We start from the raw sequence: 57671 nt of genomic DNA, 5'->3' as shown, positions 1-57671 counted from the left end.
AATGTATTCGTGGTTGAAGTGGGTTTTTTGACATCTTTACTGGCTTGCGGAGTGGGTGTTGGTTATCAAATAATTTGCGGTAGTTTCAGTTAATATAAAGTATTGTCAATTATCGTCAGCGCATCTTTTCAGAAAAATACAATATAAATAACATCGATGATTGCCAGTGCGGACCATAATAAAATATAGAGCATTAAATGCTCGCGTATATTATTAACCAGATAATCAAAAACCCTGCGCATCATTTCTGCTACCGACGATATAAAAAGAAAGGCTCCGAATCGTCGGAGCCTGAAGACAAGATTATCCGCCAAAACGCGCGAGAGAGAAGGGCGTCAGATCAAACTGTGGCGCGATTCCCTGAGCAAACTGCGCGGCTATCTCACCCAGCACAGAGGCAAATTTGAACCCGTGGCCGCTCAGCCCGGTGATCAGCAGCGTGTTGCTATGGCCTGGCAGCGTGTCGATGATGAAATCTTCATCTGGGGTGTTGTCGTAGGTGCAGGCGGCACCGTAGAGCAGCCCACCTACACCCGGCAGCACATGACGTAAGAAGCTAAAAGCCTCAGAACCATCGCCCGGTAAATCACCAAACGGTTTGCGCTCTTCCGGTGAGGAGATGATTTGCCCGCCGTTATGCTTGCCAATTTTGAGCGCATCTTTCTCGGACGGGAAGCCGTAGAACTGATCGCCGTTCGGCAGTTCGCCCGTAAACGCCGGGAATTTGTTCTGCGTACTGAAACGGCCATCGGCCTGGAACCAAGAGAAGACTTTACGCACTGGCTGAATCGGTAACTCAGGCATCAGCTTCGTGACCCATGTTCCGGCGCTCACCAGCAGGCGAGAAGCCGTGTATGGGCCTTCCGGCGTATCTACGGTCACGCCGTCGTCATGATGATGAATGGCGGTCACCGGGCAGTTAAACAGCTGCGCACAGCCTGATTGTTCTGCGAGGGATACCCAGGTTTTGATCGCGGTTTCGCAGTGCAGCACACCGGAGTTGGCTTCAAACAGCCCGATGTAATCTGCCGGGACAGTGATTTCTGGCCAGCGTTGGGAGATGGCACTCGCATCGAGGCGCTCAACGTCCAGATTGAACTCACGGGCGCTATGTTCGACGTTTGCCAGAAATTCCGAATGCGCAGGGCCGAGATTCACCACACCCGTGCGCTCAAAAATCTTATCCTCGCTCAGGGCTGATAATTCGTCCCATAGCGCTTGTGCTCTAAGCACCAGCGGAACGTAGCGCTCGCCTTCACCATAGGCGTGGCGAATAAGGCGGGTGTCGCCGTGGTGGCTGCCCTCTGCGTGCGGAGGAAGGTGGGCATCGATCATCAGGACGTTCAAGCCAGCTTTGGTGGCGTAATAACCCGCAGCAGAACCGACGGAGCCGCTGCCTAAAATAATCAAGTCGTATTTCATGAGAATCTCTTAAACCAGGACTTAAGTTGCAGAGTAAATAAGATGAAAGGCTTATTCAAGGGAGAAATAAATGAGGCACCGTTAAGGTGCCTGTTGAGTGAATGTAGGGCATAACATTAATGCCGACGATACTCATTTTCCTGGTAGTCGCCAGACTCTATTTTGGCAATGCCTGCCTCTAAAATAGAAATAAACTGGCGTGCAACATCTGTGGTCAGCCACAGTGTCTGACCAACTTCCGCTTCTTCACGGCTAGGCTGATTCGGGGTCTGGTAGTGCAAACGCAGCATCAGTGCATCGTAGCTGTCTACGGTACTGATATCCCATCCAACAAGCGGATGGGTCTGGATGACTTCATTATTCTTTTCCATCATAACCCCCGTAATACGTGTGATAAGACAACGACTGTGAGGTTCAATGCGTGTTTTTCTGAAGCAACTTCAGTATATCAATAAATAAGGGATCTGCAGGGGAAAATAAACAGGCAGCAACACATTTTTGTGCTTTTTAGGATTGTTTGAACAATAAACCGGCATCTTATTCACGTTTTTTTAAGAAGATACGCAATTAATTTGAACTTATTTAAAAAGGATAAAAAAAGCCGGGGCGACCCGGCAAAAAATGACAATGAGGGAGAAATAATTAATCTGTGATGAACCAGTCGTCGGCGCTTTCCCACGTTTCTTGCAGGATTTCGCTAATACGATCTTTATCATCTTTTGCCCCACCGAGTACGGAGAGATTATTGGCGGTGGCGTAACGGACGGTGACGGCTCCTTCGCGATCGGGGAAGGTGTCGTTGATGCGTCGGGATAATTCTCCGGCCAGCGCGTCCAGCGCGCCAGCAGGCAAAACGGTTGTTTTGGCGATAGTCACTTCAATACGCATAATTGCCCCCTGTGTAACGTACTGTTTATTTATACAGGCATTGTATAAGACATACAACAGGGGGCGACAAAAATTAGCGTTTAACTGTCCAGTTCACCGTTTCACCGGCCAGGAATGGGATCAGCGTGTCATCTGTCAGAGCGATGGATTCTTCGACCTGACTCTCTTTACGCTCCAGTTCGATAAAGGTTTCATTCACCGGCAGACCGTAGAAGCGTGGACCATTGAGGGAACAGAAGGCTTCGAAGTGTTCCAGCGCGCCCATCTCTTCAAATACGGTGGCGTAGCTTGCCAGCGCCGTTGGGGCGTTGAAGCAGCCCGCACAACCACAGCTGGCTTCTTTACGATGACGTGCGTGCGGCGCAGAGTCGGTCCCGAGGAAGGCACGGGTAAAACCGCTGGCAACCAGCTCACGCAGCGCCTGCTGGTGGATATTACGCTTGAGGATTGGCAGGCAGTACAGGTGCGGGCGCACGCCGCCGACCAGCATGTGATTGCGGTTGAACATCAGATGCTGTGGGGTAATGGTTGCGGCCAGCAATTCGTTACCGTCGCGCACGTACTCTGCCGCATCTTTGGTCGTGATGTGTTCAAAGACCACTTTCAGCCCTTGCAGACGCTGGTGCAGCGGCTCCATGACGGTCTCAATGAAGCGAGCTTCACGATCAAAAATGTCAATGTCAGGATGCGTGACTTCGCCGTGGATCAGTAGCGGCATACCCAGTTTTTCCATGCGCTCCAGCACCGGCATAATCGCGTCTGTGCTGGTGACGCCGTGACTGGAGTTGGTCGTGGCATTGGCCGGATAGAGCTTGGCGGCGGTAAACACGCCCTCTTTAAAGCCGCGTTCCACCTCGTTCGGATCGAGGGAATCAGTCAGATAGCAGGTCATCAGCGGAGTAAAATTGTGGCCAGCAGGAACAGCGTCGAGGATGCGCTGGCGATAGGCGATCGCGGCATCAACGGTGGTGACTGGCGGAACCAGGTTAGGCATGACAATCGCGCGGCCATAGATTTCGCTGGTGTAGGGGACAACGGTTTTCAGCATGTCACCATCGCGCAGATGGATATGCCAGTCGTCAGGGCGGCGGATTTTCAGAACCTGGGGATGTGCAGTCATTGATATGCTCCGGCTTATCAGGAATCAGTCATAAGGATGGCTGTTTTTGCCGGACACAAATCATATGCGGAAACGTTTTCGTTTGCACACATTTCCGTAAAATGTGCGTGTAAAAAAGGGCGCCTTAGCGCCCTCAGTGTTAATCCGTGAACGGAATGATAATTTCACCCGGTTTCACTTCGATGCCCTTGGCATATTTTTTCGCCAGGGCCTCGCCTTTGCTTCGGTCTTCGCTCAGCACATACGCAGGCTGCTGATTAAAATAGTTGCGCAGCGACTGGTTCAGATACGGCATTAGCGTTTGCAGCACCGGTTTCATTTTTTCCGGCGTCACTTCGGCGTCCACGATCTCCATCTCTTGCAGATAAATCGCGCCTTTTTCTTTGTTGAACACCGGCAACGCTTTCAGCTTCAGTTTGATGTTGGCTTTCTGGCTGCCGAAAAGAGAGTTCATATCCAGTTTGGCATCACCTGACAGGGTGACTTTGTTTGGCTCTTCTCGCCCAATCTGGCTGACGAGATGATTCAGTACGATATGGGCATCGGCAACGCCAGGTACGCCGATATCCTTAGAAAAATTATTGTGTTTTTCCAGCGCCTGATTAATTTCCTGCTCACTCACGCTGTAGTGGGTAAGCTGGTTACAACCGACCAGCAGGCCACTGATAACGAAAGCAGCAGCAATGACAATCTTCTTCATGGGGTTCCTCAACATGATGTCGGCGCGTATGTCCTGACGCCTCAGTATGTCAGGCGGGTATAGCAGATACCAGCAGAAAAACCTGATAATCAGGGGCGAAAGAGGACCTTTCGCCCGAAGTGTTTCTTTATGCACCCGGCTCCAGCATCCCGCTGGTACTGCGTTTTGGGCTGAACTGCCACCACAGGGCGATGAGCGTAATAAAGCCCACGACGCCCAGCATCATCCACGGTAACTCGGGTTGATTTAATTCTTTGCCCGCATCAAACAGCCAACCGCCACCGGCGTATCCCAGCGCGCCGCCAAAGGCCAGACCCAGACGGCTAAAGCCCATGTAACTGCCACGGGCGCGGGGATCGGCAAGGCCCGCGCTGAGTGTTTCACGGGCCGGTTCAGCAATGATCGACCCAATGTAAAAGGTACAAATCAGAATAAACAGCTGTTGCAGAGTGCCGACTAAACCAATCGGCATCATGCTCAGAGTCATCAGTAACAGGCCTGCCATCAGGCGATGCTCAAGACGAAAACGTTTTTCACTCCAGCGCGCGATAGGGTAGAGCAGGGTAAGCGACAGGCAGGCTTCAATGGCGTACATCCATTTGACCGCCGCAGGTGATCCCGCGATGTCGTTGACCATAATCGGCAGCATCAGCATGACTTGTACTGCCAGCATGTAATACCCGGTCAGTGTCAGCACATAAGTGACAAACCGTTTATCCGCCAGCACGCGACCCAGCCCTTCGCGGACCGGCGCTTTCACCGTCGAGAGTTTCCAGGCCGGCAGTAGCCAGGCGTTAAACCCAGCGCACAGGATAAACAGGACCGCGCCGGTGACACACACCAGGCGGAAGTCGTATTGCAGCAGCCAGCTGCCGAGCAGCGCACCGACCACCGCACCGGCGCTGTCCTGCATCATCAGCAGAGAGAAAAAGCGACCGCGATGCTGCGGGCGAATCAGTTTGACAACCAGCGCGGTGCGCGGCGGGTCAAACAGGGTGCCGCCAATCCCGGAAAGGAAGCAGGAGAACCACAGTAGCCACGGATCGTGAGCGATGCCCATAGTGGCAAATCCTGCTGCACGCAGCAGCATGCCGGTAACGATCATCGGTTTTGCGCCAAAGCGGTCGGCAATCGCACCGCCAAACACCCCCAGCCCCTGCTGGACAAACTGACGCAATCCCAGCGCAATGCCGACCATTAATGCCGCCCAGCCCATTTGATCCACAAAGCGAATGGAGATCAGCGGGAACACGACAAAAAAGCCGAGCACGACCAGCATGTTATCGACGAGCAGGAAATATTTACCCAGGCTCCTTGCCTGTGATACGCGGGACATCTTCCCTCCAGAGGGGAAATACATCTCATCTTTCGGGCTTTCCAAAAAGGAGCCTGAAGACTTAGATGTATATAAAGGTGAGCACGCTAATATTCTGCGGGGTTAGCGTCTTTTTTCCCACCCATCCAGCGACAATATTTTTTTATCAAAAGGGTGGTTTGATTCAGCTTTTTAATCGAATTTTGTGAAATCAGTAAAAAAGGATATGTCACTGTTTTCACAGAAAGCACAGGCACAGGTATAGTAAAGCTAACAGCTAGAGCAGAAGTGACGGGAAGGAGTGGTATCGATGTTTGGCTATCGCAGTAATGTGCCAAAAGTGCGCCTGACAACAGACAGACTGGTCGTCCGTCTGGTGCATGAGCGTGATGCCTGGCGTCTGGCGGATTATTACGCCGAGAATCGCCAGTTTTTGAAGCCCTGGGAGCCCGTTCGGGATGAAAGCCACTGTTATCCCTCTGGCTGGCAGGCTCGCCTGAGCATGATTGCCGAATTTCACAAGCAGGGCAGCGCTTTTTATTTCGCCCTGCTGGACCCGGAAGAGAAAGAAATTATCGGCATTGCCAATTTTTCCAACGTGGTGCGCGGATCGTTTCACGCCTGTTACCTCGGCTATTCCATCGGTCAGAAATGGCAGGGACAGGGATTAATGTTTGAAGCCCTGACCAGCGCGATACGCTATATGCAGCGTTCGCAGCACATTCATCGCATCATGGCCAACTATATGCCGCACAATCAGCGCAGCGGCGATCTGCTGGCGCGCCTCGGGTTTGAGAAAGAAGGCTATGCGAAAGAGTATCTGTTGATCGACGGCGAGTGGCGTGACCACGTGCTGACGGCGTTAACCACCAAAGAATGGACCGCAGGTCGTTAAGGAGAAAAGATGAAATACCAGTTAACTGCCACAGAAGCGCGCGTCATTGGCTGCCTGCTGGAAAAACAGGTCACCACGCCAGAGCAATATCCGCTGTCAGTCAATGCGGTAACGATGGCCTGCAACCAAAAAACCAACCGTGAACCGGTGCTCAACCTGAGCGAGCATGAGGTGCAGGAGCAACTGGATGAATTGGTCAAACGCCACTACCTGCGCACCGTGAGTGGGTTTGGTAATCGCGTCACCAAATATGAGCAGCGTTTTTGTAATTCCGAGTTTGGCGATCTAAAACTGAGCAGTGCCGAAGTGGCGGTGATCACCACCTTGTTATTGCGTGGGGCGCAAACGCCGGGTGAATTACGATCCCGCGCAGGAAGAATGCATGAGTTCAGCGATATGCAGGAAGTGGAGCAAACGCTGGAAAATCTCGCGACCCGTGAAGATGGCCCGTTCGTCCTGCGTCTGGCGCGTGAGCCGGGCAAACGCGAAAGCCGCTTTATGCACTTGTTTAGCGGGAATGTACAAACGCTGATTAACGTCGTAGAAGCGATCGCGCCTGCGGATGACGAATCGCTGACTACGCGCGTCGAAACACTGGAAAACGAAGTGGCTGAGCTGAAGCAACGTCTGGATTCTCTACTGGCACATCTGGGAGATTAACAGTGACAAAATTACGCATTGGCGTGGTCGGTCTCGGCGGGATCGCGCAAAAGGCCTGGCTGCCGGTACTCAGTGCCGCAACGGACTGGACGCTGGTGGGCGCATGGTCGCCGACGCGCGCAAAAGCGCTGCAAATCTGTGAAACCTGGCGAATGCCGTATGCAACGTCGCTTCTCGACCTGGCGCGAGAATGCGATGCGGTATTTGTCCATACCTCAACGTCGACCCACTATCAGGTCGTGACGGCGCTCCTGAATGCCGGTGTTCATGTTTGTGTCGACAAACCGCTGGCGGAAAATGTGCAGGATGCCGAGCGTCTGATTGAACTGGCCGCTCGCAAAAACCTGACGCTAATGGTCGGGTTTAATCGCCGCTTTGCTCCGCTCTATCAGGATCTCAAAACTCGACTTGACACGGCGGCGTCGCTGCGAATGGATAAACATCGCGCTGACAGCATTGGTCCAAACGATCTGCGCTTCACGCTGCTGGACGATTATCTTCACGTGGTGGATACCGCGCTGTGGCTGACCAATGGCCATGCACAGCTGAAAAGCGGTACGCTGCAAACCAACGATCAGGGCGAAATGGTCTATGCCGAACATCATTTCTCGGTGGACAATATTCAGCTGACAACCAGTATGCACCGCCGTGCAGGAAGCCAGCGTGAATCGGTACAGGCCGTGACCGATGGCGCGCTTTTCGACGTGACAGATATGCGCGAATGGCGTGAGGAGAAAGGGAGCGGGGTGGTGACCCGTCCTATCCCAGGCTGGCAGAGTACGCTCGAGCAGCGCGGCTTTGCCGGATGTGCGCGTCACTTTATCGAGTGCGTGCAAAATCAGACAGTTCCTGAAACATCGGGCGAGCAGGCTATTCTGGCGCAGCGCATCATCGAAAAGCTCTGGCGCGAGGCGATGAGCGAGTGAAAACAGTTTAATCCCTGTAACATCTGCGGATAGTAATTCGCTTAAATACGGGTAGACTAAGCGCCTCTTTTCACGCCTGCATTGCAGGCGTTTTGCCGTGTGGTTGTGGAAATTCACGTTAATGAACTTATTAAAATCGCTGGCCGCAGTCAGCTCGATGACCATGTTTTCTCGCGTGCTCGGTTTTGCGCGCGACGCAATTGTCGCCAGGGTATTTGGCGCGGGATTGGCCACTGACGCCTTTTTCGTGGCGTTCAAATTGCCTAACTTGCTGCGCCGCATCTTTGCTGAAGGGGCATTCTCGCAGGCCTTTGTGCCAATTCTGGCGGAATACAAAAGCAAGCAAGGCGAAGACGCGACGCGGGTGTTTGTCTCGTACGTTGCGGGCCTGCTTACGCTGGCGCTGGCGGTAGTGACGGTTGTCGGGATGCTGGCCGCGCCGTGGGTGATCATGGTGACCGCGCCGGGCTTTGCCAATACGGCGGAGAAATTCACGCTGACCACGCAGCTGCTGCGCATTACCTTTCCTTATATCCTGTTGATTTCGCTGGCCTCGCTGGTGGGTGCAATCCTCAATACCTGGAACCGCTTCTCCGTTCCGGCATTTGCGCCGACGTTTTTAAACGTCAGCATGATCGGTTTTGCCCTGTTTGCCGCGCCGCATTTTAACCCACCGGTGCTGGCACTGGCGTGGGCGGTCACCGTTGGTGGCGTGTTGCAGCTGGCGTATCAGCTTCCGCATCTGAAGAAGATCGGCATGCTGGTGCTGCCGCGCATTAACTTCCGCGATGCGGGCGCGATGCGCGTGATCAAGCAGATGGGCCCGGCGATTTTGGGTGTTTCCGTCAGCCAAATTTCCCTCATTATTAACACCATTTTTGCCTCCTTCCTGGTCTCCGGTTCGGTGTCGTGGATGTACTACGCCGACCGTCTGATGGAGTTCCCGTCCGGCGTGCTGGGCGTGGCGCTGGGGACTATTCTGCTACCGTCGCTGTCGCGCAGCTTTGCCAGCGGTAATCACGATGAATACTGCCGTCTGATGGACTGGGGTTTGCGTTTGTGCTTCCTGCTGGCGTTGCCTAGTGCGGTGGCGTTGGGGATTCTGGCGAAACCGTTAACCGTGTCTTTATTCCAGTACGGTAAATTCAGCGCCTTTGATGCCCTGATGACCCAGCGTGCGCTGGTGGCGTACTCCGTCGGCTTGATGGGATTGATTGTGGTGAAAGTGCTGGCGCCAGGCTTCTATTCGCGTCAGGACATTAAAACGCCGGTCAAAATTGCGATTGTCACTCTGGTGATGACTCAGCTGATGAACCTCGCGTTTATTGGACCGCTGAAACATGCCGGTCTGTCGCTGTCGATTGGTCTGGGGGCGTGTCTGAATGCCGGACTGCTGTACTGGCAGCTGCGCAAACAGAAAATTTTCACTCCGCAGCCTGGCTGGTTGAGCTTCCTGATTCGTCTGCTGGTGGCGGTTGTGGTGATGGCAGCGGCGCTGGTGGGCATGATGTACGTGATGCCAGAATGGTCCCTCGGCACCATGCCGTATCGTATTCTGCGCCTGATGGCGGTGGTTGTGGTCGGGATTGTGGCCTATTTCGCGACGTTGGCGGTTCTGGGCTTTAAGGTGAAAGAGTTCGCTCGCCGCACGGCATAAACGACTAAAGGGGAGTCACCTGATGGTGCTCCCCGTTCCCTGCTTAATCGCTCTGGCGATTAAATCGAAATCTTCTTCCCGCCGCCGCGCGAACTGGATGTCTGGCCATTTGCGCCATACAAACCCGGCTCCTGATGAGGTTTCAACACCTCAAGCGCCTGCTGATTGCGTTCAATTTGTCCTTCTAACAGCCAGCCGTTGTGCTGGTTGAGATCGCGAAGGTGCTGCGTTTTTTCGGTAATGGTCTGCCAGCGCTCAACGATATCATCATTGGCACTCCGTCGGGGGTCTTGCTCCGCGCGACGCTGCTGCTCCAGATAATCCAGAGTTGCCAGTAGCGAGCTTTTATCTTCAGTAATGCGCTGCAGGGCGCTGCCGCTAATATGACCTGCAGAGAGCTGGTGTTGCTCGGCATCCATCACCGTCTTCAGATCGTTCAGGACTACCGTCATTTGATCCAATATTTCTGACAGTCGACTCATGCGGTTATTTACTCTGAAGGAAGTTCTGTGTTTCCTGAATCAGCGCATCAGCAATTTTGCTGGTGTCCATTTTCAGTTCACCGTTACGAATCGCCGTTTTCAGCGCTTCGACGCGTTCCATATTGATATCGTTGGTGCCCGGCTGCATCAGTTTGGACTGCGCATCACTTAAGGTGACGCTGGTACTGTTGGCCGTGGACGATTTTTCCAGACGCGCTTTAAGGGCTGGCGTGTCGTTCGTTTCGCGAGGTTGTACAGTGCTAACCGGCTTCAGGGGCGATGTACGATCAATGCTCATTGTGTTGTCCTCATAGAGGTTCGCGGCGTTGGCGCCTGACATCTTCATTTGTTGATTATTTATCGGCAGCCGCCGCGAAATCTTTAAAAAGATTATAGGTTAATCAGAATATTCCCATCAGAACCGACGGTTCCGCTTACCACCTGACCTGAAGACATCCTTACGCGTGCGTTTTGGGCGACGGCAGCGTTGTTCAGCGCCTGGCCCTCGCTATTGACGCTAAAGCCATCTCCGTTCGCCACCACCATCACGCGCTGTCCGGCTTTAATGCGCCATGCCTGACGCAGCATCGAGAGCTGTATGGCTTGTCCCGGCGCTAAATCGCGCAGACTCACGGAGTCCTGCGCCTGATTAATATCCAGCATTGTGCGTGGCGGAAGCTGATCCAGACGGCCACGTTTTAATTCGACATTGCCTGGCTGTAACACGCTGCCACGGGCGATTGATTGGGCGGCGACAACGTAATTTCCGGTCGCCTGTACCGTCACCTGTAAAAACCGTTTTTCGTTATTGCAGCGTGCGAGCACGTTCACGTTGCCCCACAGCTTTGTGCTGCCACTGACACTGAACGAAGGTTGCTCGCAGGACGGCAGAAGGTTGGGTTGCGTACGGACGTTAACCGAGACCTCATCGCTAAACCCGGCCAGTCGCTCGGCAAAAAATGCCGTCAGCTGAGCATTAAGATCCGCTGCCTGTGACAGGGGGCTTAACAGCAGTAGGGTTGCGGCAAGGCCACTTTTGAACGTCAGCATCTCAAATTCCCGTGGTTCCTGGATTTAACAGGATTCTACCCTTTAGGGTTTCTCATCAACGCAACAAATAGCGACGCATTTTGCGTTTATTCCGTCGATAAGGCGTACGGGTTGAGATTTAAGCTACATGCTGAAATTTCGCCATCAGCGGAGGAGACATGCTCGATAAACTCGACGCCGCGTTACGTTTTCAACAGGAAGCGCTCAATTTGCGCGCCCAGCGGCAGGAGATCCTGGCCGCCAATATCGCGAATGCCGATACCCCGGGGTTTCAGGCGCGCGATATTGATTTTTCCAGTGAGCTTAAAAAAGTCATGGAACGTGGCCGGGCTGAGGGTACGGGTGTTGCCCTTGCGCTGACGTCTGCACGCCATATTCCCGCTCAGGCGATGACTGCGCCTTCCACCGATTTACTTTACCGCATCCCCGACCAGCCATCTCTGGACGGTAACACCGTCGATATGGACCGGGAGCGCACCCAGTTTGCCGATAACAGCCTGAAGTATCAAATGGGGCTAACCGTGCTCGGTGGACAGATTAATGGCATGAAGACCGTCCTGCAGGGGGGCAACTAATTTATGGCCTTACTGAATATTTTTGATATCGCGGGTTCAGCGCTGACCGCTCAGTCTCAACGTCTTAACGTGGCCGCCAGTAACCTGGCGAACGCCGACAGCGTGACCGGACCGGACGGCCAGCCCTATCGTGCCAAACAGGTTGTCTTCCAGGTCGATGCTGCGCCGGGCGCGGCAACCGGCGGCGTGAAAGTCGCCGATGTGGTTGAAAGCCAGGCACCGGACAAACTGGTGTTTGAGCCAGGCAATCCGCTGGCGGATGCCAACGGCTACGTCAAAATGCCCAACGTCGATGTGGTCGGCGAAATGGTGAACACCATGTCAGCGTCACGCAGCTACCAGGCGAACGTTGAAGTGCTCAATACCGTGAAGAGCATGATGCTCAAAACGCTCACTCTCGGCCAGTAAAGGAGACACGAATGTCCATCGCCGTCAATGTGAATGACCCGACCAACTCCGGCGTCCAAAGCACCAGTACGTCTACGGGCTCCAGCTCGCTGACCGGTAACAGCGCTGCCGATTTACAGGGCAGCTTTTTGACGTTACTGGTTGCGCAGTTGAAAAACCAGGACCCGACGAACCCGATGCAGAACAACGAACTGACCACGCAGCTTGCGCAGATCAGTACCGTTAGCGGCATTGAAAAACTCAATACCACTCTGGGCTCTGTCTCCGGTCAAATTGACAACAGTCAGTCTCTGCAGGCGGCCAACCTGATCGGTCACGGCGTGATGATCCCAGGCACAACTATCCTTGCAGGCACCAGCACCACCGACGGAACCAGCACCACCACGACCACGCCATTTGGCGTTGAGTTGCAGCAACCGGCCGACAAAGTGACCGCCACCATCACCAACAAAGACGGTGTTGTGGTGCGTACGATCGACATTGGTGACCTGAAAGCGGGTGTGCATACCTTTACCTGGGATGGCAGCCTGACCGACGGCACAACGGCGCCGAACGGTTCTTACAAAGTGGCGATTTCCGCCAGCAACGGGACGACTCAGCTGGTGGCTCAGCCACTGCAATTCGCCCTGGTGCAGGGTGTAATTCGTGGCTCTGATGGCAACAAACTGGATTTGGGTACTTCTGGTACCACCACACTCGACGAAGTTCGGCAGATTATTTAAGCCTTAACACTTATCAGGAGTAAGTCATGGCCTTTTCTCAAGCGGTCAGCGGCCTGAATGCTGCGGCCACCAACCTGGACGTCATTGGCAACAACATCGCCAACTCCGCGACCTATGGTTTCAAATCCGGTACTGCGTCTTTCGCGGACATGTTTGCCGGTTCTAAAGTGGGTCTGGGCGTTAAAGTTGCGGGTATCACCCAGGACTTTACCGACGGCACCACCACTAACACTGGCCGTGGGCTGGATGTGGCTATCAGCCAGAACGGTTTCTTCCGTATGGTTGATGAAAACGGGTCTGTGTTTTACAGCCGTAACGGTCAGTTCAAACTCGACGAAAACCGCAACCTGGTGAACATGCAGGGCCTGCAGCTGACCGGCTACCCGGTTGCTGGTACACCGCCATCCGTTCAGACCGGTGCGAACCCGCAGGCGATCTCGATTCCAAACACGCTGATGGCGGCGAAGTCCACCACCACAGCGTCTCAGCAGATCAACCTGAACTCCACCGATACCGTACCTACCGTGACGCCTTTCGACCCGACGAACTCGGATTCCTACAACAAAAAAGGGACCGTCACCGTCTTCGACAGCCAGGGTAATGCGCACAACATGAACCTGTTCTACGTCAAAGACACCGCAGCGAACAGCTGGAAGGTCTACTCCCAGGACGGCAGCGTAGCGGGTAGCACTCCTGCACTGGCGACCACACTGACCTTTAACGCCAGCGGCGTTCTGACCGGCGGTGGCCAGGTCAATATCACCACTGCAACCATGCCTGGTGCAACGCCTGCGACCTTCGCGATGAGTTTTACCAACTCCATGCAGCAGAACACCGGCGCGAACAACATCGTGGCGACCAACCAGAACGGCTACAAGCCGGGCGACCTGGTGAGCTACCAGATCAACGACGACGGCACCGTTGTGGGTAACTACTCCAACGAACAGACTCAGGTTCTGGGCCAGATCGTGCTGGCGAACTTCGCCAACAACGAAGGTCTGAAATCCGAAGGTGATAACGTCTGGTCTTCCACTCAGTCCTCTGGTGTTGCACTGCTCGGCACTGCCGGTTCCGGTAACTTCGGCACGCTGACCAACGGCGCGCTGGAAGCGTCCAACGTCGATCTGAGTAAAGAACTGGTGAACATGATTGTCGCGCAGCGTAACTATCAGTCGAACGCGCAGACCATCAAAACCCAGGATCAGATCCTCAACACGCTGGTCAACCTGCGTTAATCGTCTAACGGGATGATGTCATGGATCACGCAATATATACGGCGATGGGCGCAGCCAGCCAGACGATGAATCAGCAGGCTGTGACCGCCAGCAACCTGGCGAATGCTTCAACGCCGGGCTTTCGTGCACAGTTGAATGCGCTGCGTGCCGTGCCGGTCGAAGGGCTGTCGTTGCCGACGCGTACGCTGGTTATCGCCTCAACGCCGGGTGCCGATATGACGCCGGGCCAGATGGATTACACCTCGCGCCCGCTGGACGTTGCACTCCAGCAGGACGGTTGGCTGGCGGTGCAAACGGCGGATGGCTCCGAAGGCTATACCCGCAACGGTAATATCCAGGTTGATGCCACCGGCCAGATGACCATTCAGGGCCATCCGGTGATTGGCGAAGCAGGCCCGCTGACCGTGCCGGAAGGTTCGGAAATCACTATCGCAGCGGACGGGACCATTTCGGCGCTGAATCCGGGCGATCCGGCCAACACCATCGCCCCGGTTGGAAAACTGAAGCTGGTGAAAGCCGAAGGCAATGAAGTGACGCGCGGCGACGACGGGATGTTCCGTCTGAGCCAGGCAGCACAGGCCACGCGTGGCCCAACCCTGCAGGCCGACCCGAGCATTCGCGTGATGTCCGGCGTGCTGGAAGGCAGCAACGTCAAACCGGTTTCCGCGATGACCGATATGATTGCCAGCGCCCGCCGTTTCGAAATGCAAATGAAGGTTATCACCAGCGTGGATGAAAACGCCGGCCGTGCTAACCAACTGCTGTCTATGACTTAACAGGATTTCCTATGATCAGCTCTTTATGGATCGCGAAAACCGGTCTCGACGCGCAGCAAACCAATATGGATGTCATCGCCAACAACCTGGCGAACGTCAGCACCAATGGTTTTAAGCGTCAGCGTGCCGTGTTCGAAGATTTGCTTTATCAAACCATCCGCCAGCCGGGCGCGCAGTCGTCCGAGCAGACCACCCTGCCGTCAGGGCTGCAAATTGGTACCGGTGTGCGTCCGGTGGCGACCGAACGTCTGCACAGCCAGGGCAACCTGTCTCAGACCAACAACAGCAAAGACGTGGCGATCAAAGGCCAGGGTTTCTTCCAGGTGCAGTTACCTGACGGAACCTCAGCTTATACCCGTGACGGCTCTTTCCAGGTTGATCAGAATGGCCAGCTGGTGACAGCCGGTGGTTTTCAGGTTCAGCCTGCGATCACCATTCCGGCGAACTCCCTGAGCATCACTATCGGGCGTGATGGTGTGGTGAGCGTGACGCAGCAAGGGCAGGCCGCGCCTGTTCAGGTTGGGCAGCTTAACCTGACGACCTTCATGAACGATACCGGTCTGGAAAGCATTGGTGAGAACCTCTACACCGAAACTCAGTCTTCCGGTGCGCCGAATGAAAGTACGCCGGGCCTGAATGGTTCAGGGCTGCTGTATCAGGGCTATGTCGAAACTTCTAACGTCAACGTGGCGGAAGAGTTGGTCAACATGATCCAGGTTCAGCGTGCGTATGAAATTAACAGTAAAGCAGTGTCGACGACCGACCAGATGCTGCAAAAACTGACGCAACTCTAAGGTGTGTCCGGTGCGGTAATCCGCACCGGCTCCCTGTTTTCGAAGATGAAGGCAATGCAAAAAAACGCGGCGTTTCGTTATCCAATTCTGACTGTCCTGGCCGTTACCCTGAGCGGTTGCGCCTTGATCCCGTCAAAACCTTTGGTTCAGGGTGCGACTACCGCCCAACCCGTTCCCGGTCCGACGCCGGTGGTGAACGGCTCCATTTTCCAGTCTGCGCAGCCGATTAACTACGGTTATCAGCCGCTGTTTGAAGACCGTCGACCGCGCAACGTCGGCGATACACTGACCATTGCGCTGCAGGAAAACGTCAGTGCGAGCAAAAGCTCCTCGGCGAATGCCAGCCGCGATGGAAAAACCAACTTTGGCTTTGATACCGTTCCGCGCTATCTGCAGGGCTTGTTCGGCAATGCGAGAGCTGATGTGGATGCCTCTGGCGGCAACAGCTTTAACGGTAAAGGCGGCGCCAACGCCAGCAACACCTTCAGCGGCACGCTGACGGTTACAGTTGACCAGGTTCTGGTTAACGGCAATTTACACGTCGTGGGTGAAAAACAGATCGCCATTAACCAGGGCACTGAATTCATTCGCTTCTCCGGTGTGGTTAACCCGCGCACCATCAGTGGCACCAACACCGTACCGTCTACCCAGGTGGCGGATGCGCGCATTGAGTACGTCGGTAACGGCTACATCAACGAAGCGCAGAATATGGGCTGGCTGCAACGCTTCTTCCTTAATTTATCGCCGATGTAAGCGAGGTGACCTATGTTTAAATCCCTCTTCGCGATGGTGTTGGTGCTGGTGACAACTGTCGCCCAGGCTGACCGAATTCGCGATCTCACCAGTGTACAGGGCGTACGTGAAAACTCATTGATTGGCTACGGCCTGGTGGTCGGCCTGGACGGTACAGGCGACCAGACCACCCAGACGCCATTTACCACTCAGAGCTTGAACAACATGCTGTCCCAGCTCGGGATCACCGTCCCGACGGGCACCAACATGCAGCTGAAAAACGTGGCAGCGGTAATGATTACCGCATCCTACCCGGCCTTTGCGCGCCAGGGACAGACCATCGACGTCGTCGTTTCTTCGATGGGTAACGCCAAAAGTCTGCGCGGCGGTACGTTGCTGATGACCCCGCTGAAAGGGGTCGATAGCCAGGTGTATGCGCTCGCGCAGGGTAACATTCTGGTCGGCGGTGCGGGTGCATCGGCGGGCGGGAGCAGCGTGCAGGTGAACCAGCTGAATGGCGGGCGTATTACCAACGGGGCGATTATCGAGCGTGAACTGCCGACGCAGTTTGGCGCCGGGAATACCATCAATCTGCAGCTGAATAATGAAGACTTCACGATGGCGCAGCAGATTGCCGACACCATCAACCGCAGCCGTGGTTTTGGTAGCGCCACGGCGCTGGATGCCCGCACCGTGCAGATCCGCACGTCTTCCGGTAGCAGCAACCAGGTGCGCATGTTGGCCGATATCCAGAATATGGAAGTCAACGTCCCGCTTCAGGATGCCAAGGTGATCATCAACTCGCGTACCGGTTCGGTGGTCATGAACCGCGAAGTCACGCTGGATAGCTGTGCGGTAGCGCAGGGCAACTTGTCCATCAGCGTCAGCCGTTCGGCGAACGTCAGCCAGCCAGATACGCCATTTGGTGGCGGTCAGACGGTTGTCACGCCGCAAACGCAGATTGACCTTCGTCAGAGTGGCGGCTCGCTGCAAAGCGTGCGCTCCAGCGCCAACCTGAACAACGTGGTCCGCGCGCTGAACGCGCTGGGTGCGACGCCGATGGATCTGATGTCGATTCTGCAATCGATGCAAAGTGCAGGATGTCTGCGCGCCAAACTGGAAATCATCTAATGCTGGGCTATAGCAAACTGATGGCAAGTGCGGCCTGGGATGCCCAGTCGCTCAATGAACTGAAAACCAAAGCAGGCACCGATCCGGCGGCGAACCTCCGCCCGGTCGCCCGTCAGGTGGAAGGGATGTTTGTGCAGATGATGCTGAAAAGCATGCGTGAAGCGCTGCCGAAAGACGGTATGTTCAGCAGCGATTCGACGCGACTCTACACCAGCATGTATGACCAGCAGATTGCCCAGCAGATGACATCAGGTAAGGGACTTGGCCTCGCCGATATGATCGTCAATCAGATGCAGGCGGCGCAAGGTGTTCAGCCAGAAGAACAGCCGCAGCAGGTGCCGATGAAGTTTGACCTTGAAACGGTGACCAGCTATCAGAACCAGGCGCTGACGCAGATGGTGCGTAAAGCGATGCCCAAAACGACGTCCAACAGCGATGAACCGCTGTCGGGCGACAGCAAAGACTTCCTCGCTCAACTTTCGCTCCCGGCGCGTCTCGCCAGCGAGCAGAGCGGGGTGCCGCACCACCTGATTCTGGCGCAGGCTGCGCTGGAGTCCGGCTGGGGCCAGCGCCAGATTCGCCGTGAAAACGGGGAACCTAGCTTTAACATTTTTGGCGTGAAGGCGTCGTCAGGCTGGAAAGGGCCGACCACGGAAATCACCACCACCGAATTTGAAAACGGCGCGGCGGTGAAGGTTAAAGCCAAATTCCGCGTTTACAGCTCTTATCTTGAAGCCTTGTCTGATTATGTCGGGCTGCTGAGTCGAAATCCGCGCTACGCAGCGGTCACTCAGGCTGCGACGGCGGAGCAGGGTGCACAGGCATTGCAGAATGCAGGGTATGCGACCGACCCACAATATGCCCGCAAACTGACCGGTATGATTCAGCAGCTTAAAGCGATGGGCGAGAAAGTCAGTAAAGCCTACAGCACCGATCTCGAAAATCTGTTCTAAAGCCTCAAGTTTGCGCGAGCGGTGTCGATAATCCTTATCAGGACTCGTGTCTGAAAGTTTACAAGGAACCTCAATGTCCAGTTTGATTAACAGCGCCATGAGTGGCCTCAGTGCGGCACAGTCGGCACTGAATACTGTGAGTAACAACATTTCCAGTTATAACGTGGCCGGGTATACCCGCCAGACCACGGTGCTGGGTGCATCGAACAGTACGTTGACCGGCGGCGGCTGGGTGGGTAATGGTGTTTACGTTTCCGGCGTGCAGCGTGAGTATGATTCGTTCATCACTAACCAGCTGCGTGCGGCACAGACCCAGAGCAGCGGCCTGACCACGCGTTATCAGCAGATGTCGAAAATTGACGACGTGCTGTCTGATACCACCAATTCCCTTTCCACAACGTTGCAAGGCTTCTTTACCAGCCTGCAAACGCTGGTCAGCAACGCCGAAGATCCGGCCGCGCGTCAGACCGTACTCGGTAAGGCTGACGGTTTGGTGAATCAGTTCAAGACTACCGACCAGTATCTGCGCGACCAGGATAAGCAGGTGAATACCGCTATCTCGACCAGCGTCGATCAGATCAACAACTATGCCAAACAGATTGCTAATCTGAACGATCAGATTTCACGTCTGACCGGCGTCGGGGCTGGCGCTTCTCCTAACAATTTGCTCGATCAGCGCGATCAGCTGGTGAGCGAACTGAATCAGATTGTAGGCGTGGAAGTTGCTGTTCAGGACGGCGGGACTTACAACGTCTCATTCGGTAATGGTTACAACCTGGTGCAGGGCAGCACGGCGAACCAGCTCGCGGCTGTTCCATCGAGTGCTGACCCAGCACGTACGACCGTGGCGTTTGTCGATTCTGTAGCGGGTAATATCGAGATTCCCGAGAAGGTGCTGAACACCGGCTCATTGGGCGGTCTGTTAACGTTCCGCTCGGAAGATCTGGATAAAGCACGTAATACGCTTAACCAACTGGCACTCTCTTTTGCGGATGCGATGAACCAACAGCATGCTAAAGGGTTTGATGCTAACGGAGATGCGGGCGGCAAGTTCTTTGATATCGGCTCTCCGGCCGTCATTGGTAACAGCAAAAATAGCGTACCGGGTGCGACGATGACCGCATCCGTTGCAGACAGCACTAAAGTTCAGGCGACGGATTACAAGCTCGAATTTAACGGTACCGACTGGACCGTCACCCGTACTTCTGACAAAACGTCATTCACGGCGACGCCAGACGGCAGCGGGAATATGACCTTCGATGGCATAACCGTCAACGTCAGCGGCTCTGCGGCAACCAAAGACAGCTTCACGGTAAAACCGGTTGTGGACTCTATCGTCAATATGGATCTCGCCATTAGCGATGAGTCAAAACTGGCAATGGCAGGTTCTGCGACCGGCGGTGAGAGTGATAACCTCAACGGTAAAGCACTGCTTGCGCTGCAAACCAGCAAAGTGGTTGGCGGTAATAAAAGCTTTAACGATGCCTATGCGTCGCTGGTCAGCACCGTTGGTAGCACCACCTCTTCACTGAAAACCAGTGCTGCAACCAAAAATAACGTAGTGACGCAGTTGAGCAATCAGCAGCAGTCTATCTCCGGGGTTAACCTCGACGAAGAGTACGGCAACCTGCAACGCTTCCAGCAGTATTACCTCGCGAATGCGCAGGTGCTGCAAACAGCCAGCACGCTCTTTGATGCGTTAATTAATATTCGCTAAGGCCGAGGTCAACGATGCGTATTAGTACCCAAATGATGTACCAGCAAAATATGCGCGGGATCACGGATTCCCAAAGCAAATGGCTGGGTTATGGCGAACAAATGACGACGGGCAAACGGGTTAACCGTCCGTCGGACGACCCGATTGCGGCGTCACAGGCGGTGGTGCTGTCGCAGGCGCAGTCGCAGAATAGCCAGTATGCACTGGCGCGAACTTTTGCGACGCAGAAAGTATCTCTGGAGGAGAGCGTGTTAAGTCAGGTGACGACCGCGATCCAGTCTGCTCAGGATAAAATCGTTTATGCCAACAACGGTTCATTGAGTGATACCGACCGAGCATCGGTAGCAACCGATCTGCAGGGTATCCGCGACCAGCTGGTAAACCTGGCGAACAGCACGGATGGTAATGGCCGTTATATCTTTGCGGGTTTTAAAACCGACACAGCGCCATTTGATCAGACAGACGGTACCTATAAAGGCGGCAACACAGCTATCACTCAGCAGGTCGATTCTGCACGTGATATGCAGATTAGCCATACCGGTTCCGATGTGTTTGATAAATTTACCAGCAACGCAAAACCAGAGCCTGCCGGAAGTACGCAGGAAACCAATCTGTTCAAAATTCTGGATACCGCTATTGCGGCACTGAATACGCCGGTTGCTGGCGATCAGGCGAAAACAGATGCTCTGGTGGCAAGCATTGATAAAGCCAACCGTGGGTTAAGCAACTCGCTGGATAACGTGCTGACCGTGCGCGCCGATCTGGGCACCAAACTGAATGAACTCGATAAGCTGGATGCGTTGGGTGATGACCGTGCGCTGGGCCAAACTCAGCAGATGAGCGACCTGGTTGATGTTGACTGGAACTCGGCGATTTCGTCTTACACCATGCAGCAAGCGGCGCTTCAGGCATCCTATAAAGCATTCAGCGATATGCAGGGAATGTCTCTGTTCCAGCTTAACAAGTAACAATTTTAGCCTCTTAAAACATGTCTTGAAACTGGATATGTTTTGTCTGCCCAACCCGGAGATTCCGGATTGGGCTTTTTTTTAAAGATTTTGTACTTGCATAGCCATCACTCGGGCATTTTCTATCAGGCGAATAATGAGTGCTATTGCCCCACAGACAGTAGCCAGGGCCACGACGCCTTGCCAGCCTGCCACGGCGTACACTTTGCTCCCCAGCGCCGAACCGAGTGCCATCCCAATAAAGACCACGGTAAACAGTAGCGCATTAAGTCGCCCACGAGCCTGTGGCTCGAGGCTATAGACCAGATTTTGATGGGCGACCAGGCTTGACTGCAATCCGAGATCAAAACCGACGGCTGATATCGCAATCAGAACGAGCTGCCCGTGGGTGCCTACTGCGGGCATCAGGAACATCAGTGCAAACGACACGGTCACCAGCGCAGCACCGAGTTGGGTGACTTTGCCTGCACCGAGTTTATCTGCAAGATTTCCTGCCAGCGGGGCGGCAAGCGCGCCTGCGGCTCCAGCGACACCAAATCCACCTGCGACTGCGCTACCGAGGTGATACCGTTCCAACAGCATCACTGCCAGCGTTGACCAGAACGCGCTAAATGAAATGGACAGAAAACCCTGAGCCAGTGCTGCACGGCGCAGGGCCGGATAGCGACGCCACAGGTGTTCCATTGAGCGCATCAGGGCTGGGTAACTGAGCGTGGAGTGAATCGCAAAACGCGGTAACACGGCCCACATTACTACCCCGATAAAGGCGATGCTGACGGCAGCCAGCTGATACATCACGCGCCAGCCGAAGGCTTCGCCCACCAGGCCGCTGACGGTTCTGGATAGCAGGATGCCCAGCAGCAGGCCAGTCATGACCGTGCCGACGGTTTTTCCCTGTTTGCCCTCCGGTGCAAGAATGGCTGCGGCGGGGACAATATCCTGCGCCATCGTCGCTGCCATGCCGATCATCAAGCTTGCCAGCAGCAGCGAATGGAGCTGTCCGGTCACACTACAGCCGAGAAGAAAGAGCGCCAGCGCGGCACTTTTGATAAGAATTAACGTCCGGCGATCGTGACGGTCGCCCAGCGGCAGGAGAAACAATATACCCAGCGCATAACCCGCCTGTGTCAACGTCGGGACCATCCCCATACCCTCAATACTCAAGTGCAGATCGGCGCCCATTAAGGGTAAAAGCGGTTGAGCATAATAAATGGATGCAACGCTGAATCCTGCGCCAATCGCAAGGATAAAAACAACCCAGCGGCTGGTGGTCTGAGTGATAGTGGTTGTGTTCATTAGGTGTACCTCATTCATGGAATGAGGCTATTTTTCCGCAATGACACTTGAGGCGGTAGCCAGCGGGGTGGTAAAACATCTATACGCGTAACGTATAGCCAGAATGATAATGAAACGAACAGAGCGTATAGATAGAGTCGAATTAATGCGGACCTTTGTACGCATCGTGGAATCAGGATCGCTTTCTGGTGCCGCCCGACAGATGGAAACAACCCAGGCGACCGTCAGCCGACGGTTACAATCACTGGAAACACTTCTCGGCGTGCGATTATTGTTGCGTACCACACATGCGACGAAGCTCACTGATGATGGCGAACGTTGTTATCAGCACGCCAGAAAGGTGATCGACAGCTGGCTGGCGCTTGAGGATGAAGTAGGGCAATCCGAGGATGAACCGGTCGGCACTCTTCGTGTGAGAGCGCCTCATGCTTTTGGTCAGGAGCAGCTTTTGGTGCCATTGAGCCAATTTTTAACCCGCTATCCGCAGCTGTCCGTTGACTGGATGCTCAATGACAGAACCGCTGATTTTCTGAGTGATAATATTGATTGCGCGATCCGGGTGGGCGCGGAGATTGATCCAAATACGGTTTCGGTATTGCTGGCCGAAGTCCCGCGCTGCGTTGTTGCGGCACCTTCTCTGTTGGCACAGTACACCGCGCCGGAGACACCTGAGGATCTTTGCGCATTCCCGTGGATAGCGCTCAAAAGTTTTTATCATCAGCATATCGAACTGTTTGAGGGGATGTCTGAGCAACCAAAACGCATTGCTATCTCCCCGCGTCTGAGCACCGACAGCCTGTATGTTACACGCAACATGGCGCTGAGCGGATTAGGCCTGGCGGTGGTATCGAGCTGGACGGTTGAAGAGGATATTCGTGAGGGGAGGCTAATTCATGTGTTGCCGGGCTGGCAACCGGCTGCGCTTCCGGTTCATTTGGTTTATCCGTGGTCGCGTTATTATCCGGCACGCTTAAGACGTTTTCTGGAAATGATGCGTGAAGTCATGCCGCAAATAGCCGGAATGCGCAAACCCATCCCGTAAAAAAGAGGCAAAAAAAAGCCGACCCTCAAGGTCGGCTTTTCGTTATGACAGCGAGTTATTCAGCTGGCTGTGGGCGTGTCGCCGGAGCGGTTGCCTGGTGAGTGGCGCTATGACCACCCGCAGAACCACGGCCATCGAAATCGAACGCAGGGCGCACCCAGTCACTATGACGTGGCGCTTCTGGTACGTATTCCGGTGCTGGAGCACGCGTCATCGGTGCAGTCGCATAGTGGTGTTCAACCACTGCGGCAACAACAGGCTCTGGTTTTACAACCGGGGCTGGAGTCGGTGCTTGTGGCTCAGGAGTCACTTCAACAGGCTGTTCAACAACCGCTTCTGTGACAACCTCTTCTTCTTCCACCACTGCTTCAGCGGGCTGAGCTTCTTCTGCAACCTGTTCAGCCACCACGGTATCTTCCTGGGCGATGAACTGCGGCTGTTCGTCTACCGGCGCAGCAATCACTTCCGGATGCGTGGTTTCGATTTCAGCGGTTTCAACAACCGGCTGAGGCTCGATAACTGGCGCAGACTCTACAACCGGCTGAGGTTCAGCATCGACCTGCTGTGTCTCTTCAACCACAACGGCGGCAGCTTCAGCTACTTCAACTGGAGCAGCAACGATTGGCTCAATGGCTTCAGGGGCCACGTTTTGCTCTTCAAACTGCTGTTCCTGAGGACGTGCAATCGGATAGCGGATAAAGACTTTACCGGAAGCCAATTCTGGTGACGCACAGGCCACGGTCAGAGGCATCGGAGACTGAGTTGGGTAACGCTCGTCACGATAGCGACGACGACGCTGACCGCTCACGCGCAGGTGGCGCGGAGAGCGACGGGAGCGACGTGGCATACCGTTGTTATCACGTGCTTCACCGTTGTCATCGTGCTCAGGAGTCGCTTCAACAACTGCAGGCAGATCCAGTTTTGCCAGCTGTGTGTTCTGAGCAATTTCAACAACCGGTTCAACAACAGAGGCGATAACCTCAGACTGTTCAGTCTGGAAACGAACTTTCTGCGACAGTTGACGCTGCTTACGGCGCGGCATGACCTGGACGCGTTCTTCCTGCTCAGCATCTTGCTCAACCGGCGCTTCGGTGTTAACAACTTTCGCTTCCTGCTGCGCCTGACGTTTATCGTCATTGCGACGGCGGTTACGTTCGCGACGCGGCTGCTGCTGGTCGTCACGCTGTCTGGTGTTTTCAGACTCATCGCCCGCTGTCTGGCGGATTTCACGATCTTCCACTTTTTGCTGCTGTGGCTTCTCGCGACGGTTGCGACGGTTGTCTTCGCGCGCCTCACGACCTTCGTTATTGTCTGAACGGTTATCGCGATTATCGCGGTTGTCACGATTATCGCGGCGATCGTTACGATCATTGCGGTCATTACGATCGCGACGGTTGTTCTGACGTTTACGACGATCCTGCGGACGCTCTTGCTTCTCTTCCTTCGGCGCAACTTTAGGTTGTTCCGGTTGAGGTTCTTCGCTGGCGAACATTTTCTTCAGTGCGCCGAAGAAACGGCTCAGCAAGCCAGGTTCAGACGGTGTAGCGTTAGCTTCTGCCGCAGGCTTCTGCGCAGCAGATTTCGCTGGCGCTTGTTCCAGGGCAGGAGCCGGAGGCGCTTCTGGCATGATGAAAGTCGCCAGCGCCGGCTGTTCAGGCAGTTTGCGCTCTGCAGGCTCTGCATCAGACGGCATTGCCATCTCTTCTTCATGCAGTTTCGGCAGCAGGTAGCTCAGGGTGCTGGTCTCTTCGCCTTTGCGCACGCGCAGGACAGAGTAGTGCGGGGTTTGCATCTGATCGTTTGGCACGATGATGCAGCGCACGCCGCCCTGACGCGTTTCAACGGCGCTAACCGCTTCACGTTTTTCGTTCAGCAGATAGGAGGCAATAGGTACTGGAACAATCGCGTGAACCTCTTTGGTATTCTCTTTCAGCGCTTCTTCTTCGATGAGACGCAAAATGGAGAGAGAGAGAGATTCATTGTCACGCACGGTACCCGTACCGCTACAGCGAGGGCAGACGTGATGGCTTGATTCACCCAGTGACGGGCTCAGGCGCTGGCGCGACATTTCCAGTAGGCCAAAGCGAGAAATATGGCTGATCTGGATACGTGCACGATCCTGACGAACGGCTTCACGCAGACGGTTTTCCACGGCGCGCTGATGGCGAACCGGGGTCATGTCGATGAAGTCGATAACGATCAGGCCTCCCAGGTCGCGCAGACGAAGTTGACGGGCAATTTCATCTGCAGCTTCAAGGTTGGTATTGAAGGCCGTTTCTTCGATATCGCCGCCGCGAGTTGCGCGTGCGGAGTTGATGTCGATAGCGGTCAGCGCTTCGGTGGAGTCGATAACGATAGAACCGCCAGAAGGCAGGCGCACTTCACGCTGGAAGGCGGATTCGATCTGAGATTCAATCTGATAGTGGCTGAACAGCGGGATTTCACCGGTGTACAGTTTAATTTTGCTGGTGAAATCCGGACGACCCAACGCTGCGATGTGCTGGCGAGCCAGCTCTAGCACTTTCGGGTTATCAATCAGGATCTCGCCGATGTCCTGGCGCAGGTAGTCACGGAACGCACGTACAATGACGTTACTTTCCTGGTGGATCAGGAATGGCGCCGGGCGGTTTTCTGCTGCTTTCTGGATGGCTTCCCAGTGCTTCAGACGGAAACCCAGGTCCCACTGCAGCGCTTCGGCAGATTTGCCAACGCCTGCGGTACGCACGATCAGGCCCATGCCATCAGGCAGTTCCAGGCTCGCCAGCGCTTCTTTCAGCTCGGTACGGTCGTCGCCTTCGATACGGCGGGAGATACCGCCCGCACGCGGGTTGTTCGGCATCAGAACCAGATAGCTGCCTGCCAGACTGATAAAGGTGGTCAGCGCAGCGCCTTTGTTGCCGCGTTCTTCTTTATCAATCTGAACGATAACTTCCTGGCCTTCGCGCAGCACATCTTTGATGTTCGGACGACCGTGGGAGTTGTAATTGGCAGGGAAGTATTCGCGGGCAATCTCTTTCAGAGGAAGGAAACCGTGACGCTCAGCGCCGTAATCGACGAATGCGGCCTCAAGGCTTGGTTCAATGCGGGTGATTTTGCCTTTGTAAATGTTCGCTTTTTTCTGTTCGTGTCCAGGACTTTCGATATCCAGATCGTACAGACGCTGCCCATCCACAAGGGCGACACGCAACTCTTCTTGCTGAGTTGCGTTGATTAACATTCTTTTCATCGTAACTTACTCATTATTCTTACATTGACGACTAAGCTGCGGGCAAGGTGACGCTTTCCGGGGTATGAACCGATGGCCTCGTGACTATTGACGTCGCCAACCTCACGGTTGTCGCGCGCTTAAGAGGCGCAAAGTGTCGGTTGCCTGTATTTCATACGGAAATACAGCGCGATTATTCAGGGGAACAGCCTGGGAACACTCTCCAGAGAAGATTCCATTTACCGGTAAGTACTGCAACCCGCAGCCCGCTAACTGTCTGAAAGATCAATACGTCTTACGCCATTGCTGCGTGGATGATCGGTCAGACAAAATGGGTCATTCCGTCGACATCCTTACAAAACCCGGATTTAACGCGGAAAACGGCTTCATTATTCCATTGCTAACCCAGATATAGCAAGATGACTTTTACCATTTATCACCCGGTTACTCACAGTTTCTTCACTTCAACGAGATGATTGGTTTAATAACCGCCAAATCGATTGCGCGTGAAGAACACTGCCCGGATGAAAGTAAATATAAGCATAGAAAAATGAGTGGCGCTAATGCGGATCGATATTTAGAATCGCCAACCATGAAAACAGAGACTCCATCCGTAAAAATGGTTGCTATCGCTGATGACGAAGCGGGGCAACGAATCGACAACTTTTTGCGCACTCAGCTGAAAGGCGTGCCAAAAAGTATGATTTATCGCATCTTGCGTAAGGGCGAGGTGCGGGTGAACAAAAAACGCGTCAAACCTGAGTACAAACTGGAAGCGGGCGATGAAGTGCGTATTCCGCCAGTGCGTGTCGCCGAACGTGAAGAAGAGGCGGTTTCGCCGCATCTGCATAAAGTGGCGGCGCTGACTGACGCTATTCTGTATGAGGACGATCATATCCTCGTGCTGAATAAACCTTCTGGTACAGCAGTACATGGTGGCAGCGGTTTAAGTTTTGGCGTAATCGAAGGTCTGCGCGCGTTGCGCCCGGAAGCGCGTTTCCTTGAGCTCGTTCACCGTCTGGACCGCGACACCTCCGGCGTTCTGCTGGTGGCGAAAAAACGCTCTGCTTTGCGTTCGTTGCATGAACAGCTGCGCGAGAAAGGGATGCAGAAAGACTATCTGGCGCTGGTACGAGGCCAGTGGCAATCCCATGTCAAAGTGGTGCAGGCGCCTCTGCTGAAAAATATTCTGCAAAGCGGTGAGCGCATCGTGCGCGTTAATAGCGAAGGCAAGCCGTCAGAAACCCGCTTTAAGGTTGAAGAGCGTTATGAGTTCGCTACGCTGGTGCGCTGTAGCCCGGTTACCGGACGCACGCATCAGATTCGTGTGCATACGCAACATGCCGGACATCCGATTGCGTTTGATGACCGCTATGGCGATCGTGAATTTGACAAGCAGTTGGTTAAAACAGGGCTGTCTCGCCTGTTCCTGCACGCCGCTGCGCTGAAGTTTACCCATCCTGGCACGGGTGAAATCATGCGCGTCGAAGCGCCGCTGGATGACCAGTTGAAGCGCTGTCTGAAAGTCCTGCGCGGCTAATTTAGTCCGACGGCGTTGCGCTTACACGGGCCTACGGGATTGTAAGTCGGGTAAGCGTAAGCGCCACCCGACGATTCCCCCGCACAGTGCATTCCTGGGCCGGGTAAACGCAGTGTTACCCGGCAACATTCATGCAGAAAGCGGATTACAGTGTTCGCGCCTCAGCATCTGGCACAGCGCAATCAGCGGCAGGCCGACCAGCGTATTCGGGTCGCGTCCGTCCAGTTTCTCAAACAATGCAATCCCCAACCCCTCGCTTTTAAAGCTCCCTGCACAGTTAAGCGGGCGCTCTTTACGCACGTAATCCTCAATCTCCTGCTCGCTCAGATGACGGAAGTGAACGTCAAAAGGTTCGCATTCGGTTTGCAGATGGCCTGTAGCGGAGTTGTAGAGCGCGAGGCCCGTGTAAAAGGTGACGATCGAGCCACGTGCTTTCATTAATTGCAGACGCGCGTTCTCTTCGGTATGCGGTTTACCCGTAATTTCCCCGTCCAGCACGCAAACCTGATCGGAGCCTATAATCAGGTGATGTGGATAACGTTCGGCAAGGCTTTGCGCTTTCTCTTGCGCCAGTCGTAACACCAGATGGCGAGGAGATTCAGCAGGTTGCGGCGTTTCGTCCGTGACAGGCGCGGCGCATTCAAATGGCACGCCTAACTTTTCAAGCAACGCACGGCGGTAGGGTGAAGTGGAAGCAAGCACGAGATTTGGCATATTTTTTTCACCAGATATAGCGTATCGATGCCAGCCATTTTAAACTACAGGCCGCAATGTGTGCGAATAATTGGCAAAAGGCAGCCCTGGTTGCCTTTTTCTTTGACTCTATGACGTTACAAAGTTAATATGCGCGCCCTATGCAAAAGGTAAAATTACCCCTGACTCTTGACCCGGTTCGTACGGCTCAAAAACGCCTCGATTATGACGGTATCTATACCGCCGATCAGGTCGAACGTATCGCCGAGTTTGTGGTCAGTGTGGATACTGATGTGGAATGCTCCATGTCGTTCGCTATCGATAACCAGCGCCTTGCCGTTTTAACCGGTGATGCAAAGGCCACGGTAACGCTCGAATGCCAGCGTTGCGGGAAACCGTTCACCCGTCATGTTCACACAACGTATTGTTTCAGTCCGGTTCGTTCAGACGAGCAGGCTGAGGCACTCCCGGAAGCGTATGAGCCGATTGAGGTTAACGAATTCGGTGAAATCGATCTGCTTGCATTGGTTGAAGATGAGATCATCCTCGCCTTGCCGGTAGTTCCGGTGCATGATTCTGAACACTGTGAAGTGTCCGACGCGGACATGGTCTTTGGTGAATTGCCTGATGAAGCGCAAAAACCAAACCCATTTGCCGTATTAGCCAGCTTAAAGCGTAAGTAATTAAGGAGTAAGGTCCATGGCCGTACAACAGAATAAACCAACCCGTTCCAAACGTGGCATGCGTCGTTCCCATGACGCGCTGACTGCAGTTACCAGCCTGTCTGTAGACAAGACTTCTGGTGAACAACACCTGCGTCACCACATGACTGCCGACGGTTTCTACCGTGGCCGCAAGGTAATCACTAAGTAATCACGCGCAAGCGTGATGAAGCTTAGTGAGGCATTCCCCGTGAAAGCGGGGGATCCACCGAACCGGGCAGTGAAACTATCTTGACACGTCTAACCCTGGCGTTAGATGTCATGGGAGGAGATTTTGGGCCTTCCGTGACAGTGCCTGCAGCATTGCAGGCACTGAATTCTAATTCACAACTCACACTTCTTTTAGTCGGTAATCCCGATACCATCACGCCATTACTTGCAAAAGCTGACTTTGAACAACGTTCACGTCTGCAGATTATCCCTGCGCAGTCAGTTATTGCCAGTGATGCCCGGCCATCGCATGCGATCCGCAACAGTCGCGGAAGCTCAATGCGAATTGCGCTGGAACTGGTGAAAGAAGGGCGGGCTGAAGCCTGCGTCAGCGCCGGAAACACCGGTGCGCTGATGGGGCTGGCGAAATTGATGCTCAAACCCATTGAGGGGATTGAGCGTCCTGCGCTGGTGACGGTATTACCGCATCAGCAAAAGGGCAAAACGGTTGTGCTGGATCTCGGCGCCAACGTAGATTGTGATAGTACGATGCTGGCCCAGTTTGCCATTATGGGCTCGGTGCTGGCAGAAGAAGTCGTGGGGATTGTGAATCCCCGTGTTGCGTTGCTGAATATCGGCGAAGAAGAAACCAAAGGTCTGGATAGCATCCGCGATGCCGCAGAATTGCTAAAATCCATGCCGTCAATCAACTATATTGGCTATCTTGAAGCTAATGAATTATTGACCGGCAAGACCGATGTTCTGGTGTGCGATGGGTTTACGGGCAACGTAACGTTAAAAACGATGGAAGGGGTGGTTCGGATGTTCCTTTCACTGCTGAAATTGCAGGGCGAAGGGAAAAAAAGGTCCTGGTGGCTGATTTTATTAAAGCGTTGGTTACAAAAAAGCCTGACGCGGCGATTCAGTCACCTCAACCCCGACCAGTATAATGGCGCCTGTCTGTTAGGATTGCGTGGCACGGTGATTAAGAGTCATGGTGCGGCCAATCAGCGAGCGTTTACCGTCGCGATAGAACAGGCAGTGCAGGCGGTGCAGCGACAAGTCCCACAGCGGATTGCCGCTCGCCTGGGATCTGTATTAGCAAAAAGTGACTGAGCGTACATGTATACGAAGATTTTAGGTACCGGCAGTTTTCTGCCTGAACAAGTGCGAACCAACGCCGATCTGGAAAAAATGGTAGATACGTCTGACGAGTGGATTGTCACGCGCACAGGTATCCGTGAACGCCGTATCGCCGGTCCAGATGAATCTGTTACGACTATGGGCTATGAAGCGGGCGTCCGCGCGCTGGAAATGGCCGGTATTGATAAAGAAGAGATCGGGCTGATCGTGGTTGCCACCACGTCAGCACCTAATGCTTTCCCAAGCGCAGCGTGTGAAATTCAGAACAAGCTGGGCATCAAGGGTTGTCCGGCGTTTGATGTCGCTGCTGCCTGTGCCGGTTTTACCTATGCACTGAGCATTGCCGATCAATACGTGAAGTCCGGCGCGGTGAAATACGCGCTGGTTATCGGTGCAGACGTGCTGGCGCGTACCTGCAACCCGGAAGATCGTGGAACCATCATTATCTTTGGTGATGGTGCGGGCGCTGTACTGTTAGGTCAGTCAGAAGAGCCGGGCATTATCTCGACGCATTTACATGCTGATGGACGTTATGGCGAACTGCTGACGTTGCCGAATGCCGATCGTGTCAATCCGGATAACTCCATTTACCTGACGATGGCAGGCAATGAAGTGTTCAAGGTTGCGGTAACGGAGCTGGCCCATATTGTCGACGAAACGCTGGAAGCGAACAATCTGGAGCGCTCTGCTCTGGACTGGCTGGTACCGCATCAGGCTAACCTGCGCATTATCAGCGCCACGGCGAAAAAGCTGGGCATGTCCATGGATAACGTTGTTGTGACGCTCGATCGTCATGGCAATACCTCTGCGGCGTCGGTACCGTGCGCGTTTGACGAAGCGGTACGCGATGGACGAATTAAACGAGGCCAACTGGTCTTGCTTGAAGCCTTTGGTGGCGGTTTCACCTGGGGCTCCGCGCTGGTTCGTTTCTAATTAAGGATTAAAAATGACGCAATTTGCTTTCGTGTTCCCAGGTCAGGGTTCTCAGGCCGTTGGGATGTTGTCTGATTTAGCAGCGCAATACCCCATTATTGAAGAGACTTTCCGTGAAGCTTCTGATGCTCTGGGTTACGATCTCTGGACGTTGACTCAGCAAGGTCCTGCTGAAGAACTGAACAAAACCTGGCAGACGCAGCCAGCGCTCCTCACTGCGTCCGTTGCGCTGTGGCGTGTATGGCAGCAGCAGGGTGGCAAAGCGCCGGTATTGTTAGCCGGTCACAGCCTGGGCGAATACTCTGCGCTGGTGTGTGCAGGCGTTGTCGCCTTCGCTGATGCGGTACGTCTGGTCGAAATGCGTGGTAAATTCATGCAGGAAGCCGTGCCAGAAGGCACTGGCGCCATGTCCGCCATTATTGGTCTGGATGATGCGTCTATCGCTAAAGCCTGTGAAGAATCTGCTGAAGGACAGGTGGTTTCTCCGGTAAACTTTAACTCGCCAGGTCAGGTTGTGATCGCGGGTAACAAAGAAGCCGTTGAGCGTGCGGGTGCTGCCTGTAAAGCTGCGGGCGCGAAGCGCGCACTGCCGCTGCCGGTGAGCGTTCCGTCTCACTGTGCGCTGATGAAACCGGCTGCTGAGAAACTGGCTGCCGAGCTGCAAAAAATTACTTTTAACGCACCGACAGTTCCGGTTGTGAACAACGTTGATGTGAAATGCGAAACAGCGCCAGAAGCGATTCGCGATGCGCTGGTTCGTCAGCTTTACAGCCCAGTGCAATGGACCAAAACCGTTGACTTTATGGCCTCACAGGGCGTTGAGCACCTGTATGAAGCAGGCCCAGGTAAGGTTCTGACCGGTCTGACTAAACGTATTGTTGATACCCTGACTGCATCGGCTATTAACGAGCCAGATGCCCTGTCAGCGGCACTCGCGCAATAAAAGAGGATTACCATGAGTTTTGAAGGAAAAATCGCGCTGGTCACGGGCGCAAGCCGCGGTATCGGACGCGCCATTGCTGAAACACTGGTCGCGCGCGGCGCGAAAGTCATTGGTACGGCGACCAGCGAGAATGGCGCTCAGGCCATCAGCGAATATTTAGGTGCAAACGGTAAAGGTCTGATGTTGAATGTGACCGACGCTGCATCTATCGAATCTGTTCTGGAAAATATTCGCGCAGAGTTTGGCGAAGTGGATATTCTGGTCAATAATGCCGGAATCACTCGCGACAACTTACTGATGCGAATGAAGGACGACGAGTGGGACGATATCATCGAAACCAACCTGTCATCTGTATTCCGTCTGTCAAAAGCGGTAATGCGAGCTATGATGAAAAAGCGTCATGGCCGTATTATCACTATCGGTTCTGTGGTTGGTACCATGGGAAATGCTGGTCAGGCCAACTACGCTGCGGCGAAAGCGGGTCTGATTGGTTTCAGTAAGTCGCTGGCGCGTGAAATCGCGTCACGCGGAATTACTGTAAACGTTGTTGCTCCGGGCTTTATTGAAACGGACATGACGCGTGCGCTTTCTGACGATCAGCGTGCGGGTATTCTGGCGCAGGTTCCTGCGGGCCGCCTCGGCGGTGCTCAGGAAATCGCCAATGCGGTTGCATTTTTAGCCTCTGACGAAGCGAGTTACATCACTGGTGAGACTCTCCACGTCAACGGCGGGATGTACATGGTTTAACCACGATCGAAAATATTTGCGTTATTAGGGCGAATGGCCTCAAAATAACGTAAAATCGTGGTACGACCTGCCGGGATTTAGTTGCAAATTTTTCAACATTTTATACACTACGAAAACCATCGCGAAAGCGAGTTTTGATAGGAAATTTAAGAGTATGAGCACTATCGAAGAACGCGTTAAGAAAATTATCGGCGAGCAGCTGGGCGTTAAGCAGGAAGAAGTTGTGAACTCCGCATCCTTCGTTGAAGACCTGGGCGCAGATTCTCTTGACACCGTTGAGCTGGTAATGGCTCTGGAAGAAGAGTTTGATACTGAGATTCCGGACGAAGAAGCTGAGAAAATCACCACCGTTCAGGCTGCCATTGATTACATCAACGGTCACCAGGCGTAAGTGAACATCTCCAGGCGGTCATTCGACCGCCTGAGTTTTATCTTTTTTAGTCCCACGAATCCCTTTTTTTATCCCTCCCTGGAGGACAAACGTGTCTAAGCGTCGTGTAGTTGTGACCGGACTTGGCATGTTGTCTCCTGTCGGCAATACCGTAGAGTCCACCTGGAAAGCTCTCCTTGCCGGTCAGAGCGGCATCAGCCTAATCGACCATTTCGATACTAGCGCCTATGCAACGAAATTTGCTGGCTTAGTAAAGGATTTTAACTGTGAAGAGATTATCTCGCGCAAAGAACAGCGCAAGATGGATGCCTTCATTCAATATGGAATTGTTGCAGGCTGGCAGGCCATGCAGGATTCTGGCCTGGTAATTACGGAAGAGAACGCAACCCGCATTGGCGCCGCTATCGGCTCCGGGATTGGTGGTCTTGGTCTGATCGAGGAAAACCACACATCTTTGATGAATGGTGGCCCGCGTAAGATCAGCCCGTTCTTCGTTCCGTCCACGATTGTTAACATGGTGGCAGGTCATTTGACCATCATGTTCGGCCTGCGTGGCCCAAGCATTTCTATCGCAACGGCTTGTACCTCTGGTGTGCATAACATCGGTCAGGCTGCGCGTATCATCGCTTACGGTGATGCAGATGCTATGGTTGCCGGTGGTGCTGAAAAAGCCAGTACTCCGCTAGGCGTGGGTGGTTTCGGTGCAGCGCGCGCGCTGTCTACCCGCAACGAGAATCCTCAGGCGGCAAGCCGTCCGTGGGACAAAGACCGTGATGGTTTTGTTCTGGGCGATGGTGCTGGCATGATCGTACTGGAAGAGTACGAACACGCGAAAAAGCGTGGCGCTAAAATTTATGCAGAAATTATCGGTTTCGGCATGAGCAGCGACGCTTACCACATGACGTCTCCACCGGAAGATGGTGCGGGTGCGGCACTGGCAATGGTTAACGCGATCCGCGATGCGGGTATCGAACCAGGTCAGATTGGCTATGTTAACGCCCACGGCACCTCGACGCCGGCTGGCGACAAAGCAGAAGCTCAGGCCGTCAAATCCGTATTTGGTGATGCAGCAAGCCGTATTATGGTGAGCTCCACCAAATCCATGACTGGCCACCTGCTGGGTGCAGCAGGCGCAGTAGAGTCCATCTACTCGATCCTTGCACTGCGCGATCAGGCTGTTCCGCCAACCATCAACCTGGATAACCCGGATGAAGGTTGTGATCTGGACTTCGTTCCACACGAAGCGCGTCAGGTTAGCGGTCTGGAGTACACCCTGTGTAACTCCTTCGGCTTCGGCGGCACTAACGGCTCTCTGATCTTTAAAAAGATCTAAGGCCCGCTGCCAGGTAGCGTTAAATAAAAAGGTCCGCTTGTCGGGCCTTTTTTATTCAGTTTTCTTCCCTTGTTCTGCATTATTCATCCTGCCAGACTAGTGAGTCACGCAAAAGGAGTCTCTATGTTCTTAATCAATGGCCATGAGCAGGATACTCTGCCCGCCAACGACAGGGCGACCCAGTTTGGCGATGGCTGCTTCACCACAGCACGTATTGCTGACGGCAACGTTTGCCTGCTCGAGGCGCATATCCAGCGTTTACAGCTGGCGTGTGAAAGGTTGCTGATTCCCTTTAAACAGTGGGCTGAACTTCAGCGTGAAATGATCGACATGGCGAAGGGCAACTCTCGCGGCGTGCTGAAAGTCATTATTAGCCGTGGCGCGGGTGGGCGCGGGTACAGCGGTGCCAGTTGCCTGAACCCCACTCGAATCCTCTCCGTTTCAGCGTATCCCGCACACTATGACCTGTGGCGACGCGACGGCATCAGCCTGGCGCTCAGCCCGGTTCATCTGGGGCGAAACCCACTCCTGGCAGGAATCAAACATCTCAACCGGCTTGAGCAGGTTCTGATTCGCACTCATCTTGAACAGTCAGACGCCGATGAGGCGCTGGTTCTTGACAGCGAAGGGCTGATTACGGAATGCTGTGCGGCTAATTTAATGTGGCGACAGGGTAGCGATGTCTTCACGCCAAAGATTGACCAGGCCGGTGTCAATGGCATCATGCGGCAGTTTTGTTTGCAGCACCTGGCACACTCTGGTTTTCGCGTTGTCGAAGTTCACGCTGGTGTTGAGTCATTGCTGACAGCTGATGAGGTCGTTGTCTGCAATGCATTAATGCCCGTTGTGCCGGTTCGTGCTTACGGTCAGTTGCAATGGTCATCGCGTGAGTTGTACTCGTTTTTAGCCCCACTGTGTGAGCAAACAAAATAGTCATGAAAAAAATGTTGCGCTTTGTCCTCCTCCTTCTCGTCGTGATGGGTCTCGCCAGCGGCGTAGGAGTCTGGAAGGTTCGTCAGATGGCGAACAGTCAGATCCTGATTAAAGAAGAAACCGTCTTCACGCTGAAAGCGGGCACCGGGCGCTTAGCGCTGGGCGAGCAGCTTTACGGCGATAAAATTATTAACCGTCCTCGCGTTTTCCAGTGGCTGCTGCGCCTTGAGCCAGAGCTGTCGCATTTCAAAGCCGGGACCTACCGCTTTACACCAGGTATGACGGTGCGCGAGATGCTGGAGCTACTGGAAAGTGGCAAAGAGGCGCAGTTCCCGCTGCGATTCGTGGAAGGAATGCGCCTGAGCGACTATCTGAAACAGCTGCGCGATGCGCCGTACATCAGCCACACGCTCAAAGATGACAGCTATGCGACCGTCGCAGACGTCCTCAAACTTGAACATCCAGAATGGGTGGAAGGCTGGTTCTGGCCCGATACCTGGATGTATACCGCCGGTACGACCGATGTTGCGATTTTGAAGCGCGCGCACAAAAAAATGGTGACCGCCGTCGAAAAAGCCTGGGAAGGGCGCGCGGAAGGTCTGCCGTACAAAGATCAAAACCAGTTTGTGACTATGGCCTCTATCGTCGAAAAAGAGACGGCCGTGGCGAGCGAGCGCGATCAGGTGGCATCAGTATTCATTAACCGTCTGCGTATCGGTATGCGTTTGCAAACCGACCCGACGGTGATTTACGGCATGGGCGAGAGCTATGCCGGAAAGATAAACCGTAAGGACCTCGAGACGCCAACGGCGTATAATACCTACGTGATTAGCGGTTTGCCGCCAGGCCCAATCGCCACGCCGAGCCAGGCATCACTGGATGCTGCCGCGCATCCGGCACATACACCGTATCTCTATTTTGTGGCTGACGGAAAAGGGGGGCACACCTTTAACACCAACCTTGCCAGCCATAATCGCTCTGTTCAGGACTATCTGAAGGCACTTAAGGAAAAAAATGCGCAGTAATTACATCGTCATAGAGGGGCTGGAAGGCGCCGGGAAAACTACCGCACGCAACGTGGTGGTCGACACACTGAAAGAGCTGGGCATCGCGGAGATGATCTTTACCCGCGAGCCGGGCGGTACTCAGTTGGCCGAAAAGCTGAGAAGCCTGGTGCTGGACATCAAATCTGTCGGCGACGAAGTGATTAACGATAAAGCCGAAGTGCTGATGTTTTACGCGGCACGCGTACAGCTGGTCGAAACGGTCATCAAACCTGCGCTGGCAGAAGGGCGCTGGGTGATCGGCGATCGCCATGATCTCTCTACGCAAGCCTATCAGGGCGGCGGCCGCGGTATCGATCAGACCATGCTTGCGACCCTGCGTGATGCGGTATTAGGCGATTTTCGCCCTGACCTGACGCTGTATCTGGATGTCACCCCCGCAGTGGGCCTGAAGCGCGCCCGCGCCCGTGGTGAACTGGATCGCATCGAACAAGAGTCTCTGGATTTCTTTAACCGTACTCGCGCGCGGTATCTTGAACTGGCGGCGCAGGACAGCTCAATTCGCACCGTCGATGCGACGCAATCCCTGGAAGACGTCACCCGTTCTATTCGCGAAACCGTTATTGCATGGGTACAGGAGCAGCAGGCATGAAATGGTATCCGTGGCTGCGCCCGCACTTTGATCAGCTGATTAGCAGCTATCAGGCCGGTCGGGGGCATCATGCGTTACTGATTCAGGCATTACCCGGCATGGGCGACGATGCTCTGATTTATGCTATGACCCGTTTTCTGATGTGTCAGCAGCCGGAAGGTAATAAAAGCTGCGGCAAATGTCGTGGCTGTCAGCTGATGCAGGCGGGTACGCACCCGGATTACTACACGCTGGAACCTGAAAAGGGCAAAAACTCGCTCGGTATTGATGCCGTGCGTGAAGTCAGCGAAAAACTGTATGAGCACGCGCGTCTCGGCGGAGCGAAAGTTGTCTGGTTAAAAGACGCTGCGCTGCTGACGGAAGCGGCGGCGAATGCGCTGCTTAAAACGCTGGAAGAGCCGCCAGTGAATACCTGGTTCTTTATGTCCTGTCGCGAACCGGGTCGATTACTGGCCACATTACGCAGTCGTTGTCGTCTTCATCACCTCGCTGCACCGCAGGAAGCATGGGCCTTAACCTGGCTTGAACGAGAAGTGACGGTGTCACAAGGTGCAGCGCTGACGGCTCTGCGTTTAAGCAGTGGGGCGCCCGCTGCGGCGCTAGAGCTGCTGCAAAAAGAGACCTGGGCACAACGCACACAGCTTTGCGATGCCCTGAGCGCTGCGCTGGAAAGTCGCGACTGGCTGAGTTTGCTGAGTGCACTAAACCACGAACAGGCTCCCGCGCGCCTGCACTGGCTGGCATCACTGTTACTGGATGCGCTCAAGCTGCAACAAAGCGCGCAGCTTCTCAGCAACGCCGACGTCTGGCCGCTGGTGAATACGCTGGCGAATCATCTATCGGGTGCCATACTGCGTGCGATTCTCCACGACGTCAGCCTGTGTCGTGAACAACTGTTAACCGTAACCGGCGTGAATCGCGAGCTATTACTCACGGACCTGTTACTGCAAATCGAACATTACCTGCAACCAGGCACGCTGCTGCCTGCTTCCCATCTCTGAGAGAGATATTATGTTTTTAGTCGACTCACACTGCCATCTCGATGGCCTGGATTATCAATCACTGCATAAAGACGTGGACGATGTGCTGGCAAAAGCCGCCGCCCGCGATGTGAAATTCTGTCTGGCGGTCGCCACGACGCTGCCCGGATATCGCTCGATGCGCGATCTGGTGGGTGAGCGCGACAACGTAGTCTTCTCCTGCGGCGTGCATCCGCTCAATCAGGATGAAGAGTACGACGTCGAGGACCTGCGCCAGTTGGCGGCGGAAGAGGGCGTGGTCGCGATGGGCGAAACCGGGCTGGACTATTTTTACACGCCGGAAACTAAACCGCGCCAGCAGGAGTCCTTCCGTAACCACATTCGTATCGGGCGTGAGCTGAATAAGCCCGTTATCGTTCATACTCGCGATGCGCGCGCTGATACTCTGGCTATCCTGCAGGAAGAAAAGGTGACGGATTGCGGTGGCGTACTACACTGTTTCACAGAAGACAGAGAAACGGCGGGTAAGCTGCTTGATTTAGGGTTTTATATCTCGTTTTCCGGGATCGTGACGTTCCGTAATGCTGAGCAGCTGCGTGATGCTGCGCGTTACGTGCCTCTCGACCGGATTCTGGTGGAGACAGACTCGCCTTATCTGGCACCGGTGCCGCATCGCGGCAAAGAAAACCAGCCAGCCATGACGCGAGATGTGGCTGAGTATATGGCCGTCCTGAAGGGTGTCAGCCTCGAAGAACTGGCGCAAGCCACGACGGAAAACTTCGCCAATCTGTTCCACATCGCACCCTCCCGCCTGCAATCTGTTTGAAACACCTGTTTTTTTTAGGCTCGTAATTAATAAACAAAGCGAGTAAAGTTCACCGCCTTATTTAGGGCGGTGACGGTGTTTTTAGACATATCTGGAAATGGTTTTTGTAAATTACTGCAAGTTTTCCGAACGTCTTAAGCTGAAACGTGATAGCCGTCAAACAAAGTCACAGGGATTTATTTTACCCTGTGTAATAAATAAAGGACGCTTAGATGTCCTGTCCACGGCGCGGTTCTCCCCCCGTGCCCATGCGTGAAAGCGTAAAAAAAAGCACAAATACTCAGGAGCACTCTCAATTATGTTTAAGAATGCATTTGCTAACCTGCAAAAGGTCGGTAAATCGCTGATGCTGCCAGTATCCGTACTGCCTATCGCAGGTATCCTGCTGGGCGTCGGTTCTGCAAACTTCAGCTGGCTGCCAGCCGTAGTTTCACACGTGATGGCCGAAGCAGGCGGTTCTGTTTTTGCTAACATGCCGCTGATCTTCGCTATCGGTGTTGCACTGGGCTTCACCAATAACGACGGTGTATCTGCTCTGGCCGCGGTTGTTGCTTACGGCATCATGGTGAAAACCATGGCTGTGGTTGCGCCACTGGTTCTGCATTTACCTGCTGAAGAGATCGCAGCGAAACACCTGGCAGATACCGGTGTTCTCGGCGGTATCATCTCCGGTGCTATTGCAGCCTACATGTTTAACCGCTTCTATCGCATCAAGCTGCCTGAGTATCTGGGCTTCTTCGCGGGCAAGCGCTTCGTACCGATCATCTCTGGTCTGGCTGCGATCTTCATGGGCGTTGTGCTGTCCTTCATCTGGCCTCCGATTGGTACGGCTATCCAGACCTTCTCTCAGTGGGCTGCATACCAGAACCCGGTAGTCGCGTTCGGTATCTACGGTTTCGTTGAGCGCTGCCTGGTGCCATTTGGTCTGCACCACATCTGGAACGTTCCTTTCCAGATGCAGATTGGTGAATACACCAACGCGGCAGGTCAGGTATTCCACGGTGATATCCCACGTTACATGGCAGGTGACCCAACTGCAGGCAAACTGTCTGGCGGCTTCCTGTTCAAAATGTACGGTCTGCCGGCTGCAGCGATTGCTATCTGGCACTCTGCTAAACCAGAGAACCGTGCAAAAGTGGGCGGTATCATGATCTCCGCAGCGTTGACCTCGTTCCTGACCGGTATCACCGAGCCGATCGAATTCTCCTTCATGTTCGTTGCGCCGATCCTGTACGTAATCCACGCGGTTCTGGCAGGGCTTGCATTCCCTATCTGTATCCTGCTGGGTATGCGTGACGGTACGTCCTTCTCGCACGGTCTGATCGACTTCATCGTTCTGTCCGGTAACAGCAGCAAACTGTGGCTGTTCCCAATCGTTGGTGCGTGCTATGCAGTAGCGTACTACACCATCTTCCGCGTGCTGATCAAAGCACTGGACCTGAAAACTCCAGGTCGTGAAGATTCAACTGACGATGCGAAAGCGACTTCTACCAGCGAAATGGCTCCTGCTCTGATTGCAGCTTTCGGCGGCAAAGAAAACATCACTAACCTGGACGCGTGTATCACTCGTCTGCGTGTGAGTGTTGCTGACGTGACTAAAGTTGACCAGCCGGGTCTGAAAAAACTGGGCGCAGCGGGCGTAGTTGTTGCAGGTTCGGGGGTTCAGGCGATTTTCGGTACTAAATCCGATAACCTGAAAACCGAAATGGATGAATACATCCGCAGCAACTAAGTTGTGACCTGGGGAGACTAAGGCAGCCGAATGGCTGCCTTTTTTATTGTGCCCAAACACAAGCCCGGTGGCGCTGACGCTTACCGGGCCTACGATTTGTAGGTCGGGTAAGCGCAGCGCCACCCGACAATTTCCCCCTGGCACAGCACACAAAAAAGGGAGCCAATCGGCTCCCTTTGTCATCACTGCATACTTAGAAACTGTAGCTTCCGCTCACAGAGAAGTTACGCGGCGCACCATACACACCGTAGGAACCCAGGTAGTCGTAATACTCCTCGTCGAACACGTTGTTCAGGTTGCCCTGCACGGAGAAGTTTTTGGTGACCTGGTAGCGGGTAAAGAGATCCACCACGGTATAACCGTCCTGAGTAATCTGCTTCACGCCGTTCGGGCCGTTATCAATATCTTGCCAGGTTTTGTTCTGCCAGCGAGCGCCACCGCCCACGGTCAGCTCAGGCAACATTGGCAGCTGGTAACGGGTAAACAGCTTCAGTGAAGTACGTGGCTGACTCGGGTTGACTGCCGTGCCATCTTCATCGTCGGCAATGTAACGACTTCCGCCGAAGGTCAACTGCCAGTTATCGGTTAACGCACCGTTCAGCTCGAACTCGATACCTTTGCTGACGGTACCGTCTACTGATTTATAGGCGGTTTGACCACCCGAGCCAGGGATAGGCGTCCCGGTAGGCACTGCAACGTTATCCTGCTCGATACGGAAAACGGCAACCGTCGCAGTAAGGCGCGTATTGAACCAATCACCTTTCACACCGGCTTCATAGCTCTTACCGGTCGTTGGATCGATAAAGTTACTGTTGATATCACGTTGGCCAGATGGCTGGAAAATTGAGGTATAGCTTCCGTAAATCGACCAGGTATCGTCGATGTCATAGACCAGACCCGCATACGGCGTGACCTCATGGAACTTCGCGTTACGGATTTCATCCGGTTTACGCTCCAGGTTGTACTTGGCGCTCCATTCGGTATAACGCGCGCCAAGGATCAGGTGCAGAGGATCGGCCAAAGAGAGGCGGGTGGCTGCGTACACTGATTTCTGACGGATAACGTCACGCTGGTACAGCGCGAAGTCAGACCAGGTCGGATTGGCCAGCTTGCCGTTGTAGTCATAAATACTGCCGACATCCATCAGGCCATAGTTGTCATTCACCGGATAGGAGTTGTCATAGTTATTGCGCTGACGGCTGTAGCTGCCGCCAAACATCGCTTCATGCTGACGCCCCAGTAGCTCATACCCGCCGCGCACGAAGGCATCCACCGAATCTTGTTTACGCTCACCTCTGTTCCAGCCGCCCCAGGCACCCTGGAAACTGGATGCATCGTACAGACCAGTGGTTTTATCCGGATAACCATCGATGTACATCAGCTTGCTGTCAAAGTTGGTTTCGGCGTGCATGGCGTTAACTTTGGCTTCCCAGCCGTTATCAAAGCGCTGGGTCAGGTTAGCAAAGACCTTCGTGGAGTCGTTGTTGGAATAGGTCCAGTCGGCTGCGGTGTTAAAGCCGCGACGGAAATCGGTTTTGCTGCCATCGCTGAACATAGAAGGGAAACCGCCCCACGTTGGGCTGTCTTCTTCGCTTTCCTGATAGTCATATCCCAGAGAGAGGGTAGTGGAGTCGGTAATGTCTGCATCAAGGATGCCGGAGACGAATTTCTTGCGGTAGTGATTACGCTCAACCCAGGAATCCCGGTCCTCATAACCAGCGATCACGCGGCCGCGAACATTGCCGGATTCCGTCAGAGGTGCCTGCAAGTCCATCACATAACGCTGTTTATCCCAGCTGCCGTAGGTGGCGGAGACGTTACCTTTAAATTCTTTGCTGTCCGCATGTTTACGCACCATATTGACGTAGGCAGATGGATTACCCGTTCCGCTCATCAGCCCGGCGGCCCCGCGTACCACTTCGATTTTATCGAAAATAGCAGTGTCACCTGCGGTATCACCGAAGTTCCAGCGGCTGTCGAGGAACGTCGGCATATCTTCATAGGCGAAGTTACTGATGAAAAATCCGCGGGCAAAGAAGTTGGTACGGCTGGTATCGATACGGGAAGCACTCACTCCGACGGTGTTATCCAGCACTGCGCCGATGGTATTGAGTTCCTGGTCCTGCATACGCTGCTGGCTGATCACGCTGACCGACTGCGGAATATCGCGCGGAACCAATAATAACTTGGTGCCGGTGGTGGTGGTTTTGACGCTGTAGTCCTGATCCTGCGCGCTATTCTGATCTTGCGCGTTATCTGCACCGTCAACGACAACGGTATCTTCTGGATTGGTCTCAGCGAAACTTGCGGTCGGCATCAATGCCATAGCAATGCAGGCTGCCAGCAACGTTGGTGTTGCGGCAGGCTGACGTTGCCCATCCCTGGTGTGATTAATGAAAGACATCATCAAACCCTTTCTGAGTGAATGGAAAATTATCTGCCCCAGTCCCGATAACGGTCGGAGGTCATTTCTATGTTGAAAATGCGCATGAAAATGCAAATGCGAAATATACGCATTTGAATTAACCATGTAAACAGATGTAACCATTTCACCTGAAATTATGTTTCAGTAATTTCTGGGGGCACGATGGTCAATCAGCGACCATCAATCACACGAGAAGGAAAGAAATCACGGGATAAGGTTGAAAGGACAGGAGAAACTCGCTCATACTCTTGTGTTGTGTCACGGGCAATACGCCGCACGTCAGCATTTGCCACTCACGTCACGCCAGATTAAACAAAAAAAGGAAAACGTCATGGCTGAAGAAACGATTTTCAGTAAAATTATCCGCCGTGAAATCCCGTCGGATATCGTGTATCAGGATGAACTGGTCACGGCTTTTCGCGACATTTCACCTCAGGCTCCGACACACATCCTTATCATCCCCAATATTCTGATTCCGACCGTCAATGACGTGAAAACTGAGCATGAAGTGGCGTTAGGCCGTATGCTGACGGTAGCGGCAAAAATTGCTGAGCAGGAAGGGATTGCCGAAGACGGATATCGTCTGATCATGAACTGTAATCGTCATGGTGGGCAGGAAGTTTATCATATTCACATGCATCTGCTGGGCGGTCGTCCGCTTGGGCCGATGCTGGCGCATAAAGGTCTTTGATATGCAAAGAGGGCGTATTGCTGTTCTGGCTCTGACGATGGTACTGGTGGGCTGTAGCGCCCGCCCCGCGATCCCTGTCAGCGATGAACAAACGCTGGTGATGGAGTCGTCGGTTCTGGCTGCGGGCATTACCGCTGAAGCGCCGTCGCTTACGGTCAGCGAAATCCAGCCGTCGGCGTCCTCTAAGCTCTATAACGAAAGACATGAGCCCGTCACCGTCCACTATCGGTTTTTCTGGTATGACGTAAGAGGCCTCGAAATGCATCCACTTGAAGCGCCGCGCAGCGTCATCATTCCGGCGAATTCGTCGGTCACGCTTTATGGCAGCGCTAATTATCTGGGTGCGCATAAGGTCAGACTTTATCTTTATTTGTAGGGGTGAACCTTGATTAAGAATTTGGGCCGTTACGCGCTCGTTACCGCTTTTGCGCTGTTCCTGTCGGGGTGTATCAACCGTACTGAACAGCAACCCGCGCCCGTTGATGAGGTTAAACCCGGCACTGAACAGCCGGTGACGCCAACGGAACCTGTCCCGACGGTGCCATCCGTTCCAACGATTCCTGAACAACCGGGGCCGATTGAACATCCTGATCAAACGGCACAACCGACGCCGCGCGTGCGCCACTATGACTGGAACGGTGCCATGCAGCCGATGGTCGGCAAAATGCTGCAGGCTCAGGGTGTCACCGCAGGCAGCGTGCTGCTGGTGGATAGCGTAAACAATCGCACTAACGGCTCGCTGAATGCCGGTGAAGCCACGGAAACGCTGCGCAATGCGCTGGCGAATAATGGCAAATTTACGCTGGTTTCCGTGCAGCAGCTGTCAGTCGCCAAGCAGCAGCTGGGTCTGTCACCGCAGGACAGCCTGGGCTCGCGCAGCAAGGCGATCGGCATTGCCCGCAACGTCGGGGCGCAATACGTGCTGTATTCCAACGCCACAGGTAACGTCAATACGCCAACCCTGCAAATGCAGCTGATGTTGGTCCAGACCGGTGAGATTATTTGGTCAGGTAAAGGTGCCGTTACACAACAATAACGCCACGCGCGAAGCCATTATTTCGCGCTATTTTCCGCAATATCGCCTCATCGCGCCGCAAGCCCACGCCGGGTTTAGCGGCGCGAGTTGCATTATTGAGCACGGCGATCGCCGTCTGGTTTTACGCCAGCATCACGATGCGAGCGGGCCAGCCTTCGCTTTTCGCCGTCAGCACCATGTCCTTAAACGCCTTCCCGCAAATCTGGTTCCGAAACCGCACTTCTTTCATCACGGCTGGATGGCGGTGGAGTATCTTGTGGGCGAGATCAAATGCGAGCTTCCCGATACCCAAACGCTGGCGGGCATGCTGTATTATCTGCATCAGCAATCTCGCCTGGGATGGCGCATCGCAATCTTACCGCTGCTTGACGATTACTGGCAGCGGGCGGCGCCTTCCAGACGATCGCCATTCTGGCTCGCCACGCTCAAACGCCTGCATCAGCGCGGTGAACCGCAGCCCCTGCGCCTGGTGCCATTGCATATGGACGTTCATGCCGGAAATATCGTGCATACCCCAACGGGAGAACGGCTGATCGACTGGGAGTACGCAGGCGATGGCGACGTGGCGCTGGAACTGGCGGCGGTCTGGATGCCGTCAGAAAACGCCCGGCGGGCTTTGGTTCAGGCCTATGCCAAAACGGCGAACATGGACGCGTATCAACTGCAACAGCAGGTGCAGCGCTGGCGGCCCTGGGTTTTGATGATGATGGCCGGATGGTTCGAATTGCGCTTTCAGCAATCGGCGGACAAACAATTTATTGCGCTGGCAGATGACGTCTGGCGTCAGTTACAAACTAAAGGATAAGAGAGGTTCGTGTGGGTCCAGTAATGTTGGATGTCGAAGGGTATGAACTGGATGCGGAAGAGCGCGATATTCTGGCGCATCCGCTGGTGGGTGGGCTGATTCTGTTTACCCGCAACTATCACGATCCCGCGCAGTTGCGCGAGTTGGTCCGCCAGATTCGTGCGGCGTCCCGCAACCGTCTGGTGGTTGCGGTCGATCAGGAAGGCGGACGCGTGCAGCGTTTTCGCGAGGGCTTCACCCGTCTGCCGGCGGCACAATCTTTTGCTGCGCTGCTGGGTACAGAACAGGGCGGCAAAATGGCGCAGGACGCGGGCTGGCTGATGGCGAGCGAAATGATCGCGATGGATATTGATATCAGCTTTGCGCCAGTGCTGGATGTTGGGCACATCAGCGCCGCAATTGGCGAGCGCTCTTACCACGAAGATCCGCAGATTGCGCTTACGATGGCGACGCGTTTTATTGACGGTATGCACGACGCCGGAATGAAAACGACCGGGAAACATTTCCCTGGACACGGCGCGGTCACAGCGGACTCCCACAAAGAGACGCCGCGCGATCCGCGTTCTGAAGCCGATATTCGAGCTAAAGATATGTCGGTGTTCCGCTCGCTGATTACCGATAACAAACTCGATGCCATCATGCCCGCGCATGTTATCTATAGCGATGTCGACCCACGTCCGGCCAGCGGTTCCCCACACTGGCTCAAAACCATTCTGCGCCAGGAGCTGGGCTTTAACGGCGTGATTTTCTCCGACGATTTGTCGATGGAAGGGGCGGCGATTATGGGCAGCTACGCCGAGCGCGGTCAGGCGTCACTGGATGCAGGTTGCGATATGATCCTGGTCTGCAATAATCGTAAAGGGGCGGTTAGCGTGTTAGATAACCTGTCGCCGATCAATGCTGAACGTGTTACACAATTGTATCATAAAGGTTCATTTAGCCGTCAGGAGCTGATGAGTTCGGCTCGCTGGAAGACAGTGAACACAGAGCTGGAAGCACTCAATGAGCGCTGGCAGGCACACAAAGCGGGCCAATAAACCCCTCTCGGAAGGCGTCGTGTGGTGAGGAAACAATGATCATTTATTTGCACGGTTTTGATTCGAACAGTCCAGGTAACCATGAGAAAGTGCTGCAACTGCAGTTCATCGACCCGGACGTGCGGCTGATTAGCTACAGCACGCGCCATCCGAAGCATGATATGGCGCATCTGCTCAAAGAAGTGGACAAAATGCTTCAGCTCAACGTTGACGATCGCCCGCTGATTTGCGGCGTGGGTCTCGGCGGCTACTGGGCAGAGCGAATCGGTTTTCTCTGCGATATTCGCCAGGTGGTTTTCAATCCTAATTTGTTCCCTGATGAGAACATGGAAGGCAAGATTGACCGCCCGGAAGAGTACACCGATATCGCCACCAAATGCGTGAGCAATTTCCGCGAAAAGAACCGCGACCGCTGCATGGCGATCCTTTCCCGTCACGACGAGGCGCTGGATAATCTCCGCGCGGCAGAACTGCTGCATCATTACTATGAAATTGTCTGGGACGAAGAACAGACCCACAAATTCAAAAATATCTCCCCGCATCTACAGCGCATCAAAGCCTTCAAGACCCTGGGTTAATCCCCTCTGACTAACTCAAAGCCCGGCCACGTAAGCGTGCCGGGCTTTGTCTTTGCTACAATTGAACAATTTTCAATCATCAAAACTTGATTCATATCAATTTTGGTATGACCAATGCGCCTTGCGTGTTATTCTCAATACCGTTGAATGGTTTCAGTGCTGTAACCTGTTGTTAATTAAGGGTTATTATCATAACTTTTAATTAACAATTGGTTAATAATTTAGGGGGTCACATTGACTACGCCATTGAAAAAGATAGTGATTGTAGGCGGCGGTGCCGGTGGGCTGGAGCTGGCTACGCAACTCGGCAAGAAGCTGGGACGTGGCAAGAAAGCCAAAATTACGCTGGTCGATCGCAACCACAGCCATCTGTGGAAACCGCTGCTGCATGAAGTCGCCACCGGTTCTCTGGATGAAGGTGTCGATGCCCTGAGCTATCTGGCGCACGCGCGTAATCATGATTTCCAGTTCCAGTTGGGTTCGGTGATGGATATCAACCGCGAAAGCAAAACCATTACCCTGGCAGAGCTGCGCGATGAAAAAGGCGAGCTGTTGGTCCCTGAGCGTAAACTGCCGTACGACACGCTGGTCATGGCGTTGGGCAGTACCTCAAACGACTTCAACACCCCAGGCGTGAAAGAAAACTGCATCTTCCTGGATAACCCGCATCAGGCGCGTCGTTTCCACCAGGAAATGCTGAACCTGTTCCTGAAATACTCCAACAACCTCGGTGCCAGCGGCAAAGTGAACATCGCGATTGTCGGCGGCGGGGCGACGGGCGTGGAGCTTTCTGCGGAACTGCACAACGCGGTAAAACAGCTGCACAGCTACGGCTACAAAGGGCTGACCAACGAAGCGCTGAACGTGACGCTGGTCGAAGCGGGCGAGCGCATTCTGCCTGCACTGCCACCACGCATTTCCGGTGCTGCGCACAACGAGCTGACCAAAATGGGCGTGCGTGTTCTGACCCAAACTATGGTCACCAGCGCTGATGAAGGCGGTCTGCACACCAAAGGCGGCGAGTATATTCAGGCTGACCTGATGGTCTGGGCGGCTGGCATCAAAGCGCCTGATTTCATGAAAGATATCGGCGGGTTGGAAACTAACCGCATTAACCAGCTGGTGGTCGAGCCGACGCTGCAAACTACGCGCGATCCGAACATTTTCGCCATCGGTGACTGCGCATCTTGTGCACGTCCTGAAGGCGGATTTGTCCCTCCTCGCGCGCAGGCCGCGCACCAGATGGCAAGCCTGGCGCTGCACAACATTCTGGCGCAGACCAAAGGCAAAGCGATGAAGTCTTACGTTTATAAAGACCACGGCTCGCTGGTGTCTCTGTCTAACTTCTCCACCGTAGGCAGCCTGATGGGTAACCTGATGCGCGGTTCGATGATGGTTGAAGGGCGTATCGCGCGCTTCGTCTACATCTCGCTGTACCGCATGCACCAGGTTGCGTTGCACGGCTATTTCAAAACCGGCCTGATGATGCTGGTAGGCAGTATCAACCGCGTCATCCGTCCGCGCCTCAAACTGCACTGATCCTTCAGTCCCTCCGGGCCCCCCGGAGGGATTTTTAGCATTTCCTGCTGACAATATCCGTCAGGGTGCTTAAGAGTTCTCTGAAACGCGCTGGTTTTCATTTCACTCCTCTCTTTTTGAGCGTTATTCCGATAGTCGACTCTTGTCTTTGATTGCAAAATTGTTACCAATAGCAACAAAGGAGGAAGTCCCGTGAATAAATCTATGTTGGCGGGTATAGGGATTGGCGTAGCTGCGGCGCTGGGCGTGGCAGCAGTGGCCAGTCTGAACGTGTTTGAACGCGGCCCGCAGTACGCACAAGTTGTTTCAGCCACACCGATTAAAGAATCGGTGAAAACCCCTCGTCAGGAGTGCCGCAACGTCGCGGTGACCCATCGTCGCCCGGTGCAGGATGAAAACCGCATCGCAGGCTCCGTGCTGGGGGCGGTCGCGGGTGGCGTAATCGGTCATCAGTTTGGCGGCGGACGCGGGAAAGATGTCGCGACCGTGGTCGGCGCACTGGGTGGCGGCTACGCCGGTAACCAGGTCCAGGGCGCGATGCAGGACGGCGATACCTACACCACCACGCAGCAGCGCTGCAAAACCGTGTATGACAAATCAGAAAAAATGCTCGGCTACGATGTGACCTACAAAATTGGCGATCAGCAGGGCAAAATCCGCATGGATAAAGATCCGGGTACCCAGATCCCTCTGGATAGCAACGGTCAGCTGGTTCTGAATAACAAGGTGTAAAAAAAGCGGTATTTTTGAATTTGGCTCCTCAAACGCTCAGGCTGAGGAGCCTTTTTTTCGCCTGTCAGAAGGTCAGGGCGTAGTTCAGACCGAAGGTCCGTCCGCGGCCTTTATACTCGTACAGCGCCGCATTGCCGTAGGTTGGGCTGTAGAGCAGCGGAGCACGCTGTCCCCAGACGGTGGTGTACTCTTTATCGAGCAGGTTTTCGACGCTAAACGTCAGTTTGCCCAGTGGGAGCTGATAGCTGCCGATAAAATCAACGGTATTGTAGCCATCGATTTTATTGCCCGACGCATCGCTCAGATCGAATGCCTGCTGGGTTTGCAGGCGCAACGCCCACGGTTCTGGCGCCCAGCCGACGTACGCCGTGGCTTTGGATGGCGACGCCTGCGTCACGTCCCATTTCTCCCAGGAACCGTTGGTTTTAATCTCGGATTTCAGAACGTTGAAGTTCCCGCCTAAACTCCAGTCGCTATCAGGAATAAAGTAATCCACCGCCCCTTCGACGCCGTAAATCCGGCGCTTTTGCGGATTCACATCAATAGTCATATCGGCACGATTGATATCAATAGATTTGTCCGACAGCGAGTAATACGCCGCAATCTGCGTGCGCAGCTGATCGCCGGTAAAGCGCCAGCCCAGCTCGTAGGAGTCCACTTTGATGCCTTCGAGTTTTGCATCATTCGGATTCACGCTTTTACCGAGCGCCAGATGGCCTTGTGCATCCACCGGTTTATAGGCGCCGTTGCCGTAATACTTCCCTGGGTCCGGTAATTCAACGCCCTGGGAGAAGTTAAACCACACCTGCTGGCGCTCGGTAAGGTGCGCCAGAATACCCGCGTTAAAGAGGAAATTATCGTAATCGGTTTTGCCGCCTGGAATCGCGTCGGCGGAGAGCGCATCACCTTTGGCGATTGTTTGCTGCTCTTTATAGCCGATGAAATCGTCGACGCGGTTTTCCGTCCACTGATAACGCACGCCACCGCTGAGGGTGAACACGTCATTAATGTCGTAGCTGTTTTGCAGGAACGGCGCGAAGTTAGTAATGCTGTAGCCCGGATAGCGGCCCGTGCTGTAAGCCGACTGGTTGTTCATGCCGCCAGAAGGAACGGAATTGGCCAGATCGAAGAACATCTGATTGGAATCGAAGGTTTCATGGTCAGCATCAATACCCCAGGTGAGCTGCCAGCCGTCGAGCGGTGTGCTGTTCAGCGTCAGCTTGGCGCCATACTGGTCGGTATTTTGCTCGGAAGCGGAGAAGCTGGAGATTTGCCCTTTAGCTACCGTCGGGAAAGGATAAAAACGCAGAGATTCATCGCGATAATAGATCTGCCCGACCAGTTCCTGCCCCCAGAAATCGGTGTCGGAATATTGCAGGCTAACCAGATGTCGCTCGGTGCCAGGGATACGGTCAGAGCTAAATCCGCTGGAGGTGCGAGCCGTGCCATTGCCGGTGACGGCGCTCATATTCTTGTCCAGATACAACCCGTAATCATCGTCACCCTGGCTTTTGTAATACTGCGTGACCAGCTGTAGCTGACGGGTTTCGTCAATTTCAATCGTACCGGTGCCCATCACGTCCAGACGATCCGAATGCTGCAATCCGGTCTGGGTATTGTCGAAGGTGAGTGCATCACCGTTACCGTCGTACCAACCGCCAAAGCGCTGATAGGCTACGGACAGGCGGCCCGAGGCGTGATCGTTGCCACCGCTGACGGCGGCAGCCACGCGCTCATCGCGATCGTCGCTATTGTTAAAGCCGCTTTTACCGCCCAGTTCCAGGTCGACCTGGGTTTCCGGCTGGCCTTTTTTGGTGACGATATTAATCAGGCCGCCGGTACTGCCGCCGCCATACAGTGAAGTGGAACCGGAAATAACTTCAATGTGCTCGACGTTAAACGGGTCAATAGAATCCAGCTGGCGGCTGTCGGTGCGCGACGAGTTCAATCGCACGCCGTCGATCAGCACCACAATCGCGCGGCCACGCATGTTCATTCCGTAGTTGGTGCGCCCCTGGCTGCTGACGTCCATGCCAGGAATCAGTTGGCCGAGAATATCCTTGAACTCTTTCCCGCCCTGAACCTGTTGTTCAATCTCCTGGCCTTCGATAATCCACGTCGTCTGAGCCATTTCGGCGACGGTGCGATGGCTACGGTTGGCGCTAACAATCAGATTGTCTTCGTTTTTTTGTTCTGCATACAGCGGCATCGCGATGGCCAGTAGAACAGGGTTGAGCACCCAGAGGCTCTTCTTCATCATCATTCCTTGTTGAGCTTTTGCTCTTTGTTTTCGGCAGGTCAAATTACACAATCGAAACATTGTGAAATAAATGTAAACACGAATAGTGCCGAGAAAGAGTCTCATTATCAACCCGCTGAATTAAGAGGGTTTACAGGATAAGAATTTGAAAAGGAGGGGGAGAGGACAAGAAAAAGGGCGGTGACCCGCCCTGATAATCAGAGTTTGAGCAGCTCAGGCCAAAGGCGCAGGGTGGTGCGGGAGATACTTTGCAATTTTTCCAGGCTTGCGCCTTCGCGCGCGCTGATCGACATCCCCTGAAGCACACAGCTTAAAAATTGTGTGAGTTCGAGGGGATCGCAATGCGCCGGGATCTCACCGCGTTCTTGTCGCTGGCGTAGAAACGCGCCCAACGTCTCTTCCTGCATCGCATGGCGCGATTTCACTGTATTAGCGATATCTTTCGACGCGGCGGCAAGCGTGGCGGAAGTGTTAATCATGAAACAGCCCGCTGGCGTGTCTTTGCTGGTAAAGCAGGCCGAGATGGCCGCGAAGTAATCCTGCAATGCTTGCTCAACGCTTTTCTCTTCGCAAAACAGCTGAGCTTCATGTTTGGCCGCGAAACGCGTGATGTAGCGATCGAGCACTGCGCGGAACAGGCCTTCTTTATTGGTGAATTCTGCATACAGCGTCGGGGCTTTGGCGCCCGTCGCTTCGACCAGGTCGGAGAGCGAGGTGGCTTCATACCCATGCTGCCAGAAGAGTGTCATGGCCTTATCGAGCGCCGCATCCCTGTCGAACACTTTCGGTCGGCCACGGCTTTTTTTTACGCAACTCGTGACGTCGGTTGTCATTTGCCGTTGTACCTGTGTTGGTTTGTTGAATGATCATTATAAAAATTATAGCCACCCGCGACCAGCACTGATTTCACAAAAATAAATTAATCATATGGGTATGAAAAATAAGAGGTTTAAAATTAATTTAATGGTCATTATAAAATTATGTTGACGTGTGACCTGGATCACATCTATCATTTACCTATCGATCGTTAAGTAAATAACTAACGACCTCCCAAATTCATCTGTTAAAGGCTAATAATCATGAAAACTATCAACACCCTTATCGCTGCTGCTGTACTGAGTTCACTGTCATTCGCAAGCTTCGCGGCTGTAGAAGTGCAGTCCACCCCGGCTGACCAGCATAAAGTCGGTACTATCTCTGCAAATGCAGGTACCAACCTGGGTTCACTGGAAGACCAGTTAGCACAGAAAGCAGAAGAAATGGGCGCGAAATCATTCCGCATCACTTCTGTAACCGGTCCGAACAACCTTCATGGTACCGCTGTTATCTACAAATAAGCCTGGCGTAACCCTCATATATGCCACTGCTATAAAAAAGGCCCTGCTGAAAAGCAGGGCCTTTTTTCGTTCTATCTATTCTTAAAGCGCCTGTTGCCCTACATCGTGATGCGGTGTGACATCCACCGGCATTCCCGAGCGCACGTCCATCGCTTTTTCCATCACCGCGCTATCTGCACGGGCCTTGAAGGTCTGCATCGCGGCGTTAAGCGTAATCGGCAGCGTTTGTGGATCATCACCAATGTTCTTCGACAGCGGCTGGTGAATCTCCACCAGACGTCTCCCGCCCGGCTCTTCAGACACTTTGATCGGCGTGTTGATAATATTGACCTTGGTTCCTGGTGTTATCACGCGGAACAGCGTCTCGATATCCCCGTCGCGCAGGCGAATACAGCCAGAACTCACGCGCATCCCGATACCAAAATCAGCGTTGGTGCCATGCAGCAAATAGACGCCACCGTAAGCGGCGAGGCGAATGGCGTGATGACCCATTGGGTTATCCGGACCCGCCGGAACCACGGCAGGCAGATCAATCCCCTGGGCTTTATAGCGCGCACGAATATTGGCCGTCGGCGTCCAGGTTGGGTTGGCGCGTTTATCCGAAACGGTGGTCACCATCGTCGGCGTCAGGGTGTCGCCGCCCAACTGACCAATCCCGATGGGATAAACCGTCACTTCACTTTTACCCGGCGGGTAATAATAGAGGCGCAGTTCGGCGAGGTTTATCACCAGACCTTCGCGCGGTGCATCAGGCAGCAGCGTTTGCAGCGGGATGGTCAGGACGCTGCCGGGGCGCGGTACGTACGGGTCGACACCAGGGTTGGCCTGTAACAATGCCAGGAAGCCGACGTTGTATTTTTTGGCAATCGCCTCCAGCGAACCGCCATCATTTTCCACCACGTGGAAGCGGTTCTCGCCTACCAGACGGCTTCCGGCTGGGGGCAGAGGCCAGGTATTAGCCCGAGCGGGCAGGGCGATCGCGACGGTTGCCGCGAGAGCAAAAAGGGTTATCCAGCGAGTAAAACGCAGAGTCATCATCACCAATATCCACAATAATATTCAGGTTATTGTTATGTAAAAGTTAATTGCTGATTATGACCAACAGGCGTGTCGGGAAACGCAGGGGAAGTGCAAAGAGTTTGTAAATATTGCCCCGGCAGACGTCACGCCGCCGGGGCAGACAGCAAGATTACGCCGCCGCGTTCTCTTCTAGCTGACGCATAAAGTTTCGCACCCACTCCATGCGCGTTTTACGATCGCTCAGTTCCTGCATGAACTTCAGACGCGTTGGGCCATCGAGGCGGAAATGCTGCGGCTGTTTTTGCAACAAACCAATAAGCCAGATCGGATCGACGTGATTTTTCTCCGCAAATTCAATCACACCGCCCTTATCGTTGCCTTCGAGCTTACGAATCCCCAGCTTCTGCGCCAGCTGGCGCAGTCGGGCGATATCGAGCAGGTTACGCGCCGCATCTGGCAGCAGGCCAAAACGATCAATCAGCTCGACTTTTAGCTCCTCCAGCTCGGTTTCTTTTTTGGCGCTGGCAATGCGCTTATAGAACGACAGGCGCGTGTTCACATCCGGGATGAAATCATCCGGCAGCAGGGCAGGCATACGCAGTTCCACCTCCGTTTGCTGGCTAGTAAGATCCTCCAGGGACGGTTCACGGCCTTCTTTCAGCGCATCGACGGCATTTTCCAGCAGCTCCATATACAGCGAGAAACCGATGGTTTCCATCGAACCACTTTGATCTTCGCCGAGCAGTTCACCGGCGCCACGGATCTCAAGGTCGTGCGTCGCCAGCGCGAAACCGGCGCCCAGATCTTCCAGAGAGGCGATTGCTTCCAGACGTTTTTGCGCGTCAGTGGTCATCGCTTTCGGATGCGGTGTCAGCAGCCAGGCGTAGGCCTGATGGTGAGAACGCCCGACGCGCCCGCGCAGTTGGTGAAGCTGTGCCAGACCGAAGTGATCGGCCCGTTCGATGATGATGGTATTCGCCGTCGGAATGTCGATCCCGGTTTCGATAATCGTGGTGCAGACCAGCACGTTGAAACGCTGGTGGTGGAAATCGTTCATCACCCGCTCCAGCTCGCGCTCACGCATCTGGCCGTGACCGATGGCAATGCGGGCTTCGGGCACCAGCTCCGCCAGCTTATCTGCCGCTTTCTGGATATTTTCAACGTCGTTGTAGAGGTAGTAAACCTGGCCGCCGCGCAGCACTTCACGCAGGATCGCCTCGCGCACCACCAGGCTGTCGTATTCACGCACAAAGGTTTTCACCGCCAGACGACGGGCAGGCGGCGTGGCAATAATCGACAGATCGCGCATCCCGCTCATCGCCATATTCAGCGTACGCGGAATCGGGGTGGCGGTGAGCGTCAGGATATCCACATCCGCACGCATCGCTTTGATACGCTCTTTGTGACGCACGCCGAAGCGGTGCTCCTCATCGACGATCAACAGGCCTAAATCTTTCCACTTCACATCGCTTTGCAGCAGCTTGTGGGTGCCGATCAGAATATCTATTTTGCCTTCGCTTGCCTGCTCCAGAATCTGCGTCTGCTCTTTTGCACTGCGAAAACGCGACAGCATCTCAATGCGCACCGGCCAGTTGGCGAAGCGGTCGCGGAAGTTGTCATAGTGCTGCTGGGCCAGCAGCGTGGTCGGCACCAGCACCGCGACCTGTTTATTGTTTTCCACGGCCAGGAAGGTGGCGCGCATCGCCACTTCGGTTTTGCCGAAGCCAACGTCACCGCACACCAGGCGATCCATCGCCAGCGGCTGACACATATCGCTGAGTACGGCGTTAATGGCCTGGGCCTGATCCGGCGTGGTTTCAAACGGGAAGCTGTCACAGAACAGCTGATATTGTTCTTTATCGTGCTTAAAGGCGTAGCCCGTTTTCGCCGCGCGCTGGGCATAAATATCCAGCAGCTCGGCGGCGACATCACGCACTTTTTCAGCGGCTTTCTGGCGCGCGCGCGTCCAGGCATCACTGCCCAGTTTATGCAGCGGGGCGCTCTCTTCCGCGCCACCGGCGTAGCGGCTGATCAAATGCAGAGAAGACACCGGTACGTAGAGTTTTGCGTCACCGAGATAGGTAATTATCAGGTATTCCGCCGTAATGCCGCCCGCTTCGAGGGTGGTCATTCCCGCATATCGCCCAACGCCATGTTCCAGATGGACAATGGGCTGGCCGACGTGCAGTTCGGCCAGGTTACGGATCAGCGTATCCGGGTTAATAGTCCGACGATTGTCCTGACGACGTCGTGCCACACGTTCGCCGAGCAGATCGCTTTCGCAAATCAGCGCCCGGTTATTCAGGGTATCGATAAATCCGTGTTCGGCTGAGCCGATCATCAGATAGCGCCCATTATCAGCGGCTTCATCGAGGCGCAAAATGCGTTTTGGCGACACTTTGATGCGGGCCAGCAGTTCACCCAGTGCTTCGCGGCGGCCTTCACTCTCGACCGAGAAAATCACCGGGCCGGTGAAGTTTTCAAGAAACTTGCGCAGATTATCCAGCGGCGATTTTTGCTGCGCCTGAACGGAGAGGTCCGGCAGTGTCTTAAACGCCAGGTTAGCGTTGGCGGCTTTGTCCGGCAGATTTTCTGTTTTGAGCTGAACGCGCGGCCATTTTTTCAGTTCTGAAAACAGCTCATCGGTACGTAGCCAAAGCTGCTCTGGCGGGAGCAGTGGGCGCATCGGGTCGACACCACGATTCTCAAAACGGGCGCGGGTTTCACTCTCAAACCGGGTGGCGCTGGCCTCCAGATCGCCGGTATTGACGATCAGCATTTTGGCCGGGAAATAGCTGAACAGCGCCGGGAGCGGCTCGC

At 54.2% G+C, this 57671-nt stretch carries 58 protein-coding genes (1 of these 58 cut by a window edge); 40 read left to right on the top strand and 18 right to left on the bottom strand.

Features of this window, described 5'->3' with window-relative positions:
- Positions 1-128: 128 nt before the first annotated feature.
- From JBO43_RS09900 to mdtH, 7 genes are all read right to left on the bottom strand, one after another.
- Positions 129-242 (bottom strand): YceO family protein, encoded by a 114-nt coding sequence (locus JBO43_RS09900; protein WP_103947992.1) that lies wholly within the window; start codon positions 240-242, stop codon positions 129-131.
- Between the two features lie 61 nt (positions 243-303).
- On the bottom strand, positions 304-1422 hold the full coding sequence (gene solA / locus JBO43_RS09895; protein ID WP_103947993.1) for an N-methyl-L-tryptophan oxidase: 1119 nt from the start codon (positions 1420-1422) through the stop codon (positions 304-306).
- 116 nt (positions 1423-1538) lie between these two features.
- A complete protein-coding gene (gene bssS, locus JBO43_RS09890; RefSeq protein ID WP_095281565.1) occupies positions 1539-1793 on the bottom strand; it encodes a biofilm formation regulator BssS in 255 nt (84 codons plus the stop codon).
- 271 nt (positions 1794-2064) lie between these two features.
- On the bottom strand, positions 2065-2310 hold the full coding sequence (gene dinI, locus JBO43_RS09885) for a DNA damage-inducible protein I (RefSeq protein WP_095281566.1): 246 nt from the start codon (positions 2308-2310) through the stop codon (positions 2065-2067).
- A 73-nt stretch (positions 2311-2383) separates the two neighbouring features.
- Positions 2384-3430: a dihydroorotase gene (gene pyrC, locus JBO43_RS09880; protein WP_202674213.1), complete on the bottom strand. Its 1047-nt coding sequence runs from the start codon at positions 3428-3430 to the stop codon at positions 2384-2386.
- Between the two features lie 139 nt (positions 3431-3569).
- Complete coding sequence (locus JBO43_RS09875) at positions 3570-4130, bottom strand: lipoprotein (protein WP_095281568.1); 561 nt, start codon at positions 4128-4130, stop codon at positions 3570-3572.
- 127 nt (positions 4131-4257) lie between these two features.
- On the bottom strand, positions 4258-5466 hold the full coding sequence (mdtH, locus tag JBO43_RS09870; protein WP_202674212.1) for a multidrug efflux MFS transporter MdtH: 1209 nt from the start codon (positions 5464-5466) through the stop codon (positions 4258-4260).
- Positions 5467-5755: 289 nt separating this feature from the next.
- Between mdtH and rimJ the strand changes: the two genes are divergently transcribed.
- The 4 genes from rimJ to murJ all read left to right on the top strand — a co-directional run bounded on the left by rimJ (position 5756) and on the right by murJ (position 9583).
- Positions 5756-6340: a ribosomal protein S5-alanine N-acetyltransferase gene (gene rimJ / locus JBO43_RS09865; RefSeq protein WP_095281570.1), complete on the top strand. Its 585-nt coding sequence runs from the start codon at positions 5756-5758 to the stop codon at positions 6338-6340.
- A gap of 9 nt (positions 6341-6349) precedes the next feature.
- Positions 6350-7000: a YceH family protein gene (locus JBO43_RS09860; protein ID WP_095281571.1), complete on the top strand. Its 651-nt coding sequence runs from the start codon at positions 6350-6352 to the stop codon at positions 6998-7000.
- 2 nt (positions 7001-7002) lie between these two features.
- A complete protein-coding gene (locus JBO43_RS09855; RefSeq protein WP_103947995.1) occupies positions 7003-7926 on the top strand; it encodes a Gfo/Idh/MocA family protein in 924 nt (307 codons plus the stop codon).
- A gap of 121 nt (positions 7927-8047) precedes the next feature.
- Positions 8048-9583, top strand: a complete 1536-nt coding sequence (gene murJ / locus JBO43_RS09850) for a murein biosynthesis integral membrane protein MurJ (RefSeq protein ID WP_095281573.1) — start codon at positions 8048-8050, stop codon at positions 9581-9583.
- 59 nt (positions 9584-9642) lie between these two features.
- On the opposite strand, the gene flgN is transcribed toward murJ, so the two are convergent.
- The 3 genes from flgN to flgA form a co-directional block, all read right to left on the bottom strand.
- Positions 9643-10065, bottom strand: coding sequence for a flagella biosynthesis chaperone FlgN (gene flgN, locus JBO43_RS09845; RefSeq protein WP_095281574.1), 423 nt, complete (start codon positions 10063-10065; stop codon positions 9643-9645).
- Positions 10066-10069: 4 nt separating this feature from the next.
- Positions 10070-10363, bottom strand: coding sequence for a flagellar biosynthesis anti-sigma factor FlgM (gene flgM / locus JBO43_RS09840; RefSeq protein ID WP_095281575.1), 294 nt, complete (start codon positions 10361-10363; stop codon positions 10070-10072).
- Between the two features lie 92 nt (positions 10364-10455).
- Positions 10456-11115: a flagellar basal body P-ring formation chaperone FlgA gene (flgA, locus tag JBO43_RS09835; protein WP_095281576.1), complete on the bottom strand. Its 660-nt coding sequence runs from the start codon at positions 11113-11115 to the stop codon at positions 10456-10458.
- 158 nt (positions 11116-11273) lie between these two features.
- On the opposite strand from flgA, the gene flgB reads away from it, so the two are divergent.
- From flgB to flgL, 11 genes are all read left to right on the top strand, one after another.
- Entirely contained in the window at positions 11274-11690 is a 417-nt protein-coding gene (flgB, locus tag JBO43_RS09830) for a flagellar basal body rod protein FlgB (protein ID WP_095281577.1), read from the top strand.
- 3 nt (positions 11691-11693) lie between these two features.
- Positions 11694-12098, top strand: a complete 405-nt coding sequence (flgC, locus tag JBO43_RS09825) for a flagellar basal body rod protein FlgC (RefSeq protein ID WP_095281578.1) — start codon at positions 11694-11696, stop codon at positions 12096-12098.
- Positions 12099-12109: 11 nt separating this feature from the next.
- Complete coding sequence (flgD, locus tag JBO43_RS09820) at positions 12110-12820, top strand: flagellar hook assembly protein FlgD (RefSeq protein ID WP_095281579.1); 711 nt, start codon at positions 12110-12112, stop codon at positions 12818-12820.
- A 26-nt stretch (positions 12821-12846) separates the two neighbouring features.
- The gene (gene flgE / locus JBO43_RS09815) at positions 12847-14055 is read left to right on the top strand and encodes a flagellar hook protein FlgE (RefSeq protein WP_095281580.1); all 1209 of its coding nucleotides are present in this window, start codon (positions 12847-12849) and stop codon (positions 14053-14055) included.
- Between the two features lie 20 nt (positions 14056-14075).
- Complete coding sequence (locus JBO43_RS09810) at positions 14076-14831, top strand: flagellar basal-body rod protein FlgF (RefSeq protein ID WP_095281581.1); 756 nt, start codon at positions 14076-14078, stop codon at positions 14829-14831.
- Between the two features lie 11 nt (positions 14832-14842).
- On the top strand, positions 14843-15625 hold the full coding sequence (gene flgG / locus JBO43_RS09805; protein ID WP_012016988.1) for a flagellar basal-body rod protein FlgG: 783 nt from the start codon (positions 14843-14845) through the stop codon (positions 15623-15625).
- Positions 15626-15679: 54 nt separating this feature from the next.
- Positions 15680-16378 carry a flagellar basal body L-ring protein FlgH gene (gene flgH, locus JBO43_RS09800; RefSeq protein WP_095281582.1) on the top strand — a complete coding sequence of 233 codons (699 nt, stop codon included), beginning with the start codon at positions 15680-15682 and terminating at the stop codon, positions 16376-16378.
- Between the two features lie 12 nt (positions 16379-16390).
- The gene (locus JBO43_RS09795; protein ID WP_095281583.1) at positions 16391-17488 is read left to right on the top strand and encodes a flagellar basal body P-ring protein FlgI; all 1098 of its coding nucleotides are present in this window, start codon (positions 16391-16393) and stop codon (positions 17486-17488) included.
- On the top strand, positions 17488-18441 hold the full coding sequence (flgJ, locus tag JBO43_RS09790; protein WP_202674211.1) for a flagellar assembly peptidoglycan hydrolase FlgJ: 954 nt from the start codon (positions 17488-17490) through the stop codon (positions 18439-18441). Before JBO43_RS09795 ends, flgJ begins: the two co-directional genes overlap by 1 nt.
- A 73-nt stretch (positions 18442-18514) precedes the next feature.
- A complete protein-coding gene (gene flgK / locus JBO43_RS09785; protein WP_103947998.1) occupies positions 18515-20158 on the top strand; it encodes a flagellar hook-associated protein FlgK in 1644 nt (547 codons plus the stop codon).
- A 14-nt stretch (positions 20159-20172) separates the two neighbouring features.
- A complete protein-coding gene (gene flgL / locus JBO43_RS09780; protein ID WP_103947999.1) occupies positions 20173-21126 on the top strand; it encodes a flagellar hook-associated protein FlgL in 954 nt (317 codons plus the stop codon).
- 81 nt (positions 21127-21207) lie between these two features.
- Here flgL and JBO43_RS09775 read toward each other — a convergent pair whose 3' ends face one another.
- Positions 21208-22422, bottom strand: a complete 1215-nt coding sequence (locus JBO43_RS09775; protein WP_202674210.1) for an MFS transporter — start codon at positions 22420-22422, stop codon at positions 21208-21210.
- A 109-nt stretch (positions 22423-22531) separates the two neighbouring features.
- Here JBO43_RS09775 and JBO43_RS09770 point away from each other — a divergent pair, with 109 nt between their 5' ends.
- Complete coding sequence (locus JBO43_RS09770) at positions 22532-23464, top strand: LysR family transcriptional regulator (protein ID WP_202674209.1); 933 nt, start codon at positions 22532-22534, stop codon at positions 23462-23464.
- A gap of 55 nt (positions 23465-23519) precedes the next feature.
- Here JBO43_RS09770 and rne read toward each other — a convergent pair whose 3' ends face one another.
- Positions 23520-26690 carry a ribonuclease E gene (gene rne, locus JBO43_RS09765; protein ID WP_202674208.1) on the bottom strand — a complete coding sequence of 1057 codons (3171 nt, stop codon included), beginning with the start codon at positions 26688-26690 and terminating at the stop codon, positions 23520-23522.
- A 571-nt stretch (positions 26691-27261) separates the two neighbouring features.
- Here rne and rluC point away from each other — a divergent pair.
- On the top strand, positions 27262-28209 hold the full coding sequence (rluC, locus tag JBO43_RS09760) for a 23S rRNA pseudouridine(955/2504/2580) synthase RluC (RefSeq protein WP_167551113.1): 948 nt from the start codon (positions 27262-27264) through the stop codon (positions 28207-28209).
- Positions 28210-28338: 129 nt separating this feature from the next.
- Here rluC and JBO43_RS09755 read toward each other — a convergent pair whose 3' ends face one another.
- Positions 28339-28923 (bottom strand): Maf family protein, encoded by a 585-nt coding sequence (locus JBO43_RS09755; protein WP_095281590.1) that lies wholly within the window; start codon positions 28921-28923, stop codon positions 28339-28341.
- 140 nt (positions 28924-29063) lie between these two features.
- Between JBO43_RS09755 and yceD the strand changes: the two genes are divergently transcribed.
- From yceD to ptsG, 14 genes are all read left to right on the top strand, one after another.
- Positions 29064-29585, top strand: coding sequence for a 23S rRNA accumulation protein YceD (yceD, locus tag JBO43_RS09750; RefSeq protein ID WP_095281591.1), 522 nt, complete (start codon positions 29064-29066; stop codon positions 29583-29585).
- Between the two features lie 16 nt (positions 29586-29601).
- Positions 29602-29775, top strand: coding sequence for a 50S ribosomal protein L32 (gene rpmF, locus JBO43_RS09745; protein ID WP_095281592.1), 174 nt, complete (start codon positions 29602-29604; stop codon positions 29773-29775).
- Between the two features lie 80 nt (positions 29776-29855).
- Positions 29856-30890 (top strand): phosphate acyltransferase PlsX, encoded by a 1035-nt coding sequence (plsX, locus tag JBO43_RS09740; RefSeq protein ID WP_095281593.1) that lies wholly within the window; start codon positions 29856-29858, stop codon positions 30888-30890.
- A gap of 6 nt (positions 30891-30896) precedes the next feature.
- Positions 30897-31850: a beta-ketoacyl-ACP synthase III gene (locus JBO43_RS09735; RefSeq protein ID WP_103948003.1), complete on the top strand. Its 954-nt coding sequence runs from the start codon at positions 30897-30899 to the stop codon at positions 31848-31850.
- Positions 31851-31863: 13 nt separating this feature from the next.
- On the top strand, positions 31864-32793 hold the full coding sequence (gene fabD / locus JBO43_RS09730; protein WP_202674207.1) for an ACP S-malonyltransferase: 930 nt from the start codon (positions 31864-31866) through the stop codon (positions 32791-32793).
- Between the two features lie 12 nt (positions 32794-32805).
- Positions 32806-33540: a 3-oxoacyl-ACP reductase FabG gene (gene fabG / locus JBO43_RS09725; RefSeq protein WP_095281596.1), complete on the top strand. Its 735-nt coding sequence runs from the start codon at positions 32806-32808 to the stop codon at positions 33538-33540.
- Between the two features lie 154 nt (positions 33541-33694).
- Positions 33695-33931: an acyl carrier protein gene (gene acpP, locus JBO43_RS09720; protein WP_003857954.1), complete on the top strand. Its 237-nt coding sequence runs from the start codon at positions 33695-33697 to the stop codon at positions 33929-33931.
- 91 nt (positions 33932-34022) lie between these two features.
- Positions 34023-35264, top strand: coding sequence for a beta-ketoacyl-ACP synthase II (fabF, locus tag JBO43_RS09715; protein WP_095281597.1), 1242 nt, complete (start codon positions 34023-34025; stop codon positions 35262-35264).
- Between the two features lie 123 nt (positions 35265-35387).
- Positions 35388-36197 carry an aminodeoxychorismate lyase gene (gene pabC / locus JBO43_RS09710; RefSeq protein ID WP_103948649.1) on the top strand — a complete coding sequence of 270 codons (810 nt, stop codon included), beginning with the start codon at positions 35388-35390 and terminating at the stop codon, positions 36195-36197.
- A gap of 2 nt (positions 36198-36199) precedes the next feature.
- Complete coding sequence (yceG, locus tag JBO43_RS09705) at positions 36200-37222, top strand: cell division protein YceG (RefSeq protein WP_202674206.1); 1023 nt, start codon at positions 36200-36202, stop codon at positions 37220-37222.
- Positions 37212-37853 (top strand): dTMP kinase, encoded by a 642-nt coding sequence (tmk, locus tag JBO43_RS09700; protein WP_202674205.1) that lies wholly within the window; start codon positions 37212-37214, stop codon positions 37851-37853. Before yceG ends, tmk begins: the two co-directional genes overlap by 11 nt.
- Positions 37850-38854 (top strand): DNA polymerase III subunit delta', encoded by a 1005-nt coding sequence (gene holB, locus JBO43_RS09695; RefSeq protein ID WP_202674204.1) that lies wholly within the window; start codon positions 37850-37852, stop codon positions 38852-38854. Before tmk ends, holB begins: the two co-directional genes overlap by 4 nt.
- Positions 38855-38864: 10 nt before the next feature.
- Positions 38865-39659, top strand: a complete 795-nt coding sequence (locus JBO43_RS09690; RefSeq protein ID WP_202674203.1) for a metal-dependent hydrolase — start codon at positions 38865-38867, stop codon at positions 39657-39659.
- A 298-nt stretch (positions 39660-39957) separates the two neighbouring features.
- Positions 39958-41391: a PTS glucose transporter subunit IIBC gene (ptsG, locus tag JBO43_RS09685; protein WP_095281603.1), complete on the top strand. Its 1434-nt coding sequence runs from the start codon at positions 39958-39960 to the stop codon at positions 41389-41391.
- A 193-nt stretch (positions 41392-41584) separates the two neighbouring features.
- On the opposite strand, the gene fhuE is transcribed toward ptsG, so the two are convergent.
- Positions 41585-43795 carry a ferric-rhodotorulic acid/ferric-coprogen receptor FhuE gene (gene fhuE / locus JBO43_RS09680; RefSeq protein WP_202674289.1) on the bottom strand — a complete coding sequence of 737 codons (2211 nt, stop codon included), beginning with the start codon at positions 43793-43795 and terminating at the stop codon, positions 41585-41587.
- A gap of 352 nt (positions 43796-44147) precedes the next feature.
- Between fhuE and hinT the strand changes: the two genes are divergently transcribed.
- The 8 genes from hinT to JBO43_RS09640 all read left to right on the top strand — a co-directional run bounded on the left by hinT (position 44148) and on the right by JBO43_RS09640 (position 50234).
- Entirely contained in the window at positions 44148-44507 is a 360-nt protein-coding gene (gene hinT / locus JBO43_RS09675; protein WP_006809243.1) for a purine nucleoside phosphoramidase, read from the top strand.
- A gap of 1 nt (position 44508) precedes the next feature.
- Positions 44509-44883, top strand: a complete 375-nt coding sequence (locus tag JBO43_RS09670) for a YcfL family putative periplasmic lipoprotein (protein WP_095281604.1) — start codon at positions 44509-44511, stop codon at positions 44881-44883.
- Positions 44884-44892: 9 nt separating this feature from the next.
- Entirely contained in the window at positions 44893-45543 is a 651-nt protein-coding gene (gene lpoB, locus JBO43_RS09665) for a penicillin-binding protein activator LpoB (protein ID WP_217450018.1), read from the top strand.
- Entirely contained in the window at positions 45524-46348 is an 825-nt protein-coding gene (gene thiK / locus JBO43_RS09660) for a thiamine kinase (RefSeq protein ID WP_202674202.1), read from the top strand. Before lpoB ends, thiK begins: the two co-directional genes overlap by 20 nt.
- Positions 46349-46359: 11 nt before the next feature.
- On the top strand, positions 46360-47385 hold the full coding sequence (nagZ, locus tag JBO43_RS09655) for a beta-N-acetylhexosaminidase (RefSeq protein ID WP_202674201.1): 1026 nt from the start codon (positions 46360-46362) through the stop codon (positions 47383-47385).
- Positions 47386-47420: 35 nt separating this feature from the next.
- Positions 47421-47963 (top strand): alpha/beta hydrolase YcfP, encoded by a 543-nt coding sequence (ycfP, locus tag JBO43_RS09650; protein WP_095281607.1) that lies wholly within the window; start codon positions 47421-47423, stop codon positions 47961-47963.
- A 234-nt stretch (positions 47964-48197) separates the two neighbouring features.
- A complete protein-coding gene (locus tag JBO43_RS09645) occupies positions 48198-49502 on the top strand; it encodes an NAD(P)/FAD-dependent oxidoreductase (RefSeq protein WP_202674200.1) in 1305 nt (434 codons plus the stop codon).
- A 192-nt stretch (positions 49503-49694) separates the two neighbouring features.
- Positions 49695-50234 carry a glycine zipper 2TM domain-containing protein gene (locus JBO43_RS09640; RefSeq protein WP_095281609.1) on the top strand — a complete coding sequence of 180 codons (540 nt, stop codon included), beginning with the start codon at positions 49695-49697 and terminating at the stop codon, positions 50232-50234.
- A gap of 64 nt (positions 50235-50298) precedes the next feature.
- Here the strand turns inward: JBO43_RS09640 and JBO43_RS09635 are convergent, their stop codons facing one another.
- Together JBO43_RS09635 and comR are read right to left on the bottom strand one after the other, a co-directional pair.
- Positions 50299-52491 (bottom strand): TonB-dependent siderophore receptor, encoded by a 2193-nt coding sequence (locus JBO43_RS09635; protein WP_103948627.1) that lies wholly within the window; start codon positions 52489-52491, stop codon positions 50299-50301.
- 200 nt (positions 52492-52691) lie between these two features.
- Entirely contained in the window at positions 52692-53327 is a 636-nt protein-coding gene (gene comR / locus JBO43_RS09630; RefSeq protein ID WP_095281611.1) for a TetR family copper-responsive transcriptional repressor ComR, read from the bottom strand.
- 246 nt (positions 53328-53573) lie between these two features.
- Between comR and bhsA the strand changes: the two genes are divergently transcribed.
- The gene (bhsA, locus tag JBO43_RS09625; protein WP_095281612.1) at positions 53574-53831 is read left to right on the top strand and encodes a multiple stress resistance protein BhsA; all 258 of its coding nucleotides are present in this window, start codon (positions 53574-53576) and stop codon (positions 53829-53831) included.
- 81 nt (positions 53832-53912) lie between these two features.
- Here bhsA and ldtC read toward each other — a convergent pair whose 3' ends face one another.
- Complete coding sequence (ldtC, locus tag JBO43_RS09620) at positions 53913-54872, bottom strand: L,D-transpeptidase LdtC (protein ID WP_103948625.1); 960 nt, start codon at positions 54870-54872, stop codon at positions 53913-53915.
- A 148-nt stretch (positions 54873-55020) separates the two neighbouring features.
- Positions 55021-57671: the 3' portion of a transcription-repair coupling factor gene (gene mfd, locus JBO43_RS09615; RefSeq protein WP_202674199.1), read on the bottom strand. Its footprint extends 796 nt past the window's final position; the window shows 2651 of its 3447 coding nt (coding positions 797-3447); its start codon lies beyond the right edge, outside the window; its stop codon occupies positions 55021-55023.

The organism is Lelliottia jeotgali (assembly GCF_016771845.1).
Taxonomy (GTDB): Bacteria; Pseudomonadota; Gammaproteobacteria; order Enterobacterales; family Enterobacteriaceae; genus Enterobacter; species Enterobacter jeotgali.
The sequence above is the reverse complement of the archived record's forward strand: the minus strand, read 5'-3'. Positions and strand labels throughout refer to the sequence as shown.

Coding starts and splice junctions, on each gene's coding strand:
- tmk (WP_202674205.1), top strand. CDS start 37,212: ATGCGCAGTAATTACATCGTCATAGAGGGGCTGGAAGGCGCCGGGAAA.
- ycfP (WP_095281607.1), top strand. CDS start 47,421: ATGATCATTTATTTGCACGGTTTTGATTCGAACAGTCCAGGTAACCAT.
- fabD (WP_202674207.1), top strand. CDS start 31,864: ATGACGCAATTTGCTTTCGTGTTCCCAGGTCAGGGTTCTCAGGCCGTT.
- JBO43_RS09900 (WP_103947992.1), bottom strand. CDS start 242: ATGCGCAGGGTTTTTGATTATCTGGTTAATAATATACGCGAGCATTTA.
- JBO43_RS09795 (WP_095281583.1), top strand. CDS start 16,391: ATGTTTAAATCCCTCTTCGCGATGGTGTTGGTGCTGGTGACAACTGTC.
- JBO43_RS09670 (WP_095281604.1), top strand. CDS start 44,509: ATGCAAAGAGGGCGTATTGCTGTTCTGGCTCTGACGATGGTACTGGTG.
- comR (WP_095281611.1), bottom strand. CDS start 53,327: ATGACAACCGACGTCACGAGTTGCGTAAAAAAAAGCCGTGGCCGACCG.
- bssS (WP_095281565.1), bottom strand. CDS start 1,793: ATGGAAAAGAATAATGAAGTCATCCAGACCCATCCGCTTGTTGGATGG.
- dinI (WP_095281566.1), bottom strand. CDS start 2,310: ATGCGTATTGAAGTGACTATCGCCAAAACAACCGTTTTGCCTGCTGGC.
- flgB (WP_095281577.1), top strand. CDS start 11,274: ATGCTCGATAAACTCGACGCCGCGTTACGTTTTCAACAGGAAGCGCTC.
- flgM (WP_095281575.1), bottom strand. CDS start 10,363: ATGAGCATTGATCGTACATCGCCCCTGAAGCCGGTTAGCACTGTACAA.
- flgK (WP_103947998.1), top strand. CDS start 18,515: ATGTCCAGTTTGATTAACAGCGCCATGAGTGGCCTCAGTGCGGCACAG.
- JBO43_RS09860 (WP_095281571.1), top strand. CDS start 6,350: ATGAAATACCAGTTAACTGCCACAGAAGCGCGCGTCATTGGCTGCCTG.
- JBO43_RS09875 (WP_095281568.1), bottom strand. CDS start 4,130: ATGAAGAAGATTGTCATTGCTGCTGCTTTCGTTATCAGTGGCCTGCTG.
- fhuE (WP_202674289.1), bottom strand. CDS start 43,795: ATGTCTTTCATTAATCACACCAGGGATGGGCAACGTCAGCCTGCCGCA.
- acpP (WP_003857954.1), top strand. CDS start 33,695: ATGAGCACTATCGAAGAACGCGTTAAGAAAATTATCGGCGAGCAGCTG.
- flgC (WP_095281578.1), top strand. CDS start 11,694: ATGGCCTTACTGAATATTTTTGATATCGCGGGTTCAGCGCTGACCGCT.
- rpmF (WP_095281592.1), top strand. CDS start 29,602: ATGGCCGTACAACAGAATAAACCAACCCGTTCCAAACGTGGCATGCGT.
- ptsG (WP_095281603.1), top strand. CDS start 39,958: ATGTTTAAGAATGCATTTGCTAACCTGCAAAAGGTCGGTAAATCGCTG.
- bhsA (WP_095281612.1), top strand. CDS start 53,574: ATGAAAACTATCAACACCCTTATCGCTGCTGCTGTACTGAGTTCACTG.
- flgE (WP_095281580.1), top strand. CDS start 12,847: ATGGCCTTTTCTCAAGCGGTCAGCGGCCTGAATGCTGCGGCCACCAAC.
- JBO43_RS09775 (WP_202674210.1), bottom strand. CDS start 22,422: ATGAACACAACCACTATCACTCAGACCACCAGCCGCTGGGTTGTTTTT.
- pyrC (WP_202674213.1), bottom strand. CDS start 3,430: ATGACTGCACATCCCCAGGTTCTGAAAATCCGCCGCCCTGACGACTGG.
- flgH (WP_095281582.1), top strand. CDS start 15,680: ATGCAAAAAAACGCGGCGTTTCGTTATCCAATTCTGACTGTCCTGGCC.
- flgN (WP_095281574.1), bottom strand. CDS start 10,065: ATGAGTCGACTGTCAGAAATATTGGATCAAATGACGGTAGTCCTGAAC.
- solA (WP_103947993.1), bottom strand. CDS start 1,422: ATGAAATACGACTTGATTATTTTAGGCAGCGGCTCCGTCGGTTCTGCT.
- rne (WP_202674208.1), bottom strand. CDS start 26,690: ATGAAAAGAATGTTAATCAACGCAACTCAGCAAGAAGAGTTGCGTGTC.
- mdtH (WP_202674212.1), bottom strand. CDS start 5,466: ATGTCCCGCGTATCACAGGCAAGGAGCCTGGGTAAATATTTCCTGCTC.
- JBO43_RS09690 (WP_202674203.1), top strand. CDS start 38,865: ATGTTTTTAGTCGACTCACACTGCCATCTCGATGGCCTGGATTATCAA.
- flgG (WP_012016988.1), top strand. CDS start 14,843: ATGATCAGCTCTTTATGGATCGCGAAAACCGGTCTCGACGCGCAGCAA.
- JBO43_RS09735 (WP_103948003.1), top strand. CDS start 30,897: ATGTATACGAAGATTTTAGGTACCGGCAGTTTTCTGCCTGAACAAGTG.
- rluC (WP_167551113.1), top strand. CDS start 27,262: ATGAAAACAGAGACTCCATCCGTAAAAATGGTTGCTATCGCTGATGAC.
- JBO43_RS09635 (WP_103948627.1), bottom strand. CDS start 52,491: ATGAAGAAGAGCCTCTGGGTGCTCAACCCTGTTCTACTGGCCATCGCG.
- flgD (WP_095281579.1), top strand. CDS start 12,110: ATGTCCATCGCCGTCAATGTGAATGACCCGACCAACTCCGGCGTCCAA.
- murJ (WP_095281573.1), top strand. CDS start 8,048: ATGAACTTATTAAAATCGCTGGCCGCAGTCAGCTCGATGACCATGTTT.
- JBO43_RS09810 (WP_095281581.1), top strand. CDS start 14,076: ATGGATCACGCAATATATACGGCGATGGGCGCAGCCAGCCAGACGATG.
- flgL (WP_103947999.1), top strand. CDS start 20,173: ATGCGTATTAGTACCCAAATGATGTACCAGCAAAATATGCGCGGGATC.
- pabC (WP_103948649.1), top strand. CDS start 35,388: ATGTTCTTAATCAATGGCCATGAGCAGGATACTCTGCCCGCCAACGAC.
- yceD (WP_095281591.1), top strand. CDS start 29,064: ATGCAAAAGGTAAAATTACCCCTGACTCTTGACCCGGTTCGTACGGCT.
- flgJ (WP_202674211.1), top strand. CDS start 17,488: ATGCTGGGCTATAGCAAACTGATGGCAAGTGCGGCCTGGGATGCCCAG.
- JBO43_RS09770 (WP_202674209.1), top strand. CDS start 22,532: ATGAAACGAACAGAGCGTATAGATAGAGTCGAATTAATGCGGACCTTT.
- fabG (WP_095281596.1), top strand. CDS start 32,806: ATGAGTTTTGAAGGAAAAATCGCGCTGGTCACGGGCGCAAGCCGCGGT.
- flgA (WP_095281576.1), bottom strand. CDS start 11,115: ATGCTGACGTTCAAAAGTGGCCTTGCCGCAACCCTACTGCTGTTAAGC.
- holB (WP_202674204.1), top strand. CDS start 37,850: ATGAAATGGTATCCGTGGCTGCGCCCGCACTTTGATCAGCTGATTAGC.
- rimJ (WP_095281570.1), top strand. CDS start 5,756: ATGTTTGGCTATCGCAGTAATGTGCCAAAAGTGCGCCTGACAACAGAC.
- yceG (WP_202674206.1), top strand. CDS start 36,200: ATGAAAAAAATGTTGCGCTTTGTCCTCCTCCTTCTCGTCGTGATGGGT.
- JBO43_RS09755 (WP_095281590.1), bottom strand. CDS start 28,923: ATGCCAAATCTCGTGCTTGCTTCCACTTCACCCTACCGCCGTGCGTTG.
- hinT (WP_006809243.1), top strand. CDS start 44,148: ATGGCTGAAGAAACGATTTTCAGTAAAATTATCCGCCGTGAAATCCCG.